This is a genomic window from Sphingopyxis sp. RIFCSPHIGHO2_12_FULL_65_19 (assembly GCF_001830555.1).
Classification (GTDB): Bacteria; Pseudomonadota; Alphaproteobacteria; order Sphingomonadales; family Sphingomonadaceae; genus Sphingopyxis.
This window is the reverse complement of sequence record NZ_MIAM01000017.1, coordinates 674-55,188: the sequence shown is the minus strand read 5'-3', so window position 1 is coordinate 55,188 and position 54,515 is coordinate 674. Positions and strand designations below refer to the sequence as shown.

The following is a 54,515-nucleotide window of genomic DNA, read 5'->3' as shown; positions in this document are numbered from 1 at the left end:
TCGTCGATCGCCTAGGTCCCTCGCTTCAGGACGTTCGCGAAACCATCGAGATCGTCCGCGAGCGCCGTGCAACGCCGACAGGAACGCTGCGGATCAACGCGCCGCCATTCGCAGCGCGTTCGCCTGCCTTCACCACTCTTCTCCTGGAATATTCGCGCCGCTATCCCGACATGCATGTCGATGTCGTGACCGAGGGACAACTGCGCGACATCGTCGCCGAGGGTTTCGACCTTGGCATTCGTGTGGCCTCGCTCGTTCCGACCGATATGATCGCCCTGTCACTCGGCGAGGCGCAGCGCTTCGCGGTGGTCGCCTCGCCAGCCTATCTGGCCACGCGATCACCACCGCTCGTGCCGACCGATCTCGTTTCACACGACTGCATTCGTGTCCGCTTGCCCGATGGCGCGCTCTACCGCTGGCATTTCGAGAAGGGCGGCGACACGGCGCAGATCGAGGTGAACGGCCCGATGACGTTCGACGAATTCAACCTGTCGCGCGCCGCTGTGCTGGCGGGCTTCGGTATCGGCTTCTATTTCGAACAGGATGTGATCGCCTATACCGAATCAGGAACGCTCGTCCGCCTGCTCGAAGACTGGACACCGCCTTTTCCGGGCCTTTGTCTTTACTATCCCGGCCGAAGGCATCCTTCCGCCGGGTTGGCCGCCTTCCTGTCTGTCGCTCGCGAGCTGGCGTCAACCCAGGCAAAATCGTAAACATCGACTGGTGGCCGTTTCCAGACTGTCCGCTTCTGGACTGAAAATGAAAGAAGCAGACATTGAGATCCGCTGAGGCGCCGTTCTTGCAAAAACCGACATCGGTCTGTGCTGCCTGACGGCGACTGGCCATCGGGAGACCGGCGCATACACGCACAGCGCTCAACCGCTCGCAGACGGATCGATCGAGCCGAATAGTGTCTCCAGAAGCGGGCATTCCGGGGTCTTGCCGTCCGCGCATCGCACGACGGTTTCGGCAAGGACCGACTCCATGGCCTGAAGATCCGCGATCTTGGTACGAATGTCCGTCAGATGGGCCGCGGCGACTTCGCGCGCTTCGGCACACGGGCGATCGCGGTCCTCGGCCAACCGCAGCAGCGCGCGGATCTCGTCCAGCGTGAAGCCCAGTTCCCGCGCGCGCCGCACAAAGCCGAGGCGCATGAGATGGCCATGACCATAGAGCCGGTGACCGCCGTCGCTGCGCGCAGGCGTGGGTAGCAGGCCTATTTTCTCATAGTAGCGGATGGTCTCGATGTTGCACCCGGTGCGCCGCGACAGCATCCCGATTGGAAGCCGGGGCGCTGTGTCCTGCAAATTTTTCCGATCCATGATGAATTACCTCTTGAACCTGTAGCCACTACAGATCCTATCTAGGGTCAACAACGTGATTCGGAGAACAGAAAATGACTCAACCTGAAACGGCTTCCAAACGAGGTACGTGGGTTGCGATTGCCGCAGGAAGTCTCGGCGCGATTGGCGCAGCCTCGTGTTGCATCGTCCCGCTGGTGCTCTTCACTCTGGGCGTCAGTGGCGCATGGATCGGCAACCTGACCGCGCTCGCCCCCTATCAGCCCATCTTCCTGGCGGTGGCCATCGCCTTTCTGGCGGCCGGGTTCTGGCGGATCTATCGTCGACCACAGGCGGTATGCGCCGAGGGCGAATGCGGCACGCCTTCCTCCAATCGCCTGGCGAAGACGGCCTTGTGGATTGCGACAGCGCTGATCGGACTCGCCGTCCTCTTCCCCTATCTCGCCCCCCTAGTCCTCGACGTTTGAACAAGGAGACCATGATGAAGAAACTTACCCTGCTCGCGGCCGCGGCTGTGCTGTTCGCATCCGGCCCGGCCTTTGCCGCAATCCGGACCGTCACCCTGGCCGTCGAGAACATGACTTGCGCGACCTGCGGCCCCATTGTCAAAAAGAGCCTGTCGCGCGTACCCGGCGTGACCGCCGTCGAAGTGTCAGCCGAAGCGCATACCGCGACCGTCACCTATGACGACGCCAAGGCCAGCACCAGGGCGTTGATCGCGGCGACCACCAACGCCGGCTACCCTTCGCAAGTCCGCAAGTGAAAGCCGGATCATGAGTGATTGCTGCAATCCGGTCGACCGCTCTCAGGACAAGACGTACGATCTTATCGTCGTGGGCGGCGGATCGGCTGGTTTCTCGGCCGCGATCACCGCAGCGGAGCAAGGAGCCCAGGTCGCCGTTGTCGGTGCGGGCACCATCGGTGGAACCTGCGTCAATGTCGGCTGCGTTCCTTCCAAGGCGCTGATCCGCGCGGTCGAGAGCATCCACCACGCCAATGTCGCGCCGATGCGGTTCAAGGGTGTCGAGGCCCAGGCACGAACGGCCGATTGGGGCCAGATGATCGCCGAAAAGGACGCACTCGTCTCGAGCCTTCGCCAGGCGAAATATGCGGACCTCCTGCCTCTCTACAATAATGTCGCCTACCATGAAGGCACGGCGCGGCTCGTCGATAATGGCGTCGAGGTCGGTGGAAGGCGGTTCATCGCTGACCGGATCGTGATTGCGACAGGCACCCGTCCGGCGGTGCCGGCTATCCCCGGCCTTCCGGATGTCGATACGCTCGACAGCACGACCGCGCTCGACCTGACCGAATTGCCGAAATCGATGATCGTCCTCGGAGGCGGCTATATCGGTGTGGAACTCGCTCAGATGTTCTCGCGCGCCGGTGTCGACGTGACGCTCGTTTGCCGCAGTCGCCTTCTCCCTGAGATGGAGCCGGAGATCGGCGCCGCGCTGACCGACTATCTTTCGAGCGAAGGCATCGCCGTCCTGGACAATCTCGCCTATCAGGCGGTCCACAAGACGGCGGAAGGGGGCTCTGCGCTCACCGTCCTGCGCGACGGGGTCGCGGAAACCATCGTCGCGGAGCGCCTTCTCGTGGCGACCGGGCGCGCGCCGAATGTGGAGGACCTCGGTCTCATTGAAGCGGGGGTGAAACAGACGCTCAGCGGTGCCATCCTTGTCGATGACCATATGCGAACCACTGTGCGCGGCGTCTATGCCGCCGGGGACGTGACCGGCCGAGACCAGTTCGTCTACATGGCGGCCTATGGTGCAAAGATCGCCGCCAAGAACGCCTTGAACGGCGACAGTCTGAGGTATGACAATTCGGCCATGCCGGCCGTCGTATTCAGCGATCCGCAGGTAGCCAGCGTCGGCTTCACCGAAGCGCAGGCTATCGCGGCAGGATATGCAACGCGAACGTCGACCCTCCCGCTCGAAAATGTCCCGCGCGCATTGGCGGCCCGCGACACGCGCGGTCTGATCAAGCTGGTTGCCGATGGCCGGACCCGCAAGCTGCTGGGCGCACACATCCTGGCGCCGGAAGGTGCGGACAGCATCCAGACTGCCGCCATGGCGATCCGCTGCGGACTGACGATCGACGATCTGGCAGAGACGATCTTCCCCTATCTGACCACGGTCGAAGGCCTGAAGCTGGCAGCGCAGACATTCGACCGGGATGTGAAAAGGCTGTCTTGCTGTGCGGGTTAAGGTCGCTCAGTGGTGTTGCTGTGGAGAGGTGAGATGAGTAGCCCGAGCGCTTCCGATCCCGACAGCGACGCCATGGATTGGTCGGGTAGCTGGCGCACGCTTGTCGGGCTCTGGGGCATTCCGGGCGTGGCCATGCTGGCCGCCATGTGGCTGGGACCCACGCCCCGCGCGGTCATCTGGACCGTCATGCTCGTCGGCATGGGTGCGGCTTGCGTCATGAACGCCCGACGATGCGGCCGGACTCATTGCCGTTTCACGGGACCGTTCCTGATTGCGATGGCGGCACTGGTCGTTGGCTACGCAATCGGGATGCTGCCGCTGGGACCACATGGCTGGCGCATTCTGGGCGGAGTCACGCTTGGCGGCTTTGCTGGCCTGTGGTGGGGCAGCGAACGGGCTTGGGTCATGTTCTCGCGTTCCAGGGATACTGGTACTTCTCGCAACTGCTAGGTTTCGCGCGAGATCGGACGCCCGGCCACTGCTATAGGGGCCCATTTGCAAACGACTGGTTTTGGGCCACGCATCACTGGCTGTGAATGGCCGGGATGAGGCGCAGAGCCGCCGGTCGCCGGAATTGCAATCAGCCTACAAAAAAGGCGGCCACAAAGGCCGCCAAGTTTTGTGATGAAGGAGCCCCTTCATCGGGTCGCGGGGCGGCACATACTTCAACGCGAGGAAGACACCATCGAAATTGCCGCACCGGCTCGCCGATTCTCTCCCGCTGATGCCACTGGGCAACACTTTGTTTCGTGTGCAACTAATGCAGGCGAGATGCCGTTGCTCCGATTAGGATGCGGCCAATACTCGGGTCAGGCGTATAGCGAGAATGACCAAGGCGATCGAAGCACTTCGAAAGAGAATGCAAGCCGCTGTCGATACGCTCGACTTCGAAGAGGCGCGCCGCTGCCGAGACCAGATCAATCTTTTGCGCGGCGGCGCTGCCCCCGAAGAGGCCGAGCAAGCGGACCTGTCGGGCATCGAACGGCAGCAGCCCGGCGCGATGGGGCTCGGCACGAGCCAGCAACGCATGACGCCGCCTCCGGGATGGAAACCGCCACCGAAACCCAACCCTATGACCAAAGGACGCTCGTCGCGCGGTGGAGGCGAGCGTGGACGATAAAGCACAAGAGGCTGTTCTTGCGCTTCTGGCCGCCCGGTTCCCCGGGGGTTCGGTATGTCCGAGTGAGGTCGCTCGCGCGATAACCGAAGGGCCGAACTGGCGCAGCACCATGCCAATGGTCCATGCCGCAATCGACGGCATGCTCGCTAAGAATCTGGTGCAGCTTAGCTGGAAGGGTGAGACCCTCCCCCTTCGCAAAGGACCGTATCGAATCAGCACGGCGATCTAAAACCAAGTTCGCCTACTTAACCTGTGTTTATTGCCACGAACGCGCAGAGCCTTATTGTCGTCGTTCTAATGCTTCCGTGCGACCCCGGGAGCAAAAGGGGCATCTTTCGGTTGGAGACCCCTCCACGCCGAAAGAAGAGAGGGCTCTGCCACGGCAGGGCCCTTTGCTTTTGGAGCCTCAGCCAGCGTCGCGCGCCGTCGATTCCAATAGCGCAATGCGTTCGCGGCACACCAGTTCGACGATGCTAGCCAGATTGGTAACCCGCTCACCCAGCCAAGCCAGTTCCTGGGCGGTGATGCTGTAATGCTTAGAGTAGCGCGCCTTGATGTACGCCTCTTTCAGCTTCTCAAAGTGAGACCGCTCCGACCTCGTCTCGCGAGGCCAGGCATCGATTATCCGCATATCAATCCGCTCCGCTTGGGTTCGCAGGAAAGCGAGGTTATGCACGTGAGGTGAGTAGAACGAGCAGACGAGAAGAGCGCAATTGTAGTAGCGCTCCGCTGCTTGGTGAAGTTGGAAAGCGGCGTTGTTGAAACGTTCCTTATCCAGATTGAATTGGTAGTTGTCGAAGAACTCGCCGCCGCTCGGAAACCACTCGTCAAAATACTCCCGCGCCATCTCAAGCGCCGCATGCGGCGTCTTCGGCTGCGGCTCGGCAAGCTCACTGTCCTCGGCCTCGTACAGCGCAATCCCGTCGCGCGCGACGTCCATGAAGAAATAGCGGCCCTGCGACAGCCCGGAGTTCACCTCGTCGAGACTGTGCACGATGAAATTCACCGGCGTCCGCAGCGTCTTCGTCACCGACAGTTCGCGAATGAGCCGGTCGTCGAGCTTCGACCAATAATCGGCCCGATCGGTCAGCCGCTTGTCGTTGACGATGATCAGCAGGTCATAGTCCGACTGATAGCCCTTCGCCGTATGCGGCTCGTCGACCCACCCTCCCCGCGCATAGCTGCCATAGAGAATGATTTTCGAGATGCGTCCCTTCTTCTTCCAGCCCTGTGTCGCGAGCGCCAGCGCATCCTCGAATTCTTCGAAGACGATCTCGACGACGCGCTCGAGTTCACGCTGCTTGTGCGGGGGAAGATGGTCGATACCGCTTTTCATCGTCGTCACCCTATCAAGGCGGCGCCTCCTGCGCACCAGCTATTGCAGCCAGTGCGAGGACATGCCGCGCGTTTTTCTAACGCCGTCAGTCGGCGGGGTTCCAAAGCAGCGCATAAGCGTCGGGATTGTCCTGCCCCGCCGCGCGAGCAAGGTTCGCATAAAGGCGCCGCTGCCCGAACTCGGGGGCTTCGAGGGCGAGCGACACGTAGCGGCGCTCGGACACCGCCGCGAGGCGCACCCATCCCGCGCCGATCTCGACGTCGTCGGAGTAGACGCGGTAGTCGGGCTGCACCTCGCTCCCCTTGCCGCGGTTGATGCGAATTTCGATCGGCACCCGGATCGAGAGGGTGCGAAGTTCGCCGACAAAGCCCTTCTCGATCATGCCGCTGACGAAGCCGATGGCTCCCATGATGTGTCTCCTGCCCTTGCCCGCGAGCCCGTCCCGCGGCGCAGAAAGGCAGCCGGGGCGCCGCCAGGCGCCGGCGCACCCAGAGGGCCGCAACGGCAGTGGAGGACGGGCGAAGCCCGTTGCGCCGGGGCCGCGCCCCGGCAGACGCCTCAAGCGCGGGTCGGGATCGCGGCTGGCCGCAGGGACGCGGCGATGCCCGGTGCGCCTCGCCGTAAGAAGGTGCCGATCGCGCGCTGAACCTCGGAAAAGTTCGAAAGCAAACCGACTGCGGCGAAGACGCTCGAGCGTCCCCGAGACAGATTTACGATCTCGAAGCGGACCAATGGTGCGCGCCGCCGTCGCGCCAGCCCAGCAAAATTCCGATCAGCACGAGGATCGCCGCGATCGCTGCCGCCACCGCGATGGCAGCCGCCTCCTGCCCGCCGGCTGCAAAGATCGCTGCCAGCGCCCAGAGGAAGACGAGCGCGAAAGGCGGATTGCCCTTGCCCCGCGCAAGGGCCGCGGCCGCGATCAGACCGCCCACGACGATAATCGCGGCGGAGATGAGCGGCGCGACATCGGGCGCAGCGTCGACGCCATAGTAGCGCAAAGTGGCGGCGACATTGACGATCGAGGCTGCGGTCAACCAGGAAGCGAGCGCTGACAGCGGCAGGATGGCGCCCCAGCGCTCGGCCACCGAAATGGACGCGGTCCAAGTGGCGATACGGCGATAGGCGATAAGGATCGAGACAAGCGAGCCGAAAATGATGAGAGTCGATACCGCGTCGATGTCGCCTAGCTGCACCCAAGTGGCCCAGAGCGCATTGCCGAGAAAGGCGCCGGCCGCCGGCCAGCGCAGCGCGGCGAACAACGCGCTATCGCGCCCGGAGGCGGTGAACTGGAGGAGCGCGAAAATCATCGATCCCAGATAAAGCGCGCCCCAGATCGAGAAGGCCCAGCCCGCGGGCGTTATCAGCGTCTGCACGACGTCCGAACGCTCGCCGACCGGAGTGCCGATTCCCATCGCTGGCAAGAGGGCAGCTCCGATTTGCGCCAGCGCACAGAGAAGGACGATGAAACGCGCCGGATCGGCGGCAGGTGCGGGGCTTGCGATGCTGTGGGTCATGCAGCTCTAACCGGCATTACGCCACTTTGTTCCGCGGCTCGGGACCATCAAAAATGAGTTGCATTCGGACCGCCTGCGGACGTCCGGCTTTTCAATCCTCCCGCCGGGCAGCTTCGCCAGTCGCGGCGTGCCTATGCCTCCATGGCCGAGCCGCTGTCCGGGCGTTCGCCACCCGGCGGGGCGGCACCTTCCGGGGCGACGCCGTCGACCTCGACAAGATCGTCGCCGACGAGCGTGCCCGTGATGCGCACGCGCTTCTCGACATGGTCGACGGGGGTGCGGCGAAGGTCGAGCCGCCAGCGGCCGCCGAGGTCGCGGCGAAGCGCAAAACCGCCTGCTACGCGCAGCAGCATCCCCGACTCGTCGATGCGTGATCCGATTCCAGCCATGGCTACGCCTTAGCCGAGCCGCGCCATACTCGCCAGCCACGAGCAAGGTTTGAGACGCCCACCCTGCGAACCGCTCCCTTCGACCATCGACCTTCGGCCCGCACCTTCGATCCTCGAACCACGAACCGCGCGAGCCTCGCGCGATCCCGCCGCGCCCAAGATGCTGGTCATGCGGGAAGCTCGAGAGTGCAGCAGACACCCTCGGGCCTGAATTCGATCGCCGCGCTGCCGCCCTGCCCGCGGAGCGCCCGTTCGAGCATCCGCGTGCCGAACCCCGTACGCGCGGGAGGCGCGACGGGGGGACCGCCCTGCTCGCTCCAGCGCAGGCGGAGCCGATCCCGGCCGCTCTCGTTCACCATGTCCCACTCGACCGCGACCGTGCCGGCATCGCCCGACAGCGCTCCATATTTGACCGCATTGGTCCCGAGTTCGTGCAGCCCCATCGCCGCGAGCAGCGCCCTCGACGCCGGCACCTCGGCGTCCGGCCCCGCGAGGCTGATGCGGCCCGGCTTCATCTTGTCGAAAGCGTGGAGCGCGCGCTCGATCATTTCGCCGGCCGATACGGTGCCCCAGTGGCGCTCGGTGAGGAGGTCGTGCGCGTCGGAGAGGGCGCGGACGCGCGCCTCGAACGACTGGCGCTCGGCGGCCGGCGTCTCGCGAAACGTCTGTGCGGCGATCGCCTGGACCATCGCGAGCGTGTTCTTCACCCGGTGGCGCATTTCGGCGAGAGTGAGCTGGAGCTCCTCTTCGGCCTTCACGCGCGCCGCGATCTCGACGCGCGCCGCCTCGTGAAGATGGGCGTTGTCCATCGCCACCGCCGCCTGCGCAGCCACGGCCTCGACAAGCTCCTCGACCTCGGCATTGAACATGGCGGGCTCGTCATGGCCAAAGAAAAGACCGCCGAGCACCGCGCCCGAGCGCGAGATGACGGGAACCGCGAGATAGCTCACGACGGGCAGATGCCCCTCCGGCATGCCGTGGTGCGGCGCGCTCAGGCCGTAGCGCGGATCCTTGCGGATATCGTCCGACCGGATCGTCCCCGCTTCGCGGAACGTCGGGTCGAAGACGGCGGTATTGCGCGGCATGCCGAAGCGCTCGAACGCCTCGCGCGGGGCGCCGGATAGCGAGAAGAGCAGGTAACTTTCGCCCTCGTCGCCCAGCACATTGTAAAAGAAGGCGCCGAAGCGCGCACCGCTGAGCTCCGTCGCGATATCGGTCACCGCCTGGACGATCCGTTCGAGATCGAGATCCTGCGATACGAGGAGGGCGGCGCGATTGAGGTGGGTCAGCCGCTCGGCCTGGCGGGCGAGCTGCGCCTCGACCGCCTTTCGTTCCGAGATGTCGCGCGCGATCTTCGAAGCGCCGATGATCGTGCCGTCGGCGCGGCGCACCGGCGACACGGTGATCGAGAGGTCGACGAGGCTGCCGTCCTTGCGCCGACGGACCGTCTCGAAAGGCGGAACGCGCTCGCCGGCGCGCACACGCTCGATGATCGCGGTTTCTTCGCTGCGGCGTTCCTCGGGGATGAGGGTGAGGATCGAGCGGCCGACGATCTCGTCGGCACGATAACCGAACATGCGTTCGGCCGCGGGATTCCAGCTGGTGATGGTTCCATCGAGCGTTTTACTGATGATCGCATCGTCCGAGCCCTCGACGAGCGCCGCGAGGTGCGCGGCACTTTCGCGAACGGCTAAGCCCCCTTGCGCCGCTTCGTCCTCGACCAGCGTCTCACGCATATGTCATGGTCCCTGCCCCTCCGATGGCCCCTGCGTTCCCGAAACGGGAATTCGCTATGGCAAAGAAACCCTTGAGTGGTTGATGCGTTCCGCCGAGACTGCCATGCGCCCAGCCGTGACGCCGAGCGACCTCTCAACTTCGATCCATGTTTCAGGGCGAAAGTCATCAGCGTGCCAAACCCGTCCCCCGCCCCTCTCTGCACGGCCATCGTCGCCGAAGACGAATGGCTCGTCCGCATCGACATCGTCGAGGCGCTCGAGGCAGCCGGGTTCGCGGTTCGCGAGGTCGAAACCGCCGAGGACGCACTGCTCCTGATCGGCGAGGAGCGACCGCATATCCTTGTGACCGATATCCGGCTTGCCGGCGCTCTCGACGGATGGAGCCTCGCGGAAGCCTATCGCGACGCTCATCCGGGCGGCGGCGTCGTCTATGCCTCGGCCAATGTGCCGCTTGCCGATCGACAGGTCGAGGGCAGCTTCTTCTTCTCGAAACCCGTGCTGATGAGCGCGCTCGTCGATGCATGCCTCGGCCTCTGCGCCGGGCAAGACGGCCGGCCCGCCTAAGGCGGGCAAGCGGGCGTGATCCACCTGTCACGCGTCCATCGCGCGCCCGTCACCTCCGCAGCGCGGGTCAGGCGGCCGCCCCTGACTGAGCAGAGGGCCCCGCGGTGCCTTGGGATGGGGGGAGGCCGTGCAGCTTCCAGAGATTGGCTTCGGTCTTGCTCATGCGAACGAGAAGCTGCTCGCCGTCCCATAGTTCGACCTCGGCACTGCCGCGATCGTTGAGCGCGAACTGGAACGCCTGATAGGCGTCGGGCGCGCGAAATTCGACGCGGCGCGGCTCGCGCGCATCCTCGCCATGAAAAAGAAGATGAAAAAGGCGCATGACATGCTCCATTCCTGTTCCGGAGCAAGCGCGACCCTGCTCTCAGCACCGATCGGAACGCCTCAGGCAAAGGGCGGACTGCAAAATCAGGCAGCCGCAAGAGACGCCGATGAGGGTGGGACTCAGCCACTTCTGCATAGCAGATTTCAGGGCCCAAGGCGCGAAAATCGTGATGATCGAGATCAATCCTGCACGCGCTGCGGCGGGTAGCGCCCCATCCGCCCGTCGCGTCGCCAGATCCATCGAGGCAGGTTTTGCCCAACAACCATGTGGGCCGAACGCGCCCGGCCGAGCAGCTTTCGTGCATCCGTCGAAGCGATAGCCTGCCCCGTGCCCTTCAGTGCTGGTCCGCCATTACATGCCCTTCGACACGGCGCAGCCAGTTGTGAAGCCGCGTCGCAGCCGCCGCGCCATGGCCCGTCGCGGTGCTGATCTGGTCGAGCCCGGCGAGAACATCGCCGGCGCCGTAGACGCCGGGCATCAAGGGCTCGGCAAAGGCATCGGCGGGCAGGCAGCGATTGGCGTCGCCTTGGAGACCGAGCCCCGCCAGCAATTCGCTGCGCGGTTCGGACCCGAGCGCCGGATAGAGGGTGTCGAAGAAAAGCGCGTCCTCCGCACCCTCCAGCTGAACCGCGATACGTCTGTCCCGGTGCGCGAGGCGAAGCAGCTGCCGCTCCTCGATCCGCACGTCGCTTGCCAGAAGTTCGGCACGCTGCGCGGGCGTGAGCTCGACCTGCCACTTGGGGATGAGGGTCACATCGTCGGTATATTGCCTCAGGAACATCGCCTCTGCGGCGCCGTGAAGGTCCGACCCGAGTACGGCGATCTTGCGCCCGCGATGCTCAAATCCGTCGCAGATCGGGCAGTAGCGCAGCGCGCCGCTCCGGACGGCGGCGTCATGGTCGCCGCTAGCGAGCACCGCCTCGTTGGTGATGACGCCGGTCGCGAGAATGAGCCCGCGCGCCGACAGGCGGCGGCCGTCCTCGAGCCGCGCCGCGAAGGGGGCACCGCCGGCGCCTGCGGACAGACAGTCGACGCGCGCCAATTCGATTTCGGCACCGTATCTCTCTGCCTGATCGGTGAGCCGCGCGACGAGATCGGCTCCCGATATTCCGTCGGGAAATCCGGGCACGTTCCAGGCCATCGGCGCGCCAAGCGCGCGCGAGCGTCCGTCGTGGAGCACGAGGGTGCGGCGGCGATAGCGCGCAAGATAGAGAGCGGCGGTGAGCCCTGCGGGTCCCGCGCCGATGACGAGCGCATCATAAGCGGGCTCGCCCGAAGGGTCGCGGCCAGCGGGCATGCCCGCGCCCGTTCCGGCCCCACCCTTCATCCCTGCTGCGGCCTGATGTCGAAGGCGGCGATGCGATCGTCCTCGCTGAGCGCCGCCGCCAGCGCATCGGCACATTCCTCGCCATAGCCTGCGGCGATGGCGGTAAAACCGGGCGCGCCGCCGGCGCGGCGCTGTTCGACGGTGATCGCCTTGAGGCCATGTTCGCCGAGCAGGGCGATGACCTCGGCCGAGGCGATGCTCGTTCCCGCCCGATAGTTGAGCGTGATATGCGCGATGCGCCGCTGCGGCGCGTGGCGCTCGGTCCAGGTGACGGCAGCGAGCACGAGGAAGGTCGCGCCGCCGCCGAAGATGGCGAGTTCGTAGAAGCCGACCCCGAACAGGATGCCGAGTGTCGCGGTCATCCAGAGCGATGCAGCGGTGGTGAGCCCGCGGACATTGAGCCCCTCGCGAAAGATCACGCCCCCGCACAGGAAGCCGATCCCGGTGAGCACGCCATGCGCCATGCGCACGGGATCGATGCGCACGACCTCGGTCGGCGTGTCGGTGAGCCATTCCATCTGGTGAACGGCCGACAGCATGAGGAGACAGCAGGACAGCGCGACGAGGATATGGGTGCGCAGACCCGCCGGGCTCGCGCGATATTCGCGCTCGCCGCCGATAATCGCGCCGGCGATGACCGCGCCCGCGATCGGCAGCAGGAGATCGGGGTCGAGGAGATCGAGCTCAGACACCGCGCATCAGCCCCGGGACGAGCGGCAGCAGCTCGCGCGCAAGATAGCCGAGCGGCCCCATGGTTTCGCCGAGCCGCCGCCCCGCTTCGCCGTGCAGCCAGATGCCCCAGGCGGACGCCTGCAGGGGCGAGAGGCCTTGCGCGCCGAGACCGGCGATGAGGCCGGCCAGCACGTCGCCCGAGCCGCTGACCGCTAGCCCGAGCCCGCCGCCCGCATAAGCCAGGCAGCTCCCCTCGGCGATGAGATGGCTCGTCGCGCCCTTGACCATCACCGCCGCGCCGAAGCGGTCGGCGGCCTTGCCGAGCGACGCGAGCGGGTCGCTCGCGACCTCCTCTTTCGCTACATCGAGCATCGCGGCAAGTTCGCCTTCGTGCGGGGTGAGGATTGTGTGCGCGGCGCGCGCCCGGATCGCATCCGAATGTGCGGCCGCTGCGCGCAGCGCGACGGCGTCGAGGAGGAGGAAGATGTCCCCGGGCAGCGCCGGCAGCAGGGCTTCGAGCAAGGTCCGGACGATGTCGGCGTCGATCATCGCGGGCCCGAAGACGATGGCGTCGTGCAGCGCCACCTCGGCGAGCAGCAGTTCGGCCGCCTCGGGCGCAATCTCGCCCGCTTCGGTTTCGGGGAGCGCGACAACGGCGCAGGCGGGAAAGGCGATGCCGATCGGGATCGCCGCCGAGGCGATCGTCGCGATCGTCACCTTGCCCGCCCCGGCGCGGAACGCCGCCTCGGCGGTGAGCAGCATGCCGCCGGGCACCCGGCGGCAACCGCCGATCACGAGAACCCGGCCGCGGCCGTTCTTGTCGACATTGTCATGATGATCGGGAAGCGGATGCGCCTTGAGCCAGGCGGTGTCGAGCGGGGTTGCCTCAGCCACGCGCGGCCACCATCGCATCGGGTTCGCGGGTGACCGGGACTTCGCCCTCCATCGGCGCAGTCACATTGTAGCGCGACAGGACGAGGTTGCCGTCGCGGCCCACGTCCGCGTCGAAACGATATTCGGTGATCGCGCAATTGGCGACGTCGCCCTCGCTGTCGATCGCCAATATCTCGGCCTCCCCCAGATTTTCGATGATGGTGCGCAGGCAAAGGACGACCACCTGGTGCGCGACGATCATCACGCGCCGCCCGCCATAATGGAGCGAGACGGTGTCGAGGAGCGAGCGGAGGCGCAGAATCACGTCGCACCAGCTTTCGCCGCCCGGCGGGCGGTGATAGAATTTGCCGAGCGCCAGCCGGAATTCGGCCTGATCGGGATGCGCCACCTCGATGCCGCGGCGCGTGAGGCCATCGAGGATGCCGAACTCCTTCTCGCGCAGCCGCTCGTCGATGCAGATTTTCTCGTCGGCCGCGCAGCCTCCCGCGCTGCGAAAGATTTCGGCGGTCTGCACGGCCCGTACATAGGGCGAGGCGAGCATGATCTCGGGGCGGCCGTCTTCCTCCCCCGCCGCGAACCAGCCGCCGAGCGCCTGCGCCTGTTGCTCGCCCAGCGCGGAGAGGGGCACATCGACATCGCGGTGGTCGAGCGCGATGCGCAGGTCACCCGCCGCGTCGGCGGCATCGCGCGCGACATTGCCGGCGCTTTGGCCGTGGCGAACCACCCAGAGCACCGAAGGCCAGCGCGGGGTCATCGAATGGCTTTCCTCGTCATCGACACGCTAACGCCTCCAAAGCCGAACTCGTTGCGTTAGGCTCGCGGGTCGCCCAGCGAGCGGCCCCGACCTTGCCGCGGCCGCGGCATGCCGACAACGACGGCCCGCCATCCGTCCCCGCCACGCCCGCTCCCGCCGTGCTCGTCGCCCCGCCTTTGACATTTTGCCCGCGAGGTAGGTTGGGGCGAGGTGCCCGCAGGAACTTCGGAAGGCCTCAGGCGATTGGGATGCGTTGTCGGCTCAGCGTCGGCGACAGCGAACAGAGGAGACAATCATGAAGAAACTCGTCGCCTTCGATCTCGATGGAACCCTGGCGGAAAGCAAGCAGCCGCTCGCCCCCGAAATGGGCACGGCGATCGCGAAGCTCCTGGGCGTCGCCGAGGTCGCGGTGATTTCGGGCGGCGACTGGCCGCAGTTCGACAAGCAGGTCGCGAGCCGACTTCCGGCAGACGCCGATCGGGGCCGGCTCTGGCTAATGCCGACGACGGGCACGAAGCTTTTCGTCCACCGCGGCGGCGGCTGGACGCCGCTTTATGCCGAGCTGTTCAGCGACGAGGAAAAGGCGCGCATCCTCGCCGCCTTCGACGCGTCGCTCGAGGCGACGGGGTTCGTTCCCGAGGAAGTCTGGGGCGATCGCATCGAGGACCGCGGCAGCCAGATCACCTTCTCGGCGCTCGGCCAGCAGGCGCCGATCGCCGCCAAGGAAGTCTGGGATCCCGACTTCGCGAAGCGGCGGATCATCCAGGCGGATCTCGGCGAGCGGCTCCCGGGCCTGTCGATCAACATGGGCGGCGCGACGTCGATCGACGTCACGCGCGAGGGCGTCGACAAGGGCTATGGACTCAAGAAGCTGAGCGCCGAGAGCGGAATCGCGCTCGGCGACATGATCTTCATCGGCGACGCGATCTTTCCGGGCGGCAACGACTATCCGGCGAAGTTGCTAGGACTCGACACGGTGCGCGTGCGCGACCCCAGGGAGACGATCGCGGTGATCGAGGCGATCGTCGCCTGCCTCGGTTGAAGGTGCGTCAGGCGACTGCGAGCCGCGCCGCGCGCCGGGCCCTTTTTGGCCGCACCGGCGCCGCGCCGCCGCCCTCCCGCACGCATGATAAGTCCGGCGAAGCGCCGAACGCGCCTGCCCGCCTCGCCCCACCGCCACGCGGCCGCGCCATCGCGAAAGGCGGCCGGAACACGCACGGCGTCCCGGACCGTTGCCGCACGCCAAAAGCGTATAACTTCGATCAACCCGGCTCCTCTTTCACGCAACAAGCCGGACAGGCGCGGGGTTTCCTGTTCGATCCGATCGGGATCAGGAGAAAGGATGCGTCATGGCACAAAATGATAAGAAAGACGGCAAGCAGCAGGGCAGCTCGTCCGGCAAGGGCGGTCAGCAGCAGCAGGACGACGGCAAAAGCCAGTCGGGCGCCGGCAAGCAGTCCGGAAGCAAGGACCAGGGCAAACAGCGCGGCTGAGCCCCTCCCGCTTCCCGGGTGAAAGACCGGGCCGCGCGCGCCGCGGCCCGGTCTTGCATGCGGAAAAGCGCCGCCCAGCCGACGCGCAGAAAATGGTTTGAGGAGAGATAAGATGAAGACATGGATTGGAGCCGCGGCGATCGCCGCGATCGTCGCGGGATGCGGCGGACCCGATACGCGCGACGAGGAGCAAGCCGCCGCGTCTGCCGACACCGCCGCTATGGCACCGGAGCCCGCTCCGGCCGCCGCAACGCCGGCGGCAGCCGTTAGCACCGCAGACTATGTTGCCCAGGCGGGCGCCGGTGACCTTTGGGAGATCGAATCGTCGAAAGCCCTGCTCGCCAAATCGAAAGATGAAAAGGTCAGGGCCTTTGCCGAGATGATGATCGACAACCACGGCAAATCGACCGCGAAAGTGAAGGCGGCAGCCGCGAGCGCCGGGGTCGAGGCGCCGGCACCCAAGCTCGCACCTGACCAGGAGAAGATGCTTGCCGACATCAAGGCGGCCGATGCCGCAGCGATCGACAAAATCTATCTCGATCATCAGAAAACCGCGCATGGTTCGGCGCTGGCACTTCATCAGGGCTATGCCGCCTCGGGCGAGGCAGTCCAGCTCAAGCAGGCGGCGGCCGAGATCGTTCCGGTGGTGGAGGCGCACCGCGCCGAACTCGGCAAGCTGGCACCCTGACAGAGGCCAGGAGCAGTGTCATGAAGCCGCCGCGCGCCATGCGCGGCGGCTTTCGCTTGCTGCCCCTCGTCCTCCCGGGAACCGCCGCACCGCATCCTTGCCGCCAGCCGCCGCACCCTTTCAGTACAGGAGTTCCCATGAACGACCGGATCGCGCCCCGTAGTGGCGTTGCCTTCACGCTTCCCAAGGACAAGATTCTCTGCGTGACCGACCCCGAGGGCGGCCAGGTCGGCGACCTTCTTGCGTTTCGTGCGGCCGATCCCCGCGAAGCGATCTCGAACGGGCGAACGTTCGACTATGAAGAGACGATCCGGCTGACGACCGGCAACCGCCTGTGGTCGAACCGTTCAAACGCATTGCTCGAGATCGTCGAGGACAGCTGCGGGGTGCATGATTTCCTGCTGACGCCATGCAGCGAGGCGACGTTTCGCCATTTCTACGCCGACAAGCCCGTTCATCGCGGCTGCTTCGGCAATCTTGCCGAAGCGCTCGAGCCATATGGGATTGCTGCCGACGCCATTCCCGTCGCGTTCAACCTGTTCATGAATGTGCCGGTCGGCAGCGACGGCAAGATCCGCGTCCTTCCGCCGACGACGAAGGCCGGCGACTTCATCCGGCTTCGCGCGCTCGACGACCTGATCGTCGGGCTCACCGCCTGCTCGGCCTACGACAGCTGCGGCGGCAGCTTCAAGCCGATTGACTACCGGATCGAGTGAACCGGCGGGTACAGCGCTTCCACAGCGATTGCGCCGCGCCGCCCGACCGCCGCGAGGGCCTAACGGCTCCCGCCAACCGGCGCGTCCGCCCCCTTGCCGGGCGGGGGCGTATCGGGTTCGGCGGCGCGCCCGCCGCCGCCTTGCGGGTCGCTGTCATAATCCTCGGCATTGCCCTTGCCGCCGGCACCCGCACCGCTTCCGCTGACCGGACCGCTGCCGGTGCTGCGCCGATGGCCGCGGTTGGCGGCGCCCGATACGTCGCCGGCCTCGCGCTCCCCGGCGGGATAGCGGTCGGGCGCGGTCGTCCCGACATTCTCCCGGCGTTCCACGGGCTCTTGCGGCAGCGACCCGTCGCCGGCGGAGCCCCCACCCCTGCTGCCATTGCGATTGATCATGATCGTCTCCTCTTCACCAAATGAGGCCGGATCGGCCAGATCAGCCTTGCTTTCCCGACCCCGGCTCGGCTTGCTTCCGGTGCATCTCGGCTGTCGCCGCTTCGCTGAGAACGCCCGATGCGAGGACCTGCGCCTTGTTCTTGAACCCGTGAACGACCGCATGCTCCCCCGCGAGGAGCGCATCCCATCCGGTTTTCGCCACATCGGCGGGATCGTCCTTTTCTGATTGCCCGACCTTCGTGTCGAGCATGCCGGCCCGCTCGAAAAAGCGCGTCTCGGTCGCGCCGGGTTTGAGACAGGTGATGGTGACGCCGCTGTCCTTCAATTCGTTGCCGATCGCCGCGGCGAAACTGTCGACGAAGGCCTTGGTGCCGTTATACACCGCCTGAAAAGAGCCGGCGAGATGACCGGCGATCGAGCCGGTGATCAGTACCTTGCCTTCGCCGCGCGCGACCATCGCCTTCAGGACCGGCTGGAGCAGCAGCAGCGTGCCGGTGATATTGGTGTCGATGACGTGACGCCACGCGTCGACGGGCTGGTCTAGAAAACCGCGACCGAGGCCGTGACCTGCGTTCGCGACGAGAATGTCGATCGGCCTGCCGCCCGCAGCGGCGAGAAGGCGTTCGACGCCGGCTGGGGTCGCCAGATCGGCTTCGACCGTCTCAACCTCGACGCCCTTTGCAAGAAGACCTGCGGCAGCATCGACGAGCGGCTCGTCGGCCGCGACGATGAGGTCGTAACCATCCTTCGCCGCGAGTAGGGCGATCTCTCGGCCGATGCCGCTCGAGGCGCCGGTGACGACAGCGAGTTTGCGATCAGGCATGTTCCATCTCCTGCAGGGCCGACACGGCCCCCTTTGCGAGGCCGGGCTTGAGCACGATCTTCGTGTAGAGGTCCTGCTCGTCGTGCCAGTGCCGGTACATGTCGGCGGCGTCCTCGAGCGATGCGTGATGCGAGATGAGCGAGACGGTGTCGAACTTGCCGGCCTGGATCATGTCGAGAAGCTCGCCCGAATAGCGCTGGACATGCGTCTGACCGCTCTTGACGGTGAGGCCCTTCTCCATGAGCTGGCCCAGCGGGAATTTGTCGGCGAAACCGCCGTAAACCCCGGGAATCGAAAGGCGGCCGCCCTTGCGGCACGCAAGGATCGCCTGGCGCAAGGCGTGGATGCGCTCGGTGGACGAGAGCAGCTTGACCTTCACCTGGTCGAGGATGTTGTCGACCGTGAACCCGTGGCTTTCCATGCCGACGCAGTCGATGCAGGCGTCAGGCCCGATGCCGCCGGTCATTTCGGCGAGCGCCTCGCGAACATCGACCTTCGTATAGTCGAGGATCTCTGCACCATATTTCTTTGCGAGCGCGAGGCGCGTCGGAAAGTGATCGATTGCGATCACGCGCCCGGCGCCAAGCAGCAGCGCCGACTGGATCGTGAACAGGCCGACAGGGCCGCAGCCCCAGACCGCGACGGTGTCGCCGGGCTCGATGTCGGCGTTGACCGCCGCCTGCCAACCCGTCGGCAAGATATCCGAGAGGAAGAGCACGTCGTCGTCGGCAAGGCCGTCGGGAATGACCACCGGCCCGACATCCGAATAGGGAATGCGGACATATTCGGCCTGCCCGCCGGCGTAGCCGCCGGTGAGATGCGCATATCCGAACGCCCCGCCCATCGCATGACCCATCATCAGCTCGGATGCATCGCGCGTCTCGGACGGGTTGCTGTTGTCGCAGGCGCTATATTGCTGCTTCTCGCAGAAGAAGCATTGCCCGCAGCTGATCGTGAAAGGCACGACGACGCGCTGGCCCCGATGCAGCGTCGAGGATGCGCCGGTCTCGACCACTTCACCCATGAATTCGTGGCCGACGATATCGCCCGCGCGCATGCCCGGAATATAGCCGTCGTAAAGATGAAGGTCCGAGCCGCAGATCGCGGTCGAGGTCACGCGGATGATCGCATCGCGCGGGTTGACGATTTCGGGATCGGGAACGGTTTCGACACTGATCTTGTGGCGTCCCTGCCAGGTAACGGCGCGCATGGCCTTCTCCTTGATGTGATTGTGCTGCGGTTCGGCGTTCAGATGTGCGGCTCGGCAGGGCTCTCGGCGCCTCGCGCGGAGGGCGAGGCATTGGTCGTCACTTCGCCGGTTTCCATGAGCTGCTTGAAACGGTGAAGGTCGCGCCGCGCCTGCACTTCGGGCTCGCGCTGAAGGAGCTTGGCGGCGAGGCGCCCGACCTTCCCGGCGGGCGGGTCATAGGCGAGGATCAGGCTGACATAGGTGCCTCGCCCCGCCGGCGCGTCGGTGAAGCGCACCTCGCCGCTGTTCGCGATGTCGGAGGCCGGCGTACTTTGCCAGTAGATCGATGTGTCCTCGACGCGCTCGGTGATGCGGTTGACCAGTGTCACCTCGCGCCCGGCGGGCGCCTTGATCGTCCACTGCGAGACATCTTCGCCGAGGTCGTCGACCGCGACCACATTCTCCATGAACTCGGGAAAGCGTTCGGGCATCCATGCCGCGTAGAGCTCGGCGCGGGGGCGATTGATCAACACCGACTTGCCGAACAACGCGCGGGAGGAGGTTTTGTCGAGCGTCCAATGCGGCGCGTCGGTCGCGATTGTTTCTTCCTGCCCTCGGCTCTCGCGGTGCCGACGGCGCTGCCAGAGCGCCGCGCCGGTTGCGAGCACGGCGATGCCCGCGCCAGCGGCGGCGAGAATCAGCGGATCGGGAAGGTCATTCTTGGATCTGGACATGGATCATCTCCCGCCCGGGCAAAGGCCGGGCGTCATCTGGGGAGCGTCGGCGGGGCCGGCGCCGGTCGGGGGAAGCGGCCCCGACTTCGGGGCGATGAACGACTGACGCCCGTCCGCTGCGATCGTTCCGCGGTTCGAGGATTAAATCGGCGCTCCGAGCGCCCAGCGAGACAGGCACCGGGGCAGCGGGGCCGTAACGCCCACGCCGGTTCGCTCGGCCATTCGCCGTCACGATCCCGTCTCCGCGTGCGGAGCGGCGACGGGCTTCGATTCGGGCGACTCTTTCTGACGAAGGAAGATCGACAAGAGCACCAGAACGGCGGTCGACAGAAATTCGCTCTGCCAATTCTGGAAGGATTCGAACCAGAGGCCGGGGTCGCCGAGATAGGCGAAGGTGGAAAGGGCGATTTCGCCATGCTCGCGCGCGTCCTCGGCGGCCGCGCGCGCGCTCTGCGTCCAGTGGAGGATGAAGGAGGCAAGAAACAGCATCGCGAGCACCAGCCCCAGCGACCGAGCATAGAGAGCGCGCGCGAGACGACCCTTGCGCAGCACCGCAGGGGCACCGGGCTTGCGCGCCTGCGCGGCAAGATCGGCGTCGCGTAGCGGCGCGTCGGGACCCCGCGATTCCGACGAGCCACGCTGAACGAGCATCGCCGTCAGCACGACATAGGCCGACATCTGGAGAAACTCGCTCTCCCAGTTTTCGAACACCGAGGACAGGAATTGCGGACTGCCGCCATAGGCCCAGAGCGAGAGACCGGGCTGATGGTGCCGCGCAGCGTCCGCGAGCGCGACGTGCCACCCCGGTAGCCAGTGGCCGACGATCGACGCTGCGAACAGCAGCAGCAGCACGATGGTGAGACCATTATCATCCTTGAGCCGCGTCATGGGCCACTTCCTTTCCGGCGCCCCGCGGCCCCTCGCCCGCCGCCGCCGCGGGGGCGAGCGACGCCTCCGTGGCTACCTGTCCGCGTGGGGGCCGCGCAGGCCAGGCGGCGCCGTCGAGCGTATCGCGCTTCTCATACTCCGCCGCGCTCATCAGCAGCACGAGCCCGTCGGCATGACAGTCGAGCATCGCCGCCGGTACCGCGCGCAGCGTCTCGTCGATGCCGCCGAGCCCGCCGCTCGCGACGACGACATAAGAGAGGCATCCGCTTTCGCATTCGATCATCGCATCGACCGCCTGGCCGACAACTTCGCCGCGGATATCGCTCACCGGACGACCGCCTAGCGCACTCGCGGCGAAGAGCGAGGGCGAGGCCGCGATCCGGCTTCGCTTCGCGGCACGCCGCGCGCCATCCTCATAGCCGCGCTGGCGGCCGAGCCATCGCCATATTCCGACGAGATTGACGAGCGTCAGGAACAGGTTCGTCGCAAGAAGATTGGTCTGGCCCGATGTGAACCCGACGACCGACCAGGCGAGCGAGCCCAAAGTGAACACGACGAAGCCCGAGCCGGTCACGCGCGCGCCGAGATTGGCTGCCGTCATCATCGCCGCGATCATCGTCGCGGCAGGCGCAATCAGTCCGGCGGCCTCTTCCACGTGCGGCTTCTCCTCGGTCGGCGGCACCCGCTGGCGCCGCTCCCGGGCAGAACCCGCCGCCGTATCACTGCGTTCCCCCGGACGGCGGCGATGCAACATCGATCAATGCATTTATCGGCGCCGCGCGCTGTGCGTCGGCTCCCTGGCGCCAAATCGGCGACGGCCCCGTCGCCCCCGTACGGGCGCGATCAGGCGATCCTTCAGGACCGCCTGGCCGCGAGCTGTGCTTCCGCACGCCTCGCCGCCTCGATAAGGCTTTCGCCGGTACTGCGCGCCGCCGCCGGGGTCATCGTCACCGCGACACCGTCGGGGCCATCGAGCAGGACAACGCCATCTTCCGCGGTGGCGACCCCCGCTTCCGTCTCGGGCGGCTGGGGGGAAGACAAATCACCGGTCATCGGCGGGGCCTCTGGTCTGGGAGCGGCGGAGATGCGGGATCGTCGATATAGAGATAGGCGGGATCGAACTGGCCGCGCCGCGCCAGCTTCGCGGCATCGAGAATCTCGACCTTGCCGTTGCGGAACGTACAAAGCCCTTCCTCGCGAAGATGGCGTACGACCCGGTTCACATGCACGGTCGTCAGGCCGCAGATCTCGGCGACATCGGCCTGCGTCAGTCCGAGCGTGAACTGACGCCCGTCGCTCAGCCCCGCCGACTGGAGACGCACATTGGTCTCGCAGAAGAAATGCGCGACGCGGCCGATGGCATCGAGGCGGCCGAGCCGGAAGAGCCAGGCGCGGTGGATCGCGGCGTCGAGCAAGGTCGCAAACCAGAGCTTGCGCGTCAGCTCGGGCATTTCCTCGGTGATCGCATCGAGCTCGACATGCGGGACGATCGCGATCGTCGCCGGGGTCATCGTACCGACATCATGGTCGAGGTGTTTCAGCGGGTAGGCGTGGAGGTCGACGAAGTCGCCGGGCAGGTGAATCGCGACAAGCTGGCGGAGACCGTTCCGGTCGTCGAGGTAGCGCGACATGATGCCCTCGACGAGGAGCGTGCTCTGGTCGAGCCGCTCGCCGGCGCGCGCGATGATCTTGCGGGCATCGACCGTCATTGTAGTGCTGATGGCGGCCTCGAGACGCGCGCGCTCGCCGGGTTCGAGGCTTACCCCGCGACGGTCTCTCAAGAAGCGATCGGTTAACATCACTGACGTTCCCTGTTTCGTCCGAAATGCGTGAGCGGGCCTGCTCAACTGCGAAAATTCCGAAAGCCCGGCAACCCCTCACAAGGGAAGCGGAATCGTCATGATCGAGGTTAATCACAAACCCGGTGCAGCAACTTTCAAAGCGCGAACTCGTTCCATCGCCGGGTCCGGAGGGCGCGCTTGCACGCCCGCCGACCGCGTTACGCCTCCCTGCTGCGCCCCTCAGACAAAGCGAGATCCGACATGGCCAAATCCCCCACCACCCCCTCTTCCACCCGCGCGGACGCCGCGAAGCCCAAGCCTCGCCGCGGCCAGAGCGCCGCTGCGATCGCGGGCAAGGACATGGGCGGCGAGTCGGTGCGAAAAGCGCCAGTCTTTCCGGCGGACGCTCCGATCGCAGAGAGCTTTGGCGAGGATCGCGGTAGCGGCGGCGAGACGCATCAAGGGAGTGCCGGCCATGCGCCGCTCACCACCCAGCACGGCGTGCCGGTCGCCGACGACCAGAACAGCCTCAAGCAGGGCGCGCGCGGCCCGACGCTGCTCGAGGATTTCCATTTCCGCGAGAAAATCTTCCATTTCGACCATGAGCGTATCCCCGAGCGCGTCGTTCATGCACGCGGCTATGGCGCGCACGGCTATTTCGAGCTCACCGACAGCCTCGCCGACGTCAGCCGCGCCGACATCTTCCAGCGCGTCGGCGAGCGCACGCCCGCCTTCGTGCGCTTCTCGACCGTCGCGGGTTCGAAAGGCTCGTTCGACCTCGCACGCGACGTGCGCGGCTTTGCGGTCAAGCTCTACACCAAGGAAGGCAATTGGGATCTCGTCGGCAACAATATCCCGGTCTTCTTCATCCATGATGCGATGAAATTCCCCGACCTCGTGCATTCGGTGAAGCCCGAGCCCGACCGAGCCTTCCCGCAGGCGCAATCGGCCCACGACAATTTCTGGGATTTCGTGAGCCTGATGCCCGAGAGCTTCCACATGATCATGTGGGTGATGTCTGACCGCGCAATCCCCCGCTCCTTCCGCACGATGGAAGGCTTCGGCGTCCACACCTTCCGCCTCGTCGACACCAACGGCAAATCGACCTTCGTCAAATTTCACTGGAAGCCGAAGCAGGGCCTTCAGTCTGTGGTGTGGAACGAGGCGGTCAAGATCAACGGCGCCGACCCCGATTTCCATCGCCGCGACCTTTGGGATGCGATCAACAGCGGCGACTTTCCCGAATGGGAACTCGGCGTTCAGCTGTTCGACGACGCCTTCGCGGACAAGTTCGAATTCGACGTCCTCGATGCGACCAAGCTCATCCCCGAGGAGCAGGTGCCGATCCGCACCGTCGGCCGCCTCGTTCTCGACCGCGTCGTCGACAATTTCTTCGCCGAGACCGAGCAGGTCGCCTTCTGCACCCAGAACATCGTCCCGGGCATCGATTTCTCGAACGATCCGCTGCTCCAGGGCCGCAATTTCTCCTATCTCGACACGCAGATCAAAAGGCTCGGCGGCCCGAACTTCACCCATATCCCGATCAATGCGCCGAAATGCCCGATGGCGCATTTCCAGCAGGATGGTCATATGGCGATGCGAAACCCCGTCGGCCGCGCCAATTACGAGCCGAACAGCTGGGGACCGACGGACGGCGGCCCGCGCGAGGATCCCGCGCGCGGCTTTGCGAGCTTCCCCGAAGAGGCCGAAGGCGCCAAGCGCCGCATCCGCCCCGAGAGCTTCGCCGACCACTACAGCCAGGCGCGGCAATTCTTCGTGAGCCAGACCCCGATCGAGCAGAAGCATATCGGCGACGCGCTTGTTTTCGAGCTGTCGAAGGTCGAACGCCCCGACATTCGCGCCCGCACCGTATCGCATCTCCTCCATATCGACCGCGGCCTCGCAGCCACGGTGGCCGATGGCCTAGGGCTGCCGCTTCCGGCGCCGGCCAAGGCCGCAAAAAAGCCGCTCGCCGACCTTCCCCCTTCCCGGCCGCTCAGTATCCTGCTCAACGGCCCGGCCAGCTTCGCGGGACGCAAGCTCGGAATCCTCGCGACCGACGGCGCGGATGCGCGGCTCTTCAAGGCGCTGACCAAGGCGGTCGACGCCGCCGGCGCTGTCTGGGAACTCGTTGCACCGAAGATCGGCGGGATCACGCTCTCGGACGGCACGAGCGTCGCGGGCCGGCACAAGATCGACGGCGGGCCGTCGGTGCTGTTCGACGCGGTCGCGCTTCTCCCGAGCGACGATGGGGCGGCGCTGCTCGCAGGCGATGCGGCGGCCAAGGACTTCGTCAGCGACGCCTTCGCGCATTGCAAATTTATCGGACATGGCGCCGAAGCGGCGCCGCTCTTCGCGGCCGCCGGCCTCGCCGACAAGCTCGACGAGGCCTGCATCGCGCTGGCCAAACCTGGCGATGTCACCGCCTTCCTCGATGCCTGCGTAACGCTTCGGCACTGGCCGCGTGAAGCCGGCGTCGACCTCGACGCAAAAGGCGGAACGAAGGAGGCGGCCGAGACATCGGCATCGCGCAAGGCGGTATCCGCTCCGGCAGCGAAACCGGCTACCAAGCCGGCTCGCTGACCGGCCTGGGCGAAGGAGCGGTACTCATGCAATTCGCGACCGATCGGCTGGTCTTCGGCCCCGACGATGTCGATCTGTCGCGCTCGCCGCTCGCGGGTCAGCTCGGCCGCGAGACCTATGTGCTCGGGGCCTTCAACCCGGGCCTGCTCCGCCTCGCCTCGGGCAATCTCCTGATGATGGTGCGCGTCGCCGAGGCGCTCCGGGCCCCGATCGAGGATGGTCATGTTCATTCGATCCGGTGGGAGGCTGGGCGCTACAAGGTCGATATCTGGCCGCTCGAGCTTTGCGATACGTCGGATCCCAGAAAGTTCATGGTGCACGGCGGTAGCTGGCGGATCATGGCACTAACCTCGCTTTCGTGGCTGCTTCCCGTCGAGCTCACGCCCGACGGGCTCGAGATCGTTGCCGTCCATTACGACAAGGCTGTCAATCCGGGCGCGGATTTCCAATGCTATGGCGTCGAGGACGCGCGCATCAGCCGGGTCGGAAGGCGCTGGTTGATGACCACCTGTTCGGTGAGCCCGGAGCGCCACTCGACGACGCTCTACAGTTCGGCGAACGGCCTCGACTGGGTCTTCGAGGGGATCGTTCTCGATCATCAGAACAAGGACATGCTGATCTTCGAGGGCCTGATCGACGGCCGCTACTGGGCGCAGACGCGGCCGCTCGGCGATCTCTATTTCGCCTATCCGCCGGGATCGAGGTGGCGGGCGGGGCCCTCGATCAACCTCGCGACCTCGCCCGATGCGCTGCACTGGAAGCCTCATGAGGCTCCCGGCATCCGTCCGCATGCCGACACGGTGGCGACCGCGCGCATCGGCGGCGGCACCCCGCCGATCCGTACCGACGCGGGATGGCTCACGCTCTGGCATGGGGTCGAGCCGAAAGAGATCGTCGGGATCTACCGCACCTACTGGTCGCTCCTCGATCTCGACGACCCCTCGGTCGTCCTCCGCACCGATCACCGGCCGCTCCTCGAGGCGAACCCCGAGCTTACGCGTCCGCTCGAAGACAAGCTCTATATACGCGATGTCGTCTTCACGACGGGCATCGCCGATGGCGGCGATCATTATGTCGTCGCGTCGGGGGAAGCCGATCTTGCCTGTCGGATCACCCATGTCCCCAAGGCCTGTTTCGGTGACTGACCAGCGCGTGGAGACGCGCCGCGACACGCCGCTGACGCCCGATCTCGTTCGCGTTCGCGGCGAGCTCGCGGCCGCTACTCCGATCGTCTCGCAGAGGATCGACGACCTCTCCGTCGAACTTGCTGCGGGCGGCGAAGCGCTCTGGCTGTTCGTCCGGCGCGCCGACATCGGCGGCGTCGCCCTGCGCGCGGCCTCGTGGCCCGGCGCGGCGAAGGCCCGCCGCGTCAAGCGCGCTGGCGGCGAGCTCGCCCGCGTGCATGTCGAAAGTGCGATCGGCGCGCATGAGGTCGCGCTTGAGGCGCGACCCGGGCCGCTCCCCTGCCTCCGCCTTGTCTCGACACTCCGCCCCTCGGCACCGCTGCTCCTTCCGCCCGGAGCGCGCGATCTCTTTCCGTTCGACGCCCAGGACGATCCGATGGGGACCCGCGGCACGGTCGAGGCGGTGCAACGCGGTCTCAACGCCGGGCTCCTCTATGGCGAACTTACCGACCCCGCCTTCGGTACCTTTTTCTATTTCCAGGATTTCACCGCGCTCAATCCCTATTTCCAAGCGACTGGCACCAATCCGGATGCCGCGGTGGGAGGCATCTGGCCGGGGCTGGGCTTCCGCCTTCCCGGCCAGACACTCCACACTGCCGACGAAGCCGCGCCGCTGGCGCCCGGGATTACTTATACGCTGAGCGATGCGAGGCTCGTCGTCCGCGACGGCTCTCCGGCAGACGAGCGCGACAGCGCGCGGCGATTTCTCCAGATGCTGGGCGCCGTCTATCGCTCGCTGTCCCTGCCGCCGACCGAATATCGCGACTGGCGGCAGAGGGCCGCGCGGACGGCGCGGCATCTCGGCGCCGCGCCGGAGGCGACCGTGCGCCATTATGGTCATCGGTACGTGCACCCTTATACGGATGCCGAATATCCGGACGCCATGGTTCAGATGTCGATCGTGCAGGCGCTGCACGACTGGGGGAAATGGCGCGGCGAGGTTCATCCCCTCGAGGAAGAATTCAAGGCCGGCCTCGGCAAATTCTACGACCGGAAGCTCGAGACGCTGCGCCGCTATCTGCCCAATGTCGGTGACGACAAGGATGCCGACGCCGTCGACAGCTGGTATCTCTACCACCCGCTTCTGAACCTCGGAAAACTGGCGCTCGATGGCGACCCGAAGGCGCGGCGGCTGTTTCTGAGATCGCTTCCTTATGCGATCCGCGCAGCGCAGCATTTCGCTTACAAATGGCCGATCCAGTACAAGATCGCCGACTTCTCGGTCATCACCGAAACCGCCGGAGCCGACGGGCGCGGCCAGACCGATGTCGGCGGCATCTATGCCTGGGTGATGCTCGAGGCTTTCGAGCTCACCGACGAGAAGCTGTATCTCGACGAGGCATGCGCCGCGATCGACACCGCGGTCGGTCTGGGATTCGACATCAATTATCAGGCCAACCTCACCGCCTGGGGGGCTGCCGCCTGCATGAGATTGTGGCGGGTCACCGGCCGCGACGTCTACCGCGAGCAGAGCTATGTCTATCTCGCGAGCTTCTTTCATCACACCGAGATCTGGGAAAGCGAGATCGGCCTCGCCGTTCATCACCGCAACTTTCTGGGCGCCACCTGTCTGCAGGACGCACCCTATATGGCGATCTACGAATGTTTCGACAGCTTCGCCGCTTTCGAACATTATCTTGCCGACAGCGGACCGGATCTCGAGCCCGCGGCGCGCATGCTGATTTCGGAATATTGCCGCTATGCACTCGATCGGGCCTGGTATTATTATCCCGACGCCCTGCCCGCCGAGGCCGTCTCGGACGAACAGCGCCCCGGTAACGGGCGCATCGACCCCACCCTCTCCTTCCCGGTCGAGGATCTTTATGCCGACGGTCAGCCCGCGGGCCAGGTGGGGCAGGAAATCTATGGCGCCGGGGCCGCATTCATCTTCGCGACCCGCGCCTTTCACCGCGTCGACGGCGCGCCGTTCGACCTTTATTGCGATCATTTCGTCCGTGCCCTCGAGCGCATGGCGCCAGCGCGGCTCTCGCTTCGCCTCGACGGCGGCGAAGGCTGCACGGCCCGGCTCAGCTTCGTCCGGAAGAGCCGGGGCGAGCTTCCCGCGATACGCGTCGCCGCGGCGGACGGCGATGCGATCCGGCCCGACGGGAACAGCGGCGACCGCCTCGATTTCCTCGTTCCGGCGAACGGCAGCCTCCTTCTCAGCTGGAACTGAGGCGTCCGCCACGCAGGCCGGTACAAACAGCGCAACATTTGTTAATCGGTGCGGCGCCGCGGCAACTTTGAGGCCGCCCCCCCGTTGCCCTTTCAGCCTCCCGGATTTTCTCTCAAGCTGGAGACAGACATGGCACACGCAATGACGGCGCCCCGCCGTTCGTCGGGGTTCGGAAAAATTCTCGGTATCGGCGTCCTCGGGGCGCTGTTCTGGTTCACGCGCAAGCAGGCGCCGGCCGATGTGAAGGACGACGGCCATTCGGCCGCCTTCGCCGATGGCGAGACGCATCCCGAAAATTTCGATCAGACCCGCTCGGCGGGACCGGACGGCATGCGCGACGAGGTCCGGCGCGAGTGGGACCGCGTCGACCAGGCCGCCGACGAATCCTTCCCTAGCAGCGATCCGCCGGCTTACTGAGGGGCTGACGATGAACGCTCCCGTCACCGGCCAAGTCGCGGCAGGAACATCGAACGGCCCGGCGCCCGCACGCAAGCCGACACTCATGCTGCACTATGACGAGGATCAATTCGGCCTCCAGAAGCGCCTCCTCTTCGAGGCGGCGAGCCCCGCAAGCGCGCTCGATATCGCCGCCGGCGAAGCGGCAGGCCGCTCCGCACGGCTGTTCGTCGACGGCGCGCCGCTCTGCAGCCTGCTCAAGGCCGACGATGACAATCCCTACTGGGTCGTCGCCGCGCCGACAGCGCGAACGAGAGGCGATCCCGTCTCCGCGACCTTCGAGGAAATGCCATGATCGACGAAGCCGACGCGCATACCGAAGCCCCCGACATCAAGGGCCGGCGGGCGATCATAACCGGGGGCACGACCGGGATCGGCCGCGCGATCGCGGTCCTCCTCGCAAGCTACGGCGTGAAGGTGTTCGTCTGCGGCCGTACCCCCGAACATCTGGAGGATGCGCTGCAGCGCATCCGCGAAGTGGGCGAAGGCGACGGGATCAACGTCGATCTTTCAATGGCGGAAGATGTCGACCGGTTTTTCGAGGCAGCGCGAGACTTTCTCGGCGAAATCGACATCGCGGTGATCAACGCCGCCGTCCCGGCGGCGGCGCTTGCCGACGCAGGCGAGAGTGAGGCGCGCTACCAGCTCGAGACCGACTTCACCGCCTATCTCGTCTGCGCCCAGGAAGCGGCGCGCTGCATGTCGGCGGGCAGCGACATCATCGTGATCGGATCGATGACCGCGGTGTCGCGCGGTCCGGGCAGCTCGATCTACGTCGCGGCGAAAAGCGGCATACAGGGCTTCGTCCAGTCGTTCCGCAAGGAGCTGGCGGAGCAGGATATCAAGGTCGGACTGATCGAGCCCGGGTTTACCGGTGCCGACTTCCAATATCCCGAATTCCCGCCCGAGAAGCAGAAGAAACTGATCGGCAAGCATCAGATGCTTCGCGCCGAGGACATCGCTGTCGCGGCCCACTTCATGCTCGTTCAGCCGCGACGCACGGCGGTATCGCTCATCCGCGTCGAGACCCGCCTCGACCATCCCTGACCTTCCGAAGGAGCCTTCCCATGTCCCTCAACATTTTCGCCAACGCGCGCCAGCCGCTGGGCAACCCGGCCTTCCTGCTCGGTGCGGCCGCAGCGGGGTTTGCCGTCGGCCTCGTCGCCAACCTCGGCCGAAAGGCCGCGGTGCAGAGCCTCACCGCGCTCAAGGGACAGTGGGACGAGGGCCTCAAGGCCGAACACCGGTTGACGATGACGCTGTTCGACGCACTCGAGGCGACCGACGAAAGCGACGTCAAAAAGCGAAAGGCGCTGCTCGTCCAGCTCCAGCACGCGCTCGCCAAACATGCGTTCGAAGAGGAGAATGTCGTCTATCCGGCGATGCGCGACCATGGCCAGATCGAGGACGCCGACAAGCTCGTTCACGACCATGGCTATGTGAAGCAATATCTTTTCGACCTCTCGGAAATGGACGCCGCCGACCCCGCCTGGATCGCCAAGGTCCGCGAATTTCGCAGCCAGATCGAGGCGCATGTCGAGGAAGAGGAACAGCGCCTTTTCCCCCGTCTCAGGGCTGCGCTCGGCGACGACGGCAACAAACATGTGACCGCAGTGATGAACAAGGCTGGATTTGCCGCCGCCTGAGCGCCATAGGCGGGCATGAGGCCCGCCCGATCGGCATGTGTCGTGGTGCAGTGACGAAGGGGCGGTGGCCGGATCGAAACCCTAGGCAGACTTGTGAGTTGCCGAAGGTGGGAGAAGTTGGATGCCCCGTTATTATTTCCACAGCAGCAGCGGCCAGCGCGAGCTCGACGATGAAGGCGTCGATCTGCCCGACACGGCCGCAGCCCGGGTCGAGGCGGCCCGCTATGCGGGGCACCTCCTCGGCGACAATCCCGAACTCATCAACGATGTCGATACGCTCCGGATCGAGGTGACCGACGAGGATGGCTGCCTTTGCTGCGCGGTGCTCGTCGCGTCGGTCGACGCCAGGCGGAAGATCGAGCGCCCCGCGCCCTTCAAATAAGCCGGCTGGGCTTCTAGCTCATGCTCGCGAGCAGCCGCTCGATCGGCGTCGTCGCAAAACCGATCGCGCTGTCCGATATACCGTAAGGGATGAACAGGTCCCCACCGACGCGCATCGCGCCGCAGGTATAGACCACATTCGGCACATAGCCCTCGCGGTCGCTCTCGGCGGCCGATAGGATCGGGCACTCGGTGCGCGCGATGAGTTTGGTCGGATCGTCGCGGTCGAGCAAGGCCGCGCCAAGGCTGTATTTGCGCATCGCACCGACGCCGTGCGTGAGAAGGATCCAGCCCTCGTCGCATTCGATCGGGCTGCCGCAATTGCCCATCTGGATGAGCTCCCACGCATAGGCGGGACGCATGAGGATCTGTCCCTCGTCGTCCCAGTCGGTGAGACTGTCCGACGCGATGATGGTGATGTTCTTGCCGTCCTGCCGCGCGATCATGAGATAGCGGCCGCCGACCTTGCGTGGAAACAGCGCCATGCCCTTGTGGCGCGCGGCGCGGCCCGACAGAGGCTCGAGCGAGAATCCCGAGAAATCGGTCGTGCGCAGGAGTTCCGAGCGGATCGCCTGCCCCGAATAGGCCGTATAAGTGCCGATATATTCGGTGCGGCCATCGTCGTGGACGAAGGGCACGAGGCGCAGATCCTCGATGCCGCCGCGCTGCGCCTCGGTCATCGGAAAAAGAACGCTGTTCGAGATCGCACTGTCGGGCTGACGGTGGACATTCACCTTGCCGTCATCGCCAAGCCGATGGCGGTCGTCGGCAACCGCCGCCATCGCGGGTCCCGACTGGGGCCAAAGCGTGAAGTCGCCGCCCTCGCCGATGATTCCCTCGCGGAAGGCGACCGAGCTGATATGGCCCTCGCCCACCGCGCGCATCGACATGAGAAAGCGTTGCTGGTCGGCGGCAAGCCCGCTCTGGTCGGGATGCGGGACGACGCTCGGGTTCATGAGCGCGGCGGCGGCATAGCTATATTCGTGGCAGAAATAGGCGCCGATCAGCCGCCGCTTGACGGGCGAGACGATGGCGGGATCGAGCTCCAGATCTTCCGCGACCTCGGCGAAGCGTTCGTCGAAGATCCGCCCGATCTGCCAGTGGCGCTCGGAAAAATCCTTCCACACGAGGCCGAGCTGTGCCTCGGCCTCCTCCTCGTCCATCGCCAATATGTCGGCGGCGAGCTGCGCCGCCCGCGATGGTTCGGACACATTGGACTGCCAGGCGAGGTGGAAGGGCCTGAGCACGACCCGCGCAGGGTCGGCCGCAAGCTTGTCATGAAGAATGTGCAGCGGCGTGTGGTTCGGATTGCAGATCAACATCGCTGGCGCTGGTGTCCTTCGCTATCCCCCGCGTCCAGAATGTATCGGCCATCGCGCGGTGCGCAAGGTGAAAAGCCAGCGCGGACTCGGCCCCGACATTCGAATTGACCCCGTGACGGGTCAGCCCGTCGCAGCAGCGCCCCGTTGCCGAGCTCGCGATCACCGCGCCGCGGTCGTTCGCGCCGAGAAACCAGCCATAGGCCCGCTCGGCCCGGTCATGCCAGCGCAGCTTGCCCGTCAAGCGGTAGGCGGTCGCGGCGGCATCGACCGTCGCCCAGGCTTCGAGCGGCTGTTGATCGAACGGAAAAAGCTCGCCCTCGGCGCCGAAGCCTTCGCAACCCATCGGACGGAAATGCCCCTCGCTGCTCGTCTGGATGTCGCAGAGCCAGTCGAGCGCCCCGATGCCGGCCTCTTCCATCGGAACGGAATCCGTCCGCCGCCCGGCGCGCAGGAGCGCCTCGGCGAGACGCGCATTGTCATAGGCGAGAGCGGGTTCGAACCACTCCCACCCGCTCCGCCGCGCGCTGCGCCAGAGCGCGTGCAGGAAGGCGCCGCCGCGCTCGACGATCGCGCCTGCCGCGGCATGCCCCGGCTCGCGCGCCAGGAGTTCGTCGGCTCCGAGAAGTGCGAACGCGATCGCGCGCGGACTTTTGAGGTCGGCCGCCAAGGGGGCGGTGCGCGCAAATAGTCCCGCGCACCAGGCGCGGAGTTCCGGCGTGCGCGCGTGCGCTGCGCCATGGCCGAGCGCCCAGAGCGTGCGCCCGTTGCTGTCTTCGGACCCTTCATCCTCGAGCCAGCGCCGGTCATAGGCCATGAAGTTGCGGAAGCGCCCGCGATCGGGGTTCCAACCATGGTGAAGGAAGGCGGCGTAGCGCGCGAAGAGCAGGCCATATTCCTCCTCGCCGAGCGACGGGCTCGCATTGACGAGCATTAAAGCGCGGGCATTGTCGTCGATGCAATAGCCGTGATCCCGATCGGGAATGAGCCCCGTCCCGTGCTGCAATATGCCGACATCGTCCGAGAGCGCGCGGATCGCGGCGAAGGAGGGGAACATCCGCCGCGGCTCGCGCCGCGCCGGCACGGCCGCGACGTTTTCGATCAGCGATGCAAAGCGCGCCGCGATGACCGGCCAGGCGGTAGACCGGCCGCGCGCATAGGCGCGCTCCTGGAGCGCGCGCCGTTCGCCGGGGTGCGCGAGCAACAGCAACACCGCCTCGGCGATCGCGTCGCTGTCGGCCCCGCCGAGCAGGATGCCCACGTCGTCGGCGAGCAGTTCGCGCGCATGCACGAAGGGCGTCGATACGACCGCGCGGCCGAGCGCCACCGCATAGGCGAGCGTACCCGAGGTGATCTGCGCGAGATTGGGATAGGGCGCGAGATAGATATCGCATAGCTCGATCTGTTCGAGGAGTTCGGGCAGGTCGAGAAAGCGGTTCTCCCAGGCGATATTGTCCGCGACGCCGAGCTCCCCGGCGAGGTCGGCAAGGCTCTGCCGATAGGCTTCGCCCTCGGCAGCGACGAGATTGGGATGGGTGGCGCCGACGATCCGATAGAGAATGTCGGGATATTGGGCGGCAATCGCCGGCAGCGCGCGGATGGCCGCTTCCAGCCCCTTGCCCGGGCCGAGGAGGCCGAAGGTCGACACGACCGGACGGCCCGCAAGGCCGAGCCGCTCGCGAAGCGGCGAACATACCTCGAAGGCCCGGTCGGGGGCGCCATGCTCGATGAGCTCGATGCGCTCTGCCTTCGCGCCATAGACGCGGATCAGCGTCTCGCGGCCGAAGGCGCTCATCACGACGAGCTTCGCCGCCTTCGCGACGAGATTCTCCATCACGCGCCGCTGGTCGGCGCTCGGCTCGGCGAGGATGGTATGGAAGGTGACGATCAGCGGCGCCGCAACGCGGTCGACGAGCCCCAGCACCATGTTGCCTGCGGGACCCCCGAAAATCCCGAACTCATGCTGGAGCCAGACCGCGTCGGCACCGCTTGCGTTTATCGCCTCCGCGGCAGCGCGATATCCATCGGCATCTTTCTCATCGATGCCAGCAACGGCTGCGGAATCGCTCGCATCGCCCGGCCTGGCTGCCATCGCATAGACATCGATCGCCATGTCGGGACGCGCGGTCGTCAGATGGTCGTAAATGTCGGCGGTGAAGGTCGCGATCCCGCACTGGCGCGGCCGGAAACAGCCGATGAGCGCGAGGCGCCGGGCGCGCGCGGCAATACTGGCAACGGGCCCGCCGTGGCGGCTCTCTTCATTGTCGAATGCGGTAAGGAAGCTGGTCTCGCTGTCGAATTTCATCGTTGTGCCTTCTGTCCGGTCCCCCCGAATGAAGAACAGGAGCGCGCATCGACCTTGCCCTTCTTCCCCTCGAGACGGGTTTCAGAGGAGAACGGTCGAGCCCGAAGGGCGCGCCCCGCTCTGGCAGGAGATGCGTCATCGCCTGCTTCCCCAACGCGCCTCCGCGCGTGCAGTTGCCGACCCGCCGGCAACAATCGCCATGATCCAGGTTAACCCCGGCAACCGGGCCCAGCCGCTCGCGTTGGCAGCTGCAGGACCCAACCCAAGGACAAGCATGCCGCGCTTCCCCCTCTCCCCTCCCGGCCCCATCTTTTCGCGCGCCCGGGCTCGAACCGCGCCCCTCGACCGCGGCAACCGGTCGCTGCCCCCTGCAAGGCCGGCGCATTGAGTTCCGCCCAGCTGCGCGTGCTCGAACGCTCGGTCTATAACGCGGCTTCTCGGCGCGGTCAGCCGTCGTCCCGACTGTCTCGGAATCGGGATCGACGAGGACACCGCGCTCCGGGTCGAGGCCGGCACCGCGCAGGTGATCGGAAGCGGCGGCGTCACGATCGTCGACGCGTCGCGGGCGAGCCGTTCCACTGCGGCGGGCGCGTCGTCCGGCGGCATCGTGTCGCTTCACGGCGCGACGCTTCACGCGCTTCGCGATGGGGAGAGTTTCGACCTGGCGCCGCGCCGCCAGGAAAAATAGGCTGCGCAGAGGCGCTCAGGGCGCCGCGTCACGTCCGGAGAAGGGACACCGCCAATCCGGTCCGACAGCCCGCCCCGAATATTGCCGTGCCTCCGACACGTCGCCGTGACGGGCAAGCATGGGGTTCGCGCTTCCGGCCAAGGCGATGTCGCGTGCGATGATCTTTCCGCGCATCGTCTCATAGACCTCGGTTTCGCGCAGTTTCTCGAACTGGTCGTGGAGGTTGAACACCAGTGCGGGGCGTTCGAAGCGGCGCGCGGGACGGCTGGCTCGGGGGTGGAGGCCGACGACGAAAAAGGCCTCGCCGCCGAAGCTCAGCGAGAAGTGCGGATCATCGGGGCTGTGACTGACGCGTGGATCTGGCGGCTGGCCTGCCCAGTCGTCCTTCCGGCTCAGCGAGTCGATACGCTCCCACAGGCATGTCTCGAACGCTTGCTCGTCGAGCCCACCATCCTCCTCGAAGATCACCACGAGCGAATGGAAGAGGCTCGGCGAACGCGCATAACTCCAGGCGAGATCGAGGAGATTGGGGTAGATGCGCAAATCGTCCCATGCCGAGCGCATGTCGCGGCCGACGACGAAACGGATCTGGCTTCGCGCCAGCGCCGACTTCGCTCCGACGCACGGAAAATCCGCCGAACGGATGAAGTTCTGGAAGCGTTGAGCCAGAGGATGAGAACTGTTGTCGGTTGGTGGTAGCATGCTGCTGAAACCGACCTCTCTTGCCGCGGTTGCAGCAAGTTAACTTGGGTTGCGTCGATTCCGCCGTCATCGCCTCGCCGGCGCGCACGCTGTCTTCAAGCGGCTGGCATGGAGATGGATTCATATTGGACGAAGTTGCGCGACACTGACTTGCCCTGCCGCTACGGCGAGCTATGCTTGCCCTGCATCGGGCAAGAAGGCGCACGGTGCCGAGACGTAAGAATCTCGTTCGGAAGCCTTATGATATTCCCATCCGCTGCCGGGTGGCCGACGCGTATGTCCAGGCCCTCGGGCTAAAGGCGGCGGCGCATATTTCCGAATATGTTCTTACCTCCCGGCACACCCGCCTCTCGGCTCGACCGGTAGGCGATGGCAAATGGATTTCGAAGACGACCCCTCAAATCGGCGCGCGCTGTCGTCGGGCGATCCGCTGCCGCCGGGCGATTGGGAAGGCGCTGGCGCGGCCGGCCGCGCGGAAGCGATCTATGCGGCCGAACGGCGTTATGTGACCGCGATCTTCCGGCGCAGCGTACCGCCGCAAGAGGTGCCCGACCTCGTGCAGGAGACATTCCGCCGCCTCTTCAGCGCAAAGGGAACGGGAACAGGGCTCCTCCAGGCGTCGCGGGCCTATGTCGCGACTGCCGCACGAGCGATCCTCAAGAACCGGGCTCGTTCCGGGGCTCGCAACCAGACCCACGCCCACCATAGTTTCGAGGACCATGACGTCGCGGGTCCCGATCCCCATGCCGCGCTCGAACACCGCGACACGCTGCGCCGCGTCGAGGACGCCATCGCAAGGCTGAATCCAACCACTCGGGATGTATTCCTGATGCAAACTTTCGACGATCTCAGCTATTCCGAGATCGGACGAATCAAAGGCATAAGCGAAAAAGCCGTGGAAAATCATCTCGTCAAAGCCCGGATGGCCATTCGCAAGGCGCGAGACACGCAATCGTGAGGTCCGTCGAGCGCGAAGCGGCCGAATGGGCCGTGCGGATGCGCGGAACACCGTCCGAGGCCGACCGCGAGGCCTTCGAGCAATGGTATGCGAAGCCCGGCAATGCCGAGGCCTTTGCTATGTCCGAGGATGATGTCGCGGTGGCTCGTACGGCATCGCGCGCCCGTATCGATGCGAAGGCGCGGACCGAACGCAGATCGACTGGCGGTTTCCGCTGGGCCGTCGCGACGATCGCCGCGGTCGGCATCGCCCTCGGCTTCGCTTGGCACATGGCGCGGCAAAGCGACACGCCCCAGATAGCAGCTGGTCCCATGCTGCCTCGCCAGCTTCGTCTCGCCGATGGCTCCACCGTGACCCTGATGGACGGTGCCTGGGTCGAGCCGCAATTCTCCGAGACCGAGCGCCGTATCCGCTTGCACGGCGGCCGCGCACGCTTCGATGTTGCGCACGACAGCGCCCGCCCTTTCATCGTCGTCGCCGGCATCTCCGAGACGAAAGCCCTCGGCACGGTGTTCGAGGTCGACGCGCGTTCGAACGCCCCCAAGGTCAAACTCGTGCGCGGCTCGGTGGAGGTTCGCCTCGGCGGAACGGCAAAGACTGTCCGCCTCGTCCCCGGCGAGAGTGCAGAAGTCTCGGAAAGCGGTCCACGCCTCATCCCGGCGATGACAAGTCCGGTGCCGACAGCGGAACCGACGACGATGCTTGCCGCCGACGGACTTCCGCTCGGCGCGGTGATCGAAGCGGCGAATAAAGTGAACTCGAGACCGATCCGCCTCGCGGATCCCGCCCTGACCTCGCTCCCGGTGACAGGCCGTTTTGACGTAACCAACGGCGCAAGCCTCGCCCGCAAGCTCGCCGCGGCATTGGGGCTCCAAGCGACCGATGGATCGGACGCGATCACGCTCAGCAAAAAATAATTCCCATCGGAGAGGGGGGAAATCTCCTTTCCGGTGTTTTGCACCCCCAGACGGTCATCGGTGGCCGCTTGGGGAGGTAGAATGAAGTACAAATTTCTGGCGGCGATGCTCTCGGTGAGCACCGCAGCAATCGCGATTCAGGTTCCCGCCGCGCAGGCGCAGACACAGCCCGTTCAGCAGAGCTACTCGCGGATCAATGAGGCGGAACGCTTCGCGTAGCTATAGTCGCCCTCGAAGCAGGCACCGTCCCCCTGGCTCGCGAAGCCCGAGAACCAGATGCAGGGCTTTCGCCGCGTACCGCCCCCGTGGAGGCGAACGGGCACGGTCGCGAGGTCGACGCCCAGAATCTCGCATATCCGTTCGAAATCCTCACAGACGGCCCAATACCAGTCGTGGTCAAACGCGCCCTGAAGATACCACGCCCGCGCCTTCTCCTTTGCCTCCTCCGACAGTTCCTCGAGGCTGTAGACCGTCGTCTCGATAATCTCGGCCATGACAATCTCCTGCAAAAGAAAAGGCCCGGCGCGGCGGCCGGGCCAGGTTGGGACGATGGACGGGTCAGGCGGTGGCCAGCTCCTCGGGCCGCAGTCGGTTCCGAACCTCGTCGAGGAATGAAGCGGTCGACATAGTCTCGATCGCATCGGCGGTGATCAGCGTCGCTATCCCGCCGAAGCCATCGGGCCGCATCTTGGTGCAGGTCCAGGCAGCAACGACCTCGACATCATCGAGAGCATCGCAGCGTTTGATGATGTCCTGGAAAATGCCCTCATAGCCGATCACCGACATGTCGAGGGCAAGCTCGCCCTCCGCCGGATCGAGCTTGCGCAGGTGATCCCGGATCGCCGTGACGGCATAGCTGTCTGGGAAGGGATCGACCTCGAGCAGCTGATGCACCTCGGCAAGGTCGAGATGGAGAAGGTCGTTCACATAGTCCTCCGCGAAGAAGTACACCTCGTCCTCGCCTCCTTCGTGGCTGAACATCCCGATCAGGAGACGATGCTCGAGCAAGGTCATCGCGGCGCGCGGGATATCCGGGCGCACGATCGTTGGCGAATGATAGTCAGCCATGCGCCGTCTCCTGTCCGGCCGCCCCGACGGGAATGTCGGGATCGCCTTCGACAACGAGCGTAGGCACGGTGAACTCGGCCTCGTCGAAATAGGCGAGAATGCCCTCAACGCTGCCGCGCCGGACCACTTCGTGCCGATCGATCAGGACGCGATCGGATTCGTCGACGATGAAGCTGTCAGGCGTGCCTTCGCCGCGGAAGACGATCCGCTCTGCGCTCCATTCGGCGAAGAATCCGCCCGCCCAGAATCGGTAAGGCAGTCCATGATCCTGGCAGAACGTTTCGAGCGGCTCGACCTTTCCCCAGGCGACTTCGTTCGCAAACAGTTCGAGCGGTTCGCCGACGGTACGGTGCGAAGACTCGAAGGCGGGGCCGTCCCATTCGATGGAAAGGCTCTCGCCCGCGATGACCGCCGCGAGTGCGAGCCAGGTCTCGGGCGTGAGATGGCCGCCGAGCTTGAACGATATAGAGACGCGGTCAGCCATGATGACCTCCCGCGACGAGGACCGGCATCGCCGGCGCGTCTGCTTGAATTTCATTTCGCATTTTCATTCTCCGTGCAAAAGCGAAAGCCCGGCGCGATGGCCGGGCTTTCGAGGCGGGACTTCAGGGTGCCGCTATGCGCGGCGGAGATTCATTCGGCGCCGATCGCTTCGGGATCGCCCGCATCCTCACCTACTTCCTCCGCGAGAAAGGCGGGAAGCTCGCCATCCGCCTCGTCGTTGGCCGGCGCCGTTGCCTCCGGCGCCGGGATGGCAGCGCTCTCGAGTTCGGGCGTCCGCATCGGCTCGGGGAGCCAGCCAGCGTCTTCGAGCAGGCGCTCGGCCTCGCGTGCCATGTCGCCCTTCTTCAAATGGTCGATCATTCCGGCAAAATTCTCGCCGCGTGCCTCGGCAACGTCGGCAAGAATCCGCAGCTTCGGAACGCTGCTTAGATAGCCGTCGGCGGTCGGGCGCCAGCCGGCCCCCACGACATCCAGCCCCACGGCCCGCGCGAGCACATGGCTGTGCGCCAGCCGCCGGGCGATCCCGTGCGCCGAGACGCGGCCGTCATAGCCCCGGACGATCTCCGCCTGTGCATTGACGCCGAGCGAGGCGCAATGCGCAAGAAGGCTCGCGCGGTCCTCGTCGCCGAGTTCAAGCAGCCAGTCCCAGACCTCCTTGTCGCTTTTCGGCAGGCGACCACGCCAACCGTCGATGCGTTCCGCGATCGCCTGCCCCGGGGCGCAGTGACGCAGACCTGCCGGAGCGTTGGAAAAATGGACCGAGTTGATCGACGTCTGCAGACAGCTTTCGCGGCTGTAACCGTAAAAGCAGGACAGGACGAACGCATGGAGCACAGCGATATAGGCCGTCTCCGGGCACTTCGCGAAGGCGTCCTGTAGCGCGAGCGTTCTCCACGCCGTGAGGTCGGACACGAGGCGCTCTGACATCGGCTTCAAGGCACCTTCATCGTCCTCGGGCTCGGCCGCAGATTGGCCGGGAGCCGAAGGCGCGGACTTGGAACTGCCGTCGCCGCCGCCTGCGTCATTCGCGCCCTCGTCCGTGCCCTGATCGCCCTCCTCCGGCTCGGCTTCGGGTTCATCCTCCGGCTTCACATAGCCGCGCTCGACGCTCAGCCTCCCGTCGATCCCGATCGAGACGAACGCGCCGGCGATGGCGATCTCGGCGGCATCGAAGACGATCGGGCGGTCGTTGATGCGGCTGATCTCGGCGTCGATCTCCTCGAGCCGGGTGTGGACCTCGTCGGGAACCTCGTCCGCATCGCTCCATTCGTTGCTCAGCGCTTCGCCCTCCGCTTCGAGGTCCGCGCCGAGCTTCTCCTCCTCTGCGCTCATCGGCACTTCGTCGCCGGCAAGGACGCGCATGCCGCGCCCCGGATTGAAGACATGCTCGATCGCGGCGTCGATCCATTTCCAGCCTTCCTCGCCGATCCGCGCCGCTTCGACTTCGAACTTCTCGGCGACGAGCCGGTCGAGCAGGCCGACGTCGGTGAGCCAGCCGCCGTGATCGACTTCGAACAGGTCGCGAACGACACTGCCACCCGCCTCGACATAGGCGTCGAGCCCGACGAAGCGGACACGCTTGTCGGATACGCGGACGCTGTTCTCGGTCAGCCTCTGGCGGATGAACGAAGCGGATGGCTGGAAGTCGTGCTCGACCATCTCCCAGACCTGAATCTGGCGCTCTTCATCGTCCGTCACCGTGAAGGCCATCAGGGTCTCGAGCGACATGCCGTCGTCACCAAAGATGTCGAGCAGCTTTGGCGAGACGCTCGCCAGCTTGAGGCGCTGCCTGACCACCGCCGGCGTCACGAAAAAATGTGCGGCAATGTCCTCGACGGCATTCCCCTTGGCGGCGAGCGCCTGCATGCCGCGAAACTGGTCGAGCGGGTGCAGACTTACGCGCTCTGAATTCTCGGCGAGACTGTCCTCTTCGGCCAGGATATCGTCGTTCGCAGCCCGTACCCTGCACGGGATCGGCGCATTGTTGGCAAGCCGCTTCTGCTTCACCAGCAGTTGGAGCGCGCGGTAGCGTCGCCCGCCTGCCGGCACCTCAAAGTCACCGGTAGGGTTGCCTTCGCTATCGAGGATCGGGCGGACATTCAGGTTATGCAGCAACCCGCGCCGTGCGATGCTGTCGGCCAGTTCGGCAACTGACTGGCCGGGCTTGATCCGCCGAACATTTGCGTCCGAAAGCCGCAACCGGTCAAGCGGGATGGCCTGCGGTTGATCGAGCGTGATTTTTTGCTTGGAAGCCATGACTTTTCTCCGCGACGGCCGACCAAGAGACTCTCTCTCGGCCTTCGAACCGTCGCGAAGCGCCCCTTCCCTCTTGCTCTCACCCGCGCGGTTGGGGGGAGGCAGGGAAGTGAGCTACCGTTCACAACAAGGATGCGAACTGCTGTTTGGCCCGCGATGATAACCACGTTTCGATGCTTGATAGGGAAAACGGCTCGTCTACTCCGCGTCTCCGCCTCCTGTCTGTTCCCCGTCGTCCTCAACAACTTTGCGGGCGAGGCAATAACTGCCCCACGCACCCATGAGCCTGACACGCTCGCCAGGCTTTTCCGCGGTCCCGAGGTAGGTCGTCCGACGGTAAGCGGCCTGCACTGCATCCGGCGTCTTGTGCGCAAGCGCCGCTTCCACAACGGCATCGGGGAAACCCTCGTTCGCCGCCCAATCGGTGAATGTCGACCGGAAGCCGTGGACATGAAAAGGCTCAGCCATGTCACGAAGGACTTTGAGCAGCGTCATATCGGACATATTCTTCCCACTCGCACCGGGGAAAATCACGTCTGTGTCCGGGAGCCTGAAAGCATGCGCTTTTGCAATCACTTCCAGCGCGGCATCGGACAGCGGCACGATATGCGACTTGCCACGCTTCATATGATCGGCGGGCACAGTCCATAGCCGCGCTTCGATGTCGAGTTCGTCCCAGGTCGCCAGACGCACCTCCTGGCTGCGCGCACCGGTCAGGATGAGTAGTTCCAGCGCAAGCCTGCTGTAGGATGGCTTGCGCTGCAGTGCAGTGATGAAACCGGGCAAAGCGGCATATGGCATAGCCTTGCGATTCTCGGTTTTCTTGAGTTGCCGCGGCAAGCCACGCCCCGCTTTCAGGCTGCTATTACCTGAGGGAGCCTCTCGTGAACGCCAGCCCTTTGCATGTGCATAATCCAGCACGGTGCAGATCCGGTTGCGCACCTGACGGGCGGTCTCGGGTATCTCCTGCCAGATCGGCGTGAGCACGTTTATGATGTCAGCCGCGACAATCGCACCGGTCTGCTCGTCGCCCAGTTTCGGGAAGGCGTAATTCTCAAGGCTGGAAAGCCATTGGCGGGCGTAGATCTCGCTCTTCCATCCCGCCTCGTTCTCGGCGTGATATTGCCTCGCCGCTTCGCGAAACGTCACCTTGGCAGACGCCTCGTCTTTCCGCTCAGCCAATATGTCGCGCCGGTCGACCTTGACCGCCTTGCGAAGCTCGCCGGCCTTCTCGCGGACCTGCGCCAAAGTGAACAACTTCGCGCTGCCCAGTCCGATGTCTTGACGCTTACCGTCGCGCTGCAGACGAAGGGTCCAAGATGCCCCTCCACGCCTATCGACCTTCAAAAACAAGCCGTCACCATCCTGATAGGTGCCCGGATTCGCAAGAGCGGCCTTGACCGCAACCGCCGTGAGTTTGCCCATGGGAATCTTCCCCCACACTTTCTCCCCACATTCTGGGGAACACGAGTGTGGGGGAAAGACAATCTTCCCCCACACTTCCCCCACACTACGCTCCGGCTGCAGGCAAATTGCCCCGGACGCATGCGGACGATGCGTGGATGATACGCTAGGTTTTCTGGGATTTCTAGAGGGTTCGGCGGACACCCTCGGATGGGAGGGTGGTGGACAGGGCTGGATTCGAACCAGCGTACGGAAACCCGGGCAGATTTACAGTCTGCTGCCTTTAACCACTCGGCCACCTGTCCTTGGGGCCCGCTTTGGGAAGCGGTCCAATGGCGAAACGATGCTTGCCTGTCAATGGCAGTCATGGGTAAGGCGCGCCGCATGAGACAATTTTCCCGCCATCGTCGCCCCCAGGGCCAGGGCCAGCGCGGTCAGGCCGTCCGTTTCTGGGGCCGCCACGCCGTTCTGGCCGCGCTCGCCAACCCCGACCGCACCGTCAAGCGCATCTGGGGCACGCGCGAAGCGCTGGGGCAGCTCGACCTGCCGCCGGTGATTCCCATCAGCTACGCCGACGTCACCGACCTCGCGCGACTTGTTGCGCGCGACGCGCCGCACCAGGGCCTGGTGATCGAAGTCGATCCGCTCGACAGCCTCTATCTCGGCGACCTATTGCAGGAAGAAAGCGACGCCGACAGCCGGCGCCCGCTCGTCATCCTTGACCAGGTCACCGATCCGCACAATATCGGCGCGGTGCTTCGCTCGGCCGCCGCGTTCGATGCCGCGGCGATCATCACGCAGGATCGCCACAGCCCGCCCGAAAGCGGCGTGATCGCGCGTTCGGCCTCGGGGGCGCTCGAAACCGTGCCGTGGGTGCGCGTCGTCAATCTGTCGCGCGCGCTCGAGGAAATCGCGGAGGCGCAATATTGGCGCATCGGGCTGATGGGCGACACCGACACGACGCTGGCCTCGACGCTCGACGGCAGCAAGGTCGCGCTGGTGCTCGGGTCCGAAGGCGACGGGATGCGCCACAATGTCATGGAACATTGCGACGTGCTGGCAAAGCTGCCGATCTCGCCGCGGATGGAGAGCCTCAATATCTCGAACGCCGCGGCGATCGCGCTCTACGCGGTGGCGACGGCAAACGCCTAATTTCCTGGGCAGTCACCCCGGCGAAGGCCGGGGCCTCAACTTCGCCTCATATCAGAAGCGTCGAGATCCCGGCCTTCGCCGGGATGACGAACATATCAATCCTCGGCGGCGATCCGCACCTTCAGTCCGTCGAGCGCGTCGCTGAACGGGATCTGGCACGACAGGCGCGACCCCTCGTCGCGGTCGGTGGTCGAATCGAGCAGGTCATTCTCGTCCTCGCTCATCGCGGGCAGCTGGTCGGTCGCGCCCGCCTCGACATGGACATGGCACGTCGCGCACGAACAGCAACCGCCGCACAGGGCCAGCAGTTCGTCGAAACCGGCGTCGCGGATATTCTCCATGACCGTCAGGCTGGTATCGCCCTCGATCTCATGCTCGGTTCCGTCGCGCGTCACGACAATCAGCTTCGCCATGCTAGTCCCCATATCTTTGGTGTTGCTGGCGCTATGTCGCGCGTTGCGCCTCAAATCAAGCGTTGCTAAAGACAACCAAAGGAACAAAAGGAGAATATCGCGATGGGGCTCAGCCAGGAGCAGCTGAATGCGGGGATCGACGCCCTTGCAGCGAGCGATGCCAATTTCGCCCGCGCGCTGGGCAATGCGGGCTATCCCGAACCGCGCATCCGCGCGCCGGGCTACACCACGCTGCTGCGCACCATCGTCGGCCAGCAGGTCAGCGTCGCCGCCGCCAATTCGATCTGGAACAAGCTCGAGGCGCAATTTGGCGAGGGCTGTCCGGCGGACGTGATCGCCGCCGCCGATTTCGACACGCTGCGCGCCTGCGGCCTGTCGGGCCAGAAACAAGGCTATGCCAAGAGCCTCGCGCAACTGATCCTCGACGGCGAACTGACCTTCGACGCCCTGCCCGCCGACGACGAGGAAGCGATCGCGCTGCTCACCAAGGTCAAGGGAATCGGCCGCTGGTCGGCCGAGATCTACCTGCTGTTCGCCGAGGGGCGCCCCGACATCTGGCCGGCCGGCGACCTTGCGGTGCAGGAAGCGGTCGGCCGCATCCTCGGGCTGGGCGCGCGGCCCAGTGAAAAGCAGGCGCGCGAACTCGCCGAACCATGGCGGCCGCATCGCGGTGCGGCAGCGATCTTCAGCTGGCATTGCTATAATATGGACGTGATTTGAAGGGGAAGCGGAACGCCCTCGCTATCATTGTCATTCCCGCCAAAGCAGGAACCCAGTAGCGACGATCGACGAACAAAAAAGGCCGGGTGGAGCATCCTCCACCCGGCCTTTTTGTGATCGTCAGCCAAAGGCTTATTTCTTTGCCGCAGCCTTCTTGGCGGGAGCCTTTTTCGCGGGCTCAGCCTTTTCGGCCGCAGCCTTGGCCGGCGCGGCCTTCTTGGCAGCCGCGGGCTTTTCCTCGGTCTTGGCTTCGGCCTTTTTCGCGGGCGCCTTCTTGGCGGGCGCGTCCTCGGCCTTGGCCTCGTCCTTCACCGCATCCTTTTTGGCGGCGGGCTTTTTCGCGGCAGCCTTTTTGGCGGGCTTCGCGTCATGGTCATGGTCATGGCCGCAACCCGGGCCGTGGACGTGGCCCGCATCATCGTCGGCCTCGATCGCGGCTTCCAGTTCCTCGCGGGTGGTTTCGCGGTCGCTGATCTCGGCCTTCTCGAACAGGAAGTCGACAACCTTGTCTTCATACAGCGGGGCGCGAAGCTGCGCCGCGGCGAGCGCGTCCTGCTGCACATATTCCATAAACCGGCCGCGATCTTCGGGGCGATACTGCTGCGCCGCCTGCATGATCAGGCGCTGCATTTCCTGGCTCGAAACCTGGACGCCGTGCGCCTGTCCGATTTCGGACAACAGCAGGCCCAGACGGACGCGGCGCACCGCGATCGCGCGATAATCTTCGCGGTCGTTTTCCAGCTCGGCCTTCGCCGCTTCGGGATCTTCCTCGTGGCTGACTTCATGTTCCAGCTGCTGCCAGATCTGGTTGAACTCGGCCTCCACCATCGTCGGCGGCACGTCGAAATCATGGCTCGCGGCGAGCTGGTCGAGCAGCTTGCGCTTCATATAGGTGCGCGTCAGGCCGTTCAGTTCCTGCTCGACCTGATCCTTCATCAGCTCTTTCAGCTTGTCGAGGCTTTCCAGGCCAAGCGACTTGGCGAACTCGTCGTCGATCTTCGACGCGGCGGGCACCTTCACTTCCTTCACCGTCACGGCGAATTCGGCGGGCTTGCCCTTCAGATTCTCGACCGGATATTCGTCGGGGAAGGTGACCTTCAGAACCTTTTCGTCGCCAGTCTTGACGCCGACCAGCTGGTCTTCAAAGCCGGGGATCAACTGGCCCGAACCGATTTCGACCGCCATGTCCTCGCCGGTGCCGCCGTCGAAAGCGACGCCATCGACGCTGCCGGCGAAATCGATGATGACCTGATCGCCCTGGGCGGCCTTCTTCGTCTTCGGCGCGTCCTCGAACCGCTTCATCTGCGCGGCGAATTCTTCGATCTTCGCCATCACGGCCTTGTCGTCGGCAGGAACGGTCAGGCGCTCCAGCTTCAGCCCGTCGATCGACGGCGTCGCAATGTCGGGCAGCACTTCCAGGCTGACGGTCAGTTCGGCGTCCTTGCCGGCTTCATAACCTTCGTCGAGCGCGACGGCGGGTTGCAGCGCGGGGCGAAGCTTTTCCTTTGCCATCAGGTCGCGCACGCTGGCGTCGATCGCCTTGTTCAGCGCGTCGGCCGACAGCGCCGGGCCGTGCATCTTGCGGATCAGGTTCGGCGGCACCTTGCCGGGGCGAAAGCCGGGCATACGAACGGTCGGGGCGATGCTCTTCACCTCGTCGTCGACGCGCGCGTCGATGTCCTTGGCGGTGATGGTGACGCGATATTCGCGCTTCAGGCCTTCGTTCAGCGTTTCGACGGTCTTCATTGCCTTGGTCTTATCCTTGCTCAAAATCTCGTATCGAACCCCGCCATCGCGGCGGAGTTCCCCATGATCCCGGCCTGCATTGCGGATTGGTGCGGGCGAAGGGACTCGAACCCCCACATCTTGCGATACTGGTACCTAAAACCAGCGCGTCTACCAATTCCGCCACGCCCGCAGGTGTTTTCGGCCGGGTGCACGAAATCGCGCGCTGCCGCGCACGCCCGTGCGGGCCGCGCGGGGCTATAGCAGACGCGCCGCCAAGGGCAAGGGCACAAAGCCCCCCGTTCCGCTGGCGGAACATGCTCGGCGCCTGCTGGCGGAACATGCCCGGCGCCCGTTCGTTGGGTCCATGCAAGGAGAGTAGCATGACCAACGCCATCGACCCGTTTCCCAAGCCGAAGCCCGACACCATCGAACCGATGGCGCCGCCCGAACGGCCGGTGCAACCGACCCCGCAAGAAGACCCCGCCGGCCAACCGAGCGAAATCCCCGGTCGTCCCGGCGGCGGCGACATCGACGAACCGGGCCGCGGCCCCGACGAAGTGCCGCCGCAGCAGGTTTAGCGGGCCCGCCCCTTTCGTCATTCCCGCGGCGTCGCAGACGGCGCGCAGCGCCACCGCGGGAATGACGAAGATTAGAATGCTCACTATACTTGACTCTTCCCTCCCCCTCCGCACGATATCCGCAGGGGAGAGAGATATGAAAACTACCGCCGCCATCGCGCTGCTGCTGGCAACCACGGCGCCCGCCATTGCCCAGGACGTCACACTCTATCGCGGCGGCCCGATCGTCACGATGGACGGCGACGTGCCGCAAATCGTCGAGGCCGTGGTCACGCGCGGCGACCGCATCGCCTTTGCCGGAACCGAACAGGCGGCGCGGCAAGCGGCGGGACAGGGCGCCGCGGTCCGCGACCTCGGCGGCGCTACCCTGCTCCCCGGCTTCATCGACGCCCATTCGCATTTCACCGTCCGGGCGATGAGCGCGGGCGGGCTCGACCTGCGCGACAAGGCGCACGCGGGGGTCGCCGACATCCCCGCGCTTCAGGCGGCCATTCGCGATTATGCGGCGACCGTCCCCGCCGGGCGCTGGATCGTCGTGTGGCAATATGACAATGAAAATCTCGCCGAAAAGCGCCACATCACGCGCGCCGAACTCGACGCGGTTGCCGCCGACCGCCCGATCGTCGTGCTGCACGTATCGCTCCACGGCGCGGTGGCGAACAGCGCCGCGCTGGCCGCCGCCAACCTCGACGAAACCACGCCCATCCCGCCCGGCGGCATGATGCTGCGCGACGCGGGCGGCAAGCTTAACGGCGTCCTGCTTGAATAAGCGATGTTCCTGCTGCTCGCCAAATTGCCGCAGCCGACGGCGGAGCAGAAGCTCGCGGCGCTCGACGCCGCGCAGGACGCCTATTTCGCCGAAGGCTATACGCATGCCCAGGATGGCGCGACCCAGCCGCCCGACATTGCTTTCCTCACCTCGCCGGCAGCGCGCGCGCGGCTCAAGATCGACCTCGCCCTCCTGCCCTTTTCACCCGGCCTCGATGCGCTGCTCGCGCGGCCCGACCTCAAATTCGGCGTCTGGCAGGACCATGTGAAGCTACAGGGGATCAAATTCGTCCTCGACGGTTCGGTGCAGGCGCGCACCGGCTATTTCACCCGCGACTATGCGCGTGGCAGCCCGGAGGGCGCGCATCCCTGGCACGGCCAACCCGTGCTGTCGCCGCAGGAATTTTGCACACAGGCGGCAAAGGTCCACGCGCGCGGGTGGCAGATTTTCGCACACGCCAATGGCGACGCGGCGATCGACATGGCGATCGGCTGCTTTGACACGCTCGGCATCAAGGCTGCCGACGACCGCCGCCCGATCGTCATCCATTCGCAATTCCAGCGCCGCGACCAGCTTCCCGCCTACGCCCGCATCGGGGTCGGCCCCGCCTATTTCTCGAACCACGCCTGGTATTGGGCCGACGTCCACCGCACCAACTTTCCCGCCGACATCGTCGATTTCATCAGCCCGCTCGCCTCGGCACGGGCCGCGGGCCTGAGGCCGTCGAACCACAGCGATTACAGCGTCACGCCGCTCGACACGCGCTTCATGCTGTGGACGTCGATGGCGCGCCTCTCGCCGACCGGCGTCGTCAGCGGCCCGGGCGAACGCATCGGCGCCTATGCCGCGCTGCAAGCGCTTACCACCGGCCCCGCGTGGCAAGCATTTGAGGAGGGTCGCAAGGGCCGGATCAAGCCCGGCCTGCTCGCCGACCTGGTGATCCTCGACAAGAATCCGCTGACCACCCCGGTGGATCAGATCAAGGACATCAAGGTCCTGGAAACCATCAAGGAAGGCCGCAGCGTGTGGAAATATCCGGCCGGTCCCGGCGGACGTTGATTTTTTCAGGACCGCCGACCGGGACTTGCTTGGCGGCGGCATCGCGGCACGATAATGTGGCGACGCTGCAAGCAACGGGAGTCACCATCATGCGTCGAGTCTTGCTTTTACCGCTTCTCGCCTCCGCCGCCTTTCCGGGGACCGCGCTTGCGCAATCGGCGCCCGACGTCGCCGATCTTGTCGGCGCGCGCGGCGCTGGCGGCGAAACCCAGCTCCTCGCGCGTGGCTATGAATCGCGCCAATCGACCACCGTGCGCGACCAACGCTATACTTTCTGGTGGAACCAGCGCACCGGGCGCTGCATCTCGGTCGCCACGATGGACGGGCGCTATTCGGCGATCATCGGCGTTCCCGCCGAAAATTGCCAGGACGGCGGATCGCGCGGCGGCTATGCGCCCCCCGCCGATCATCACGCGCCCCCTGCCGATCCGGCGTATCGCGACGCCGGTTCGCTCGTCCTCGTCTGCTACGGCGCGGGCAACCGCCCCAGCGTCACCACGGCCCCGCGTTACGACTGGAACAGCTCGAAACATAAATGGGAATGGGGCAATGATGTCGTCAGCACGACGCAGGGCTTCAACAGCGACGTCCAGATCGAACTTTATGGCGATCAGGGGCGCATCCACCTTGGCCCGAAACTCGTGCCGCCCATTCACTCGGGCGGGCACGAAGGCTGGTGGGATCTCGAAAATCTGATGGTAACGCCCGATCGCATCACCGCGACCTACCGCCTCAACGGCCTCAACAAGCCCAAGGTCGATATCGACCGCCGTTCGGGCCGCATCCAGATCAAGGCACAGACCGACTTTTCCGGCCAGTGCGATGTCGGCAATTGGGGCCAGGGTCAGCGGCGATTCTAACGGGCGAAGCGGCCGGGGGCGACCCCGGCCCGCCACAGCCGCCAGCCTTGGCCGCCGGCCTTAGCCCAGCGCCTTTTTCAGCAGTTCGTTGACGACCTGCGGGTTCGCCTTGCCCTGCATCGCCTTCATCGTCTGCCCGACGAAGAAGCCGAACAAGGCCTCCTTGCCGCCCTTATACTGCTCGACCTTGTCGGCATTGGCGGTCAGGATCTTGGCGATCTCGGCCTCGATCGCGCCGGTGTCGCTCGTCTGCTTCAGCCCGTCGCGCTCGACGATCACGCTCGCGGCGTCGCCGCTTTCCAGCATTTTCTCGAACACCTGCTTGGCGATGGTGCCCGAAATCGTGCCGTCGGCAACCAGGCCCAGCAATTCGGCAGCGTGTTCGGGCGACACCGGCGAATCCGAAATGTCGCGGCCCATCCGATTGAGCGCGCCGAACAGCTCGCTCGTCACCCAGTTCGCCGCCGCGGCGGGCTTGGCGCCCGCTTCCAGCAGCGCGTCGAACCAGCGCGCCGCCTCGACCTCGGCCGTCAGCACATCGGCGTTATAGGCGCTGATCCCCGCGGCCAGATAGCGCGCGCGCTTGGCGTCGGGCAGTTCGGGCAGGCTGTCGCGACATTCCTCGAGGAACGCGTCGTCAAGCTCGAGCGGCAGCAAGTCGGGATCGGGGAAGTAGCGGTAATCATGCGCATCTTCCTTCGACCGCATCGAGCGCGTTTCGTTGCGGTCGGGATCGTAAAGCCGCGTTTCCTGTACCACCGTGCCGCCGCTTTCGATCAGCGCGACCTGACGCTTCGCCTCACCCTCGATCACCGCCATCACGAAACGCACCGAATTGACGTTCTTCGTCTCGGTCCGCGTCCCGAATTCGTCGCCGGGCTTGCGGACGCTGACGTTGACGTCGGCGCGCATCGAGCCCTCTTCCATATTGCCGTCGCACGATCCGACATAGCGCAGGATCGAGCGCAGCTTGCGCACATAGGCCCCGGCTTCGGCGGGCGAGCGCATATCGGGGCGCGAGACGATTTCCATCAGCGCGACGCCCGAACGGTTGAGGTCGACGTAGCTCATCGTCGGATGCTGGTCGTGCATCAGCTTGCCGGCGTCCTGCTCGACATGGATACGCTCGACCCCGATCGCCTTGTCGGCGGGAATCCCGGCCTTCTCATCGGCTGCGATCGTCAGCGAACCTTCGCCGACAAGCGGATGATAAAGCTGCGAAATCTGGTATCCCTGCGGGAGGTCGGCATAGAAATAATTCTTGCGGTCGAACCGCGACCAGCGATTGATCTGCGCCTCGATCGCCATGCCCGTGCGCACCGCCTGGCGGATGCACTCGCGGTTCGGCACCGGCAGCATCCCCGGCATCGCGGCGTCGACCAGCGACACCTGCGTGTTCGGTTCGGCCCCGAACGCCGTGGCGGCGCCCGAAAACAGCTTGGCGTTGGTCGTGATCTGGGCGTGGACCTCCAGGCCGATCACGACCTCCCACTCGCCGGTTTCGCCCTTGATGCGATAATCAGACATCATTCAAATCCTCAGTGTGTTCCTGCGAAGGCAGGAACCCATCACCTGCCGCTTCAACCTTGCACCATCCGGAGATGGGCCCCTGCCTTCGCAGGGGCACAGGCCAAGCTACCACCACTTCTCCGCCCGCGCCGTAAACCCGGCGCGTTCCTCGATCGCCAGTCCGGCGTTCAGAACGCCCTGCTCGTCGAAAGCCTTGCCGATGATCTGCAAGCCCAGCGGCAGCCCTTCGCGGTTCAGCGCAGCGGGGACCGACATTGCGGGCAGCCCTGCAAGGCTCGCTGGCACCGCGAACACATCGTTCAGATACATCGCCAGCGGATCGGCCATCTTCTCGCCCAGCCCGAACGCCGCCGACGGCGCGGTCGGCGCGAGGATCACGTCGCAAGTCTCGAACGCCGCGGTGAAGTCGCGCGAAATCAGCGTCCGCACCTTCTGCGCCTGCGTATAATAGGCGTCGTAAAAGCCCGCCGACAGCACATAGGTGCCGATCATGATGCGGCGCTTGACCTCTGGCCCGAAACCATCCGCGCGCGTCGCGGCATACATATCCTGCAACCCCGCGCCCTGTGGCAGGTCGCGCAAACCATACCGCACGCCGTCATAGCGCGCGAGGTTCGACGACGCCTCGGCAGGCGCGATGATATAGTAAGCGGGCAGCGCATATTTGGTGTGCGGCAGGCTGATCTCGACCACGTCAGCGCCCGCATCCTTCAGCATCGCAATCCCGGCATCCCACATCGCGTCGATGTCGGGGTCGATGCCCTCCAGCCGATATTCCTTGGGAATACCGACGGTCTTACCCTTGAGATCGCTCGACAAAGCGGCTTCCCAATTGGGCACTGCCATGTCGAGGCTCGTCGCATCCTTGGGATCGAAGCCCGCCATATTTTCGAGCATGATCGCGCAGTCGCGGACATCGCGCGCCATCGGCCCTGCCTGGTCGAGCGAGCTGGCAAACGCCACAATGCCCCAGCGCGAGCAGCGGCCATAGGTCGGCTTGATCCCCGAAATTCCGGTGAACGCCGCAGGCTGGCGGATCGAGCCGCCGGTGTCGGTCCCGGTCGCCGCGGGGCACAGCCGCGCCGCGATCGCCGACGAGCTGCCGCCCGACGACCCGCCCGGCGCCAGCGCCGCATTGCCGCCATCCTTGCGCCGCCACGGCGAAATCACATTGCCGAAATAGCTCGTCTCGTTCGACGAGCCCATTGCGAACTGGTCGAGGTTCAGCTTGCCCAGCATCCCGCAACCCGCGTCCCACAATTTCTGCGAAACGGTGGACTCATAACGCGGCACGAAGCCTTCGAGCATATGGCTTGCGGCGGTCGTCTGGACGCCGTTCGTCGCGAACAGATCCTTCATGCCGATCGGCACGCCAGACAAGGGCTTCAGCGTCCCTGCCGCGCGGTCGGCGTCCGCCGCCTTCGCGGCTTCGATCGCATGGTCCGGCGTCTCGACGATAAAGGCGTTGAGCGCCTTCGCGCCCGCGACATTGGCGTTGAACGCCTCGGCCACTTCGACGGCGCTGAAATCGCCCGCGCGGTGCCCGTCGCGAATCTGGGCGACGGTCAGATTGGTCAGCTCGGTCATTATTCGATCACCTTGGGCACGCCGAAAAAGCCGTGCATCGCCGCCGGCGCATTCGCCAGCACATCGTCGCGGCGGTTGCCGCCGGTTAGCGGGTCGGCGTCGACGATATCGTCGCGCAGCCGCAGCGTGTTGGGAATCACCGCGGTCATCGGTTCGACCCCCGTCACATCGACCTCGCCGAGTTGTTCGACCCAGCCCAAGATGCCGTTGAGTTCGCCTTCCATCGCGGCGGCTTCCGCATCGCTGATCGCGATGCGCGCCAGCGACGCGATTTTCCTGACTGTTGCCTGATCGATTGCCATGATCGCCCTAACGTTAACGAAGCCGCGCCGCTAGCATCCCGCCCGGCGCGCTTCAAGCTGCGCCTATTGGAAATCGCCGCCGACGGGCTTGCCGTTTACAAAAATCTGGCGACGCGTCACCGTTCGCACTTCGACCGTGCCCTTTTCGACATCGTCGGCGGTCAATGCGCGCCGCTTCTGTTCGTCCGGGTCGCTCCGCTCATAATAGTCGTTCCATTTCCCCTCGACGGGGTCGATGGCGAAGGAGGACAGCATGCCGGTGTGCGACACGACCGCGACGCGGCCATCGCCGGTCCATTGCGCGATGCAGGGCGCCGTGCGGCAAAAGCTCCGTTCGTCGAGCAATGCATAAAGCTCCGGCGGCAGCGGGCGGTCGGCGGGAAAAACGCGCACCTTTTCTTCGATCCGGCGCGCGCCG

59 protein-coding genes, 2 tRNA genes and 2 pseudogenes (1 of these 63 cut by a window edge) are annotated in these 54,515 nt (G+C 65.5%); 28 read left to right on the top strand and 35 right to left on the bottom strand.

Going from position 1 to position 54,515, the window contains the following annotated elements; all coding sequences use genetic code 11:
- Window positions 1-713 carry the 3' portion of a LysR family transcriptional regulator gene (locus tag A3E77_RS05740; protein ID WP_054587377.1) on the top strand. It extends 199 nt beyond the left edge of the window, so 713 of the gene's 912 nt are visible here — the last part of the coding sequence; its start codon lies off the left edge, out of view; its stop codon occupies window positions 711-713.
- Window positions 714-875: 162 nt separating this feature from the next.
- Here the strand turns inward: A3E77_RS05740 and A3E77_RS05735 are convergent, their stop codons facing one another.
- On the bottom strand, window positions 876-1,322 hold the full coding sequence (locus tag A3E77_RS05735; protein ID WP_293644044.1) for a MerR family transcriptional regulator: 447 nt from the start codon (window positions 1,320-1,322) through the stop codon (window positions 876-878).
- 74 nt (window positions 1,323-1,396) lie between these two features.
- Between A3E77_RS05735 and A3E77_RS05730 the strand changes: the two genes are divergently transcribed.
- The 6 genes from A3E77_RS05730 (at window position 1,397) to A3E77_RS05705 (ending at window position 4,863) form a co-directional block, all read left to right on the top strand.
- On the top strand, window positions 1,397-1,768 hold the full coding sequence (locus A3E77_RS05730; RefSeq protein WP_293644042.1) for a mercuric transporter MerT family protein: 372 nt from the start codon (window positions 1,397-1,399) through the stop codon (window positions 1,766-1,768).
- 14 nt (window positions 1,769-1,782) lie between these two features.
- Window positions 1,783-2,064: a mercury resistance system periplasmic binding protein MerP gene (gene merP / locus A3E77_RS05725; protein ID WP_293644040.1), complete on the top strand. Its 282-nt coding sequence runs from the start codon at window positions 1,783-1,785 to the stop codon at window positions 2,062-2,064.
- Window positions 2,065-2,074: 10 nt separating this feature from the next.
- The gene (gene merA / locus A3E77_RS05720; protein WP_293644038.1) at window positions 2,075-3,514 is read left to right on the top strand and encodes a mercury(II) reductase; all 1,440 of its coding nucleotides are present in this window, start codon (window positions 2,075-2,077) and stop codon (window positions 3,512-3,514) included.
- Between the two features lie 33 nt (window positions 3,515-3,547).
- Window positions 3,548-3,964: a hypothetical protein gene (locus A3E77_RS05715; protein ID WP_293644036.1), complete on the top strand. Its 417-nt coding sequence runs from the start codon at window positions 3,548-3,550 to the stop codon at window positions 3,962-3,964.
- A gap of 376 nt (window positions 3,965-4,340) precedes the next feature.
- Window positions 4,341-4,634, top strand: coding sequence for a UvrB/UvrC motif-containing protein (locus A3E77_RS05710; RefSeq protein WP_293644034.1), 294 nt, complete (start codon window positions 4,341-4,343; stop codon window positions 4,632-4,634).
- Window positions 4,612-4,863, top strand: a complete 252-nt coding sequence (locus A3E77_RS05705) for a DUF3253 domain-containing protein (protein WP_366652613.1) — start codon at window positions 4,612-4,614, stop codon at window positions 4,861-4,863. Before A3E77_RS05710 ends, A3E77_RS05705 begins: the two co-directional genes overlap by 23 nt.
- Window positions 4,864-5,040: 177 nt before the next feature.
- Here A3E77_RS05705 and A3E77_RS05700 read toward each other — a convergent pair whose 3' ends face one another.
- The 5 genes from A3E77_RS05700 to A3E77_RS05680 all read right to left on the bottom strand — a co-directional run bounded on the left by A3E77_RS05700 (window position 5,041) and on the right by A3E77_RS05680 (window position 9,609).
- The gene (locus A3E77_RS05700) at window positions 5,041-5,970 is read right to left on the bottom strand and encodes a HEPN domain-containing protein (protein WP_293644030.1); all 930 of its coding nucleotides are present in this window, start codon (window positions 5,968-5,970) and stop codon (window positions 5,041-5,043) included.
- 85 nt (window positions 5,971-6,055) lie between these two features.
- Entirely contained in the window at window positions 6,056-6,379 is a 324-nt protein-coding gene (locus tag A3E77_RS05695; protein ID WP_293644028.1) for a DUF736 domain-containing protein, read from the bottom strand.
- A gap of 301 nt (window positions 6,380-6,680) precedes the next feature.
- A complete protein-coding gene (locus A3E77_RS05690) occupies window positions 6,681-7,484 on the bottom strand; it encodes a hypothetical protein (RefSeq protein WP_293644026.1) in 804 nt (267 codons plus the stop codon).
- A gap of 131 nt (window positions 7,485-7,615) precedes the next feature.
- Entirely contained in the window at window positions 7,616-7,873 is a 258-nt protein-coding gene (locus A3E77_RS05685; protein ID WP_293644024.1) for a DUF5818 domain-containing protein, read from the bottom strand.
- Window positions 7,874-8,040: 167 nt separating this feature from the next.
- Window positions 8,041-9,609: a sensor histidine kinase gene (locus A3E77_RS05680; RefSeq protein ID WP_293644022.1), complete on the bottom strand. Its 1,569-nt coding sequence runs from the start codon at window positions 9,607-9,609 to the stop codon at window positions 8,041-8,043.
- Between the two features lie 171 nt (window positions 9,610-9,780).
- Between A3E77_RS05680 and A3E77_RS05675 the strand changes: the two genes are divergently transcribed.
- Window positions 9,781-10,173 (top strand): response regulator, encoded by a 393-nt coding sequence (locus A3E77_RS05675; RefSeq protein ID WP_054728006.1) that lies wholly within the window; start codon window positions 9,781-9,783, stop codon window positions 10,171-10,173.
- A gap of 67 nt (window positions 10,174-10,240) precedes the next feature.
- On the opposite strand, the gene A3E77_RS05670 is transcribed toward A3E77_RS05675, so the two are convergent.
- The 5 genes from A3E77_RS05670 to A3E77_RS05650 all read right to left on the bottom strand — a co-directional run bounded on the left by A3E77_RS05670 (window position 10,241) and on the right by A3E77_RS05650 (window position 14,145).
- Window positions 10,241-10,495, bottom strand: coding sequence for a hypothetical protein (locus tag A3E77_RS05670; RefSeq protein WP_293644020.1), 255 nt, complete (start codon window positions 10,493-10,495; stop codon window positions 10,241-10,243).
- A 337-nt stretch (window positions 10,496-10,832) separates the two neighbouring features.
- Entirely contained in the window at window positions 10,833-11,825 is a 993-nt protein-coding gene (locus tag A3E77_RS05665) for an NAD(P)/FAD-dependent oxidoreductase (protein ID WP_162248610.1), read from the bottom strand.
- Window positions 11,822-12,517, bottom strand: a complete 696-nt coding sequence (locus A3E77_RS05660; protein ID WP_293644018.1) for an MgtC/SapB family protein — start codon at window positions 12,515-12,517, stop codon at window positions 11,822-11,824. Before A3E77_RS05660 ends, A3E77_RS05665 begins: the two co-directional genes overlap by 4 nt.
- The gene (locus tag A3E77_RS05655; RefSeq protein ID WP_293644016.1) at window positions 12,510-13,391 is read right to left on the bottom strand and encodes an NAD(P)H-hydrate dehydratase; all 882 of its coding nucleotides are present in this window, start codon (window positions 13,389-13,391) and stop codon (window positions 12,510-12,512) included. Before A3E77_RS05655 ends, A3E77_RS05660 begins: the two co-directional genes overlap by 8 nt.
- Entirely contained in the window at window positions 13,384-14,145 is a 762-nt protein-coding gene (locus A3E77_RS05650; RefSeq protein WP_293644015.1) for a histidine phosphatase family protein, read from the bottom strand. Before A3E77_RS05650 ends, A3E77_RS05655 begins: the two co-directional genes overlap by 8 nt.
- Window positions 14,146-14,440: 295 nt before the next feature.
- On the opposite strand from A3E77_RS05650, the gene A3E77_RS05645 reads away from it, so the two are divergent.
- The 4 genes from A3E77_RS05645 (at window position 14,441) to A3E77_RS05630 (ending at window position 17,042) form a co-directional block, all read left to right on the top strand.
- A complete protein-coding gene (locus tag A3E77_RS05645; RefSeq protein WP_054728021.1) occupies window positions 14,441-15,187 on the top strand; it encodes an HAD-IIB family hydrolase in 747 nt (248 codons plus the stop codon).
- A 307-nt stretch (window positions 15,188-15,494) separates the two neighbouring features.
- Window positions 15,495-15,638, top strand: coding sequence for a hypothetical protein (locus tag A3E77_RS05640; RefSeq protein ID WP_293644013.1), 144 nt, complete (start codon window positions 15,495-15,497; stop codon window positions 15,636-15,638).
- Window positions 15,639-15,750: 112 nt separating this feature from the next.
- Window positions 15,751-16,326: a DUF4142 domain-containing protein gene (locus A3E77_RS05635; RefSeq protein ID WP_293644011.1), complete on the top strand. Its 576-nt coding sequence runs from the start codon at window positions 15,751-15,753 to the stop codon at window positions 16,324-16,326.
- Window positions 16,327-16,463: 137 nt separating this feature from the next.
- Window positions 16,464-17,042 (top strand): urea carboxylase-associated family protein, encoded by a 579-nt coding sequence (locus tag A3E77_RS05630; RefSeq protein ID WP_293644009.1) that lies wholly within the window; start codon window positions 16,464-16,466, stop codon window positions 17,040-17,042.
- Between the two features lie 59 nt (window positions 17,043-17,101).
- Here A3E77_RS05630 and A3E77_RS05625 read toward each other — a convergent pair whose 3' ends face one another.
- From A3E77_RS05625 to A3E77_RS05590, 8 genes are all read right to left on the bottom strand, one after another.
- Window positions 17,102-17,437 (bottom strand): hypothetical protein, encoded by a 336-nt coding sequence (locus tag A3E77_RS05625; RefSeq protein WP_293644007.1) that lies wholly within the window; start codon window positions 17,435-17,437, stop codon window positions 17,102-17,104.
- 40 nt (window positions 17,438-17,477) lie between these two features.
- Entirely contained in the window at window positions 17,478-18,260 is a 783-nt protein-coding gene (locus A3E77_RS05620; protein ID WP_293644005.1) for an SDR family NAD(P)-dependent oxidoreductase, read from the bottom strand.
- Window positions 18,253-19,470, bottom strand: a complete 1,218-nt coding sequence (locus A3E77_RS05615) for a zinc-dependent alcohol dehydrogenase (protein WP_293644003.1) — start codon at window positions 19,468-19,470, stop codon at window positions 18,253-18,255. Before A3E77_RS05615 ends, A3E77_RS05620 begins: the two co-directional genes overlap by 8 nt.
- Window positions 19,471-19,508: 38 nt before the next feature.
- Window positions 19,509-20,183: an SRPBCC family protein gene (locus tag A3E77_RS05610; RefSeq protein WP_293644001.1), complete on the bottom strand. Its 675-nt coding sequence runs from the start codon at window positions 20,181-20,183 to the stop codon at window positions 19,509-19,511.
- Between the two features lie 228 nt (window positions 20,184-20,411).
- On the bottom strand, window positions 20,412-21,071 hold the full coding sequence (locus A3E77_RS05605; RefSeq protein ID WP_293643999.1) for a DUF6766 family protein: 660 nt from the start codon (window positions 21,069-21,071) through the stop codon (window positions 20,412-20,414).
- A complete protein-coding gene (locus tag A3E77_RS05600) occupies window positions 21,052-21,726 on the bottom strand; it encodes a PRC-barrel domain-containing protein (protein ID WP_366652612.1) in 675 nt (224 codons plus the stop codon). Before A3E77_RS05600 ends, A3E77_RS05605 begins: the two co-directional genes overlap by 20 nt.
- Before the next feature lie 200 nt (window positions 21,727-21,926).
- Window positions 21,927-22,124: a hypothetical protein gene (locus A3E77_RS05595; RefSeq protein WP_293643997.1), complete on the bottom strand. Its 198-nt coding sequence runs from the start codon at window positions 22,122-22,124 to the stop codon at window positions 21,927-21,929.
- Window positions 22,121-22,870, bottom strand: coding sequence for a Crp/Fnr family transcriptional regulator (locus A3E77_RS05590; protein WP_293643995.1), 750 nt, complete (start codon window positions 22,868-22,870; stop codon window positions 22,121-22,123). The genes A3E77_RS05595 and A3E77_RS05590 overlap by 4 nt, the downstream gene beginning before the upstream one ends.
- 342 nt (window positions 22,871-23,212) lie before the next feature.
- Here A3E77_RS05590 and A3E77_RS05585 point away from each other — a divergent pair, with 342 nt between their 5' ends.
- The 8 genes from A3E77_RS05585 to A3E77_RS05550 all read left to right on the top strand — a co-directional run bounded on the left by A3E77_RS05585 (window position 23,213) and on the right by A3E77_RS05550 (window position 31,279).
- Window positions 23,213-25,435, top strand: a complete 2,223-nt coding sequence (locus A3E77_RS05585; RefSeq protein ID WP_458574416.1) for a catalase — start codon at window positions 23,213-23,215, stop codon at window positions 25,433-25,435.
- 26 nt (window positions 25,436-25,461) lie between these two features.
- On the top strand, window positions 25,462-26,580 hold the full coding sequence (locus tag A3E77_RS05580) for a glycoside hydrolase family 130 protein (protein ID WP_293643993.1): 1,119 nt from the start codon (window positions 25,462-25,464) through the stop codon (window positions 26,578-26,580).
- Entirely contained in the window at window positions 26,573-28,795 is a 2,223-nt protein-coding gene (locus tag A3E77_RS05575) for a hypothetical protein (RefSeq protein WP_293643991.1), read from the top strand. Before A3E77_RS05580 ends, A3E77_RS05575 begins: the two co-directional genes overlap by 8 nt.
- A 129-nt stretch (window positions 28,796-28,924) precedes the next feature.
- Window positions 28,925-29,212, top strand: coding sequence for a hypothetical protein (locus A3E77_RS05570; RefSeq protein WP_293643989.1), 288 nt, complete (start codon window positions 28,925-28,927; stop codon window positions 29,210-29,212).
- Between the two features lie 10 nt (window positions 29,213-29,222).
- Window positions 29,223-29,546, top strand: coding sequence for a hypothetical protein (locus A3E77_RS05565; RefSeq protein ID WP_293643987.1), 324 nt, complete (start codon window positions 29,223-29,225; stop codon window positions 29,544-29,546).
- Window positions 29,543-30,298, top strand: coding sequence for an SDR family oxidoreductase (locus A3E77_RS05560; protein WP_293643985.1), 756 nt, complete (start codon window positions 29,543-29,545; stop codon window positions 30,296-30,298). The genes A3E77_RS05565 and A3E77_RS05560 overlap by 4 nt, the downstream gene beginning before the upstream one ends.
- Window positions 30,299-30,318: 20 nt before the next feature.
- The gene (locus A3E77_RS05555; RefSeq protein WP_062179292.1) at window positions 30,319-30,897 is read left to right on the top strand and encodes a hemerythrin domain-containing protein; all 579 of its coding nucleotides are present in this window, start codon (window positions 30,319-30,321) and stop codon (window positions 30,895-30,897) included.
- A gap of 121 nt (window positions 30,898-31,018) precedes the next feature.
- Complete coding sequence (locus A3E77_RS05550; RefSeq protein WP_054728047.1) at window positions 31,019-31,279, top strand: DUF6894 family protein; 261 nt, start codon at window positions 31,019-31,021, stop codon at window positions 31,277-31,279.
- A gap of 13 nt (window positions 31,280-31,292) precedes the next feature.
- Here the strand turns inward: A3E77_RS05550 and A3E77_RS05545 are convergent, their stop codons facing one another.
- Window positions 31,293-32,600, bottom strand: coding sequence for a glycoside hydrolase family 130 protein (locus A3E77_RS05545; RefSeq protein WP_293643983.1), 1,308 nt, complete (start codon window positions 32,598-32,600; stop codon window positions 31,293-31,295).
- Complete coding sequence (locus A3E77_RS05540) at window positions 32,554-34,902, bottom strand: glycosyltransferase family 4 protein (RefSeq protein WP_293643981.1); 2,349 nt, start codon at window positions 34,900-34,902, stop codon at window positions 32,554-32,556. The genes A3E77_RS05545 and A3E77_RS05540 overlap by 47 nt, the downstream gene beginning before the upstream one ends.
- A gap of 523 nt (window positions 34,903-35,425) precedes the next feature.
- Here A3E77_RS05540 and A3E77_RS05535 point away from each other — a divergent pair.
- A complete protein-coding gene (locus tag A3E77_RS05535) occupies window positions 35,426-35,590 on the top strand; it encodes a hypothetical protein (RefSeq protein WP_293643979.1) in 165 nt (54 codons plus the stop codon).
- A 15-nt stretch (window positions 35,591-35,605) separates the two neighbouring features.
- Here the strand turns inward: A3E77_RS05535 and gntA are convergent, their stop codons facing one another.
- The gene (gene gntA, locus A3E77_RS05530; RefSeq protein WP_293643977.1) at window positions 35,606-36,292 is read right to left on the bottom strand and encodes a guanitoxin biosynthesis heme-dependent pre-guanitoxin N-hydroxylase GntA; all 687 of its coding nucleotides are present in this window, start codon (window positions 36,290-36,292) and stop codon (window positions 35,606-35,608) included.
- Window positions 36,293-36,668: 376 nt separating this feature from the next.
- On the opposite strand from gntA, the gene A3E77_RS05525 reads away from it, so the two are divergent.
- Window positions 36,669-37,250 carry an RNA polymerase sigma factor gene (locus tag A3E77_RS05525; protein ID WP_293643975.1) on the top strand — a complete coding sequence of 194 codons (582 nt, stop codon included), beginning with the start codon at window positions 36,669-36,671 and terminating at the stop codon, window positions 37,248-37,250.
- Window positions 37,247-38,167 (top strand): FecR family protein, encoded by a 921-nt coding sequence (locus tag A3E77_RS05520; protein ID WP_293643973.1) that lies wholly within the window; start codon window positions 37,247-37,249, stop codon window positions 38,165-38,167. The genes A3E77_RS05525 and A3E77_RS05520 overlap by 4 nt, the downstream gene beginning before the upstream one ends.
- 182 nt (window positions 38,168-38,349) lie before the next feature.
- Here A3E77_RS05520 and A3E77_RS05515 read toward each other — a convergent pair whose 3' ends face one another.
- The 6 genes from A3E77_RS05515 to A3E77_RS05490 form a co-directional block, all read right to left on the bottom strand.
- The gene (locus tag A3E77_RS05515; RefSeq protein ID WP_293643971.1) at window positions 38,350-38,661 is read right to left on the bottom strand and encodes a hypothetical protein; all 312 of its coding nucleotides are present in this window, start codon (window positions 38,659-38,661) and stop codon (window positions 38,350-38,352) included.
- 64 nt (window positions 38,662-38,725) lie between these two features.
- On the bottom strand, window positions 38,726-39,235 hold the full coding sequence (locus A3E77_RS05510) for a hypothetical protein (RefSeq protein ID WP_293643969.1): 510 nt from the start codon (window positions 39,233-39,235) through the stop codon (window positions 38,726-38,728).
- Entirely contained in the window at window positions 39,228-39,719 is a 492-nt protein-coding gene (locus A3E77_RS05505; RefSeq protein ID WP_293643967.1) for a hypothetical protein, read from the bottom strand. The genes A3E77_RS05510 and A3E77_RS05505 overlap by 8 nt, the downstream gene beginning before the upstream one ends.
- Window positions 39,720-39,868: 149 nt before the next feature.
- Window positions 39,869-41,995, bottom strand: a complete 2,127-nt coding sequence (locus A3E77_RS05500) for a ParB/RepB/Spo0J family partition protein (protein ID WP_293643965.1) — start codon at window positions 41,993-41,995, stop codon at window positions 39,869-39,871.
- Between the two features lie 198 nt (window positions 41,996-42,193).
- Complete coding sequence (locus A3E77_RS05495; protein ID WP_293643963.1) at window positions 42,194-43,420, bottom strand: tyrosine-type recombinase/integrase; 1,227 nt, start codon at window positions 43,418-43,420, stop codon at window positions 42,194-42,196.
- Window positions 43,421-43,618: 198 nt separating this feature from the next.
- Window positions 43,619-43,704: transfer RNA gene (locus A3E77_RS05490), tRNA-Tyr, on the bottom strand.
- A 79-nt stretch (window positions 43,705-43,783) separates the two neighbouring features.
- Between A3E77_RS05490 and rlmB the strand changes: the two genes are divergently transcribed.
- On the top strand, window positions 43,784-44,551 hold the full coding sequence (gene rlmB, locus A3E77_RS05485; protein ID WP_293643961.1) for a 23S rRNA (guanosine(2251)-2'-O)-methyltransferase RlmB: 768 nt from the start codon (window positions 43,784-43,786) through the stop codon (window positions 44,549-44,551).
- Window positions 44,552-44,646: 95 nt separating this feature from the next.
- Here rlmB and A3E77_RS05480 read toward each other — a convergent pair whose 3' ends face one another.
- A complete protein-coding gene (locus tag A3E77_RS05480) occupies window positions 44,647-44,964 on the bottom strand; it encodes a 2Fe-2S iron-sulfur cluster-binding protein (protein WP_293643959.1) in 318 nt (105 codons plus the stop codon).
- 102 nt (window positions 44,965-45,066) lie between these two features.
- On the opposite strand from A3E77_RS05480, the gene A3E77_RS05475 reads away from it, so the two are divergent.
- Window positions 45,067-45,684, top strand: coding sequence for a DNA-3-methyladenine glycosylase family protein (locus A3E77_RS05475; protein WP_293643957.1), 618 nt, complete (start codon window positions 45,067-45,069; stop codon window positions 45,682-45,684).
- A 132-nt stretch (window positions 45,685-45,816) separates the two neighbouring features.
- On the opposite strand, the gene tig is transcribed toward A3E77_RS05475, so the two are convergent.
- Both tig and A3E77_RS05465 read right to left on the bottom strand, forming a co-directional pair.
- Complete coding sequence (gene tig, locus A3E77_RS05470) at window positions 45,817-47,430, bottom strand: trigger factor (RefSeq protein WP_293643955.1); 1,614 nt, start codon at window positions 47,428-47,430, stop codon at window positions 45,817-45,819.
- Window positions 47,431-47,517: 87 nt separating this feature from the next.
- A tRNA-Leu gene (locus A3E77_RS05465) sits at window positions 47,518-47,602 on the bottom strand.
- A 190-nt stretch (window positions 47,603-47,792) separates the two neighbouring features.
- Between A3E77_RS05465 and A3E77_RS05460 the strand changes: the two genes are divergently transcribed.
- The 3 genes and pseudogenes from A3E77_RS05460 to A3E77_RS05450 all read left to right on the top strand — a co-directional run bounded on the left by A3E77_RS05460 (window position 47,793) and on the right by A3E77_RS05450 (window position 50,678).
- A complete protein-coding gene (locus A3E77_RS05460) occupies window positions 47,793-47,990 on the top strand; it encodes a hypothetical protein (RefSeq protein WP_293643953.1) in 198 nt (65 codons plus the stop codon).
- Window positions 47,991-48,051: 61 nt separating this feature from the next.
- Window positions 48,052-49,818, top strand: a pseudogene (locus A3E77_RS05455) (amidohydrolase).
- Between the two features lie 89 nt (window positions 49,819-49,907).
- The gene (locus A3E77_RS05450; protein WP_293643951.1) at window positions 49,908-50,678 is read left to right on the top strand and encodes a hypothetical protein; all 771 of its coding nucleotides are present in this window, start codon (window positions 49,908-49,910) and stop codon (window positions 50,676-50,678) included.
- Between the two features lie 60 nt (window positions 50,679-50,738).
- Here A3E77_RS05450 and gatB read toward each other — a convergent pair whose 3' ends face one another.
- The 4 genes and pseudogenes from gatB to A3E77_RS05430 form a co-directional block, all read right to left on the bottom strand.
- Entirely contained in the window at window positions 50,739-52,205 is a 1,467-nt protein-coding gene (gene gatB, locus A3E77_RS05445) for an Asp-tRNA(Asn)/Glu-tRNA(Gln) amidotransferase subunit GatB (RefSeq protein ID WP_293643949.1), read from the bottom strand.
- Between the two features lie 108 nt (window positions 52,206-52,313).
- Complete coding sequence (gene gatA / locus A3E77_RS05440; RefSeq protein ID WP_293643947.1) at window positions 52,314-53,795, bottom strand: Asp-tRNA(Asn)/Glu-tRNA(Gln) amidotransferase subunit GatA; 1,482 nt, start codon at window positions 53,793-53,795, stop codon at window positions 52,314-52,316.
- A complete protein-coding gene (gene gatC, locus A3E77_RS05435; protein WP_293643946.1) occupies window positions 53,795-54,097 on the bottom strand; it encodes an Asp-tRNA(Asn)/Glu-tRNA(Gln) amidotransferase subunit GatC in 303 nt (100 codons plus the stop codon). The genes gatA and gatC overlap by 1 nt, the downstream gene beginning before the upstream one ends.
- A 63-nt stretch (window positions 54,098-54,160) precedes the next feature.
- Window positions 54,161-54,515, bottom strand: a pseudogene (locus A3E77_RS05430) (hypothetical protein); the annotation flags it as partial.

Bases quoted from the DNA above. Each gene is read 5' to 3' on its own strand.
- A3E77_RS05515 (WP_293643971.1), bottom strand. From the start codon at position 38,661: ATGGCCGAGATTATCGAGACGACGGTCTACAGCCTCGAGGAACTGTCG.
- A3E77_RS05670 (WP_293644020.1), bottom strand. From the start codon at position 10,495: ATGCGCCTTTTTCATCTTCTTTTTCATGGCGAGGATGCGCGCGAGCCG.
- A3E77_RS05710 (WP_293644034.1), top strand. From the start codon at position 4,341: ATGACCAAGGCGATCGAAGCACTTCGAAAGAGAATGCAAGCCGCTGTC.
- A3E77_RS05690 (WP_293644026.1), bottom strand. From the start codon at position 7,484: ATGACCCACAGCATCGCAAGCCCCGCACCTGCCGCCGATCCGGCGCGT.
- A3E77_RS05480 (WP_293643959.1), bottom strand. From the start codon at position 44,964: ATGGCGAAGCTGATTGTCGTGACGCGCGACGGAACCGAGCATGAGATC.
- A3E77_RS05540 (WP_293643981.1), bottom strand. From the start codon at position 34,902: ATGAAATTCGACAGCGAGACCAGCTTCCTTACCGCATTCGACAATGAA.
- A3E77_RS05505 (WP_293643967.1), bottom strand. From the start codon at position 39,719: ATGGCTGACCGCGTCTCTATATCGTTCAAGCTCGGCGGCCATCTCACG.
- A3E77_RS05680 (WP_293644022.1), bottom strand. From the start codon at position 9,609: ATGCGTGAGACGCTGGTCGAGGACGAAGCGGCGCAAGGGGGCTTAGCC.
- A3E77_RS05500 (WP_293643965.1), bottom strand. From the start codon at position 41,995: ATGGCTTCCAAGCAAAAAATCACGCTCGATCAACCGCAGGCCATCCCG.
- A3E77_RS05580 (WP_293643993.1), top strand. From the start codon at position 25,462: ATGCAATTCGCGACCGATCGGCTGGTCTTCGGCCCCGACGATGTCGAT.
- A3E77_RS05640 (WP_293644013.1), top strand. From the start codon at position 15,495: ATGGCACAAAATGATAAGAAAGACGGCAAGCAGCAGGGCAGCTCGTCC.
- A3E77_RS05550 (WP_054728047.1), top strand. From the start codon at position 31,019: ATGCCCCGTTATTATTTCCACAGCAGCAGCGGCCAGCGCGAGCTCGAC.
- A3E77_RS05735 (WP_293644044.1), bottom strand. From the start codon at position 1,322: ATGGATCGGAAAAATTTGCAGGACACAGCGCCCCGGCTTCCAATCGGG.
- A3E77_RS05615 (WP_293644003.1), bottom strand. From the start codon at position 19,470: ATGCGCGCCGTTACCTGGCAGGGACGCCACAAGATCAGTGTCGAAACC.
- A3E77_RS05450 (WP_293643951.1), top strand. From the start codon at position 49,908: ATGCGTCGAGTCTTGCTTTTACCGCTTCTCGCCTCCGCCGCCTTTCCG.
- A3E77_RS05495 (WP_293643963.1), bottom strand. From the start codon at position 43,420: ATGGGCAAACTCACGGCGGTTGCGGTCAAGGCCGCTCTTGCGAATCCG.
- A3E77_RS05570 (WP_293643989.1), top strand. From the start codon at position 28,925: ATGGCACACGCAATGACGGCGCCCCGCCGTTCGTCGGGGTTCGGAAAA.
- A3E77_RS05685 (WP_293644024.1), bottom strand. From the start codon at position 7,873: ATGGCTGGAATCGGATCACGCATCGACGAGTCGGGGATGCTGCTGCGC.
- gatB (WP_293643949.1), bottom strand. From the start codon at position 52,205: ATGTCTGATTATCGCATCAAGGGCGAAACCGGCGAGTGGGAGGTCGTG.
- A3E77_RS05525 (WP_293643975.1), top strand. From the start codon at position 36,669: ATGGATTTCGAAGACGACCCCTCAAATCGGCGCGCGCTGTCGTCGGGC.
- A3E77_RS05545 (WP_293643983.1), bottom strand. From the start codon at position 32,600: ATGTTGATCTGCAATCCGAACCACACGCCGCTGCACATTCTTCATGAC.
- A3E77_RS05555 (WP_062179292.1), top strand. From the start codon at position 30,319: ATGTCCCTCAACATTTTCGCCAACGCGCGCCAGCCGCTGGGCAACCCG.
- merA (WP_293644038.1), top strand. From the start codon at position 2,075: ATGAGTGATTGCTGCAATCCGGTCGACCGCTCTCAGGACAAGACGTAC.
- A3E77_RS05610 (WP_293644001.1), bottom strand. From the start codon at position 20,183: ATGTCCAGATCCAAGAATGACCTTCCCGATCCGCTGATTCTCGCCGCC.
- A3E77_RS05730 (WP_293644042.1), top strand. From the start codon at position 1,397: ATGACTCAACCTGAAACGGCTTCCAAACGAGGTACGTGGGTTGCGATT.
- A3E77_RS05565 (WP_293643987.1), top strand. From the start codon at position 29,223: ATGAACGCTCCCGTCACCGGCCAAGTCGCGGCAGGAACATCGAACGGC.
- A3E77_RS05695 (WP_293644028.1), bottom strand. From the start codon at position 6,379: ATGGGAGCCATCGGCTTCGTCAGCGGCATGATCGAGAAGGGCTTTGTC.
- A3E77_RS05460 (WP_293643953.1), top strand. From the start codon at position 47,793: ATGACCAACGCCATCGACCCGTTTCCCAAGCCGAAGCCCGACACCATC.
- rlmB (WP_293643961.1), top strand. From the start codon at position 43,784: ATGAGACAATTTTCCCGCCATCGTCGCCCCCAGGGCCAGGGCCAGCGC.
- gntA (WP_293643977.1), bottom strand. From the start codon at position 36,292: ATGCTACCACCAACCGACAACAGTTCTCATCCTCTGGCTCAACGCTTC.
- A3E77_RS05650 (WP_293644015.1), bottom strand. From the start codon at position 14,145: ATGACCCCGCGCTGGCCTTCGGTGCTCTGGGTGGTTCGCCACGGCCAA.
- A3E77_RS05645 (WP_054728021.1), top strand. From the start codon at position 14,441: ATGAAGAAACTCGTCGCCTTCGATCTCGATGGAACCCTGGCGGAAAGC.
- A3E77_RS05630 (WP_293644009.1), top strand. From the start codon at position 16,464: ATGAACGACCGGATCGCGCCCCGTAGTGGCGTTGCCTTCACGCTTCCC.
- gatA (WP_293643947.1), bottom strand. From the start codon at position 53,795: ATGACCGAGCTGACCAATCTGACCGTCGCCCAGATTCGCGACGGGCAC.
- A3E77_RS05620 (WP_293644005.1), bottom strand. From the start codon at position 18,260: ATGCCTGATCGCAAACTCGCTGTCGTCACCGGCGCCTCGAGCGGCATC.
- gatC (WP_293643946.1), bottom strand. From the start codon at position 54,097: ATGGCAATCGATCAGGCAACAGTCAGGAAAATCGCGTCGCTGGCGCGC.
- A3E77_RS05605 (WP_293643999.1), bottom strand. From the start codon at position 21,071: ATGACGCGGCTCAAGGATGATAATGGTCTCACCATCGTGCTGCTGCTG.
- A3E77_RS05590 (WP_293643995.1), bottom strand. From the start codon at position 22,870: ATGTTAACCGATCGCTTCTTGAGAGACCGTCGCGGGGTAAGCCTCGAA.
- A3E77_RS05635 (WP_293644011.1), top strand. From the start codon at position 15,751: ATGAAGACATGGATTGGAGCCGCGGCGATCGCCGCGATCGTCGCGGGA.
- A3E77_RS05475 (WP_293643957.1), top strand. From the start codon at position 45,067: ATGGGGCTCAGCCAGGAGCAGCTGAATGCGGGGATCGACGCCCTTGCA.
- merP (WP_293644040.1), top strand. From the start codon at position 1,783: ATGAAGAAACTTACCCTGCTCGCGGCCGCGGCTGTGCTGTTCGCATCC.
- A3E77_RS05595 (WP_293643997.1), bottom strand. From the start codon at position 22,124: ATGACCGGTGATTTGTCTTCCCCCCAGCCGCCCGAGACGGAAGCGGGG.
- A3E77_RS05665 (WP_162248610.1), bottom strand. From the start codon at position 11,825: ATGAAGGGTGGGGCCGGAACGGGCGCGGGCATGCCCGCTGGCCGCGAC.
- tig (WP_293643955.1), bottom strand. From the start codon at position 47,430: ATGAAGACCGTCGAAACGCTGAACGAAGGCCTGAAGCGCGAATATCGC.
- A3E77_RS05715 (WP_293644036.1), top strand. From the start codon at position 3,548: ATGAGTAGCCCGAGCGCTTCCGATCCCGACAGCGACGCCATGGATTGG.
- A3E77_RS05560 (WP_293643985.1), top strand. From the start codon at position 29,543: ATGATCGACGAAGCCGACGCGCATACCGAAGCCCCCGACATCAAGGGC.
- A3E77_RS05585 (WP_458574416.1), top strand. From the start codon at position 23,213: ATGGGCGGCGAGTCGGTGCGAAAAGCGCCAGTCTTTCCGGCGGACGCT.
- A3E77_RS05700 (WP_293644030.1), bottom strand. From the start codon at position 5,970: ATGAAAAGCGGTATCGACCATCTTCCCCCGCACAAGCAGCGTGAACTC.
- A3E77_RS05625 (WP_293644007.1), bottom strand. From the start codon at position 17,437: ATGATCAATCGCAATGGCAGCAGGGGTGGGGGCTCCGCCGGCGACGGG.
- A3E77_RS05510 (WP_293643969.1), bottom strand. From the start codon at position 39,235: ATGGCTGACTATCATTCGCCAACGATCGTGCGCCCGGATATCCCGCGC.